Genomic DNA, 57,671 nt, shown 5'->3' on the forward strand with positions numbered 1-57,671 from the left:
TATGCTTTTTCGACAAATGCGATATGCTCATCGGATAGATAGCTGCGCGCTTTATCAATAACTTGCTCGGCAGTCAATACTTGTTCGTTCGCCATGGAATCACCTTTTTTAAAATGTAAACTGTATTGTAGTTTATTATCAAGAAAAAAACGAAAGATGTAAAGAGCAGAAGTTCAAATAGCCAAATATTATATAAAATAAATATCAAAACAATAGGAAAAAAGCACCCTGACATGGAGTGCTTTTTCCGTTATGCGATTATCCTCAGTATTTCATTAATGTTAAAATATCATAATCATCAAGTTTTTCTCTGCCGTCAAGGTAAGAAAGCTCGATTAAGAAAGCGATACCAGCAACAACGCCGCCAAGCTCTTCAACAAGTTTGATTGTGGCTTCAATTGTGCCGCCTGTCGCAAGCAGGTCGTCTGTAATAAGCACACGCTGCCCCGGTTGAATGGCATCTTTGTGGATCGTTAATACGTCTTTTCCGTATTCCAAGCCGTAATCCACTTTAATCACTTCACGTGGCAGTTTGCCTTCTTTGCGGACCGGCGCAAAACCTACGCCTAGCGCGTAAGCAACGGGACAGCCGATAATAAAGCCGCGCGCTTCAGGGCCGACGACCAAATCAATTTGTTTTTCTTTCGCATATTCAACAATTTGATCTGTGGCATAGCGGTATACATCGCCTTTATCCATCAGTGTCGTAATATCTTTAAATTGCACGCCCTCTTTCGGGTAATCCGGTACAATTGTTACGTATTGTTTTAAATCCATCTGTTTTATGTCCTCCTCGTACTTTCATAAGCCTCTGAATCTTGTTTCATCAGCTTATTCAGCCATTCCTTCAGCTCTTCAGCAGAAGAATAATTCAGCTTTTGATCCAGTTCCATCAGCTGCTGTTTCTCCTGATATGTTTGTGAGTCTGTTAAGTCGCGTTTCTTTACTCCGCTAACCACAGACAGCACACCATTCTCTATTTTAACAAAACCTAGATCAAAAAACACCTTTGTCATGAAATTGATTGTTTCAACGGACCAGCCTTTATGTCTTGCAAGCTCTGAACCGTGTTTTTTTACGTCAAAAGCGCCTCTTTTCAGCAAGAACGCATAATACCATTTAAAGTGGTCTCTTGCGGGAAATGTTGATAAAAAGTGGTCCTCATGATTGAGAAAAATGAAATATATCCGCTCAGGCGCCTTGCCTTCCAGCAAACGTGCAAGCATGTCCAACGAAGGCGGCGGATCAAGTAATACAATATATGCACCATCGAGGTCAAACGCCTTCGCTTGATCTACAGAGCTAATGACGTGCACTTCGCGGCGAAGGTCTTCAGTCTGAAGAAGTGTTGTTGAGTCTTCTTTGAAAGAGACAATGGCCCGTTTAGCAGATGGAAGGGCGGAAACTGTGTCTTCCCACATCCGTTTTCCCCTTAAATCAAACAGCTGCCATTCAGAAACAGCGGCATCCTTAATCATAAGCTGCGGTTTTTTTCTATTGTTCCATTCGTTGATTGACATCTCGCCGACAATTGAAATTCTTGTACCCGGGACGATGCCTTCTTCAAGCTCACCTTTATTAAAACCGACGCAATCAAGCTGGGATGACTCGTTTCTGACCGTCATTTTGACATGATTTTTATTAGCCCCGATCTTGCGGACATCTTCCAGCACAGCGTTTTCTACGAGAACGTGCGGTTTCGGGTTCAGCATGCCAAATGGTGACAGCTGGTTCATCTCTGTGATGCTTTCAACTGTAATGTCCTCGACATCGCAAACAAGATCGACTTCCTGTACAGGAATAAAATCTTCTTCCGTAAGCGTGTTGTTCGCTATTTCATTCAGCCTGTTACGCAAACCCGGCACATCTTCGGCATTCAGCGTCATCCCCGCCGCCATTGGATGACCGCCGAAATGAGGGAGAATATCTCTGCATTCAGAAAGGCTCTCGAATAAATTAAAGCCCCTTATGCTTCGGGCCGAACCTTTAGCAATCCCTTTTTCTTCATCAATGCCGAGCACAATGGCCGGTCTGTAGAAACGGTCCACTAGCTTTGAAGCCACAATCCCGACGACTCCCGGATTCCACCCGGCTTTGGCTACGACAATTGCAGTTTGATTGAGACCTTGCTGTTCAACCATTTCAATCGCTTCATCCGTCATTTTACTGACCATCTTTTGGCGTTCTTTGTTCAGCTGATCAATTTCAGCGGCAAGCTCTTCCGCTTCAAACGGATCCTCTGACATGAGCAAATGAACAGCGGGATCAGCCTGTTCAATTCTTCCGACAGCATTCAGCCTTGGTGCAAGCTGGAAACCGACTGTTTCTTCGTTCGCTTCTCCGATGTCTCCGCCTGACAGCTTGATCAGCTCTTTTAAACCCAGCCGAGTCGTCCGCCGAAGCCTTTCAAGTCCTAGTGTTGCAATTAATCTGTTTTCGTCATGCAGCGGGACAAGATCGGCAATAGTACCGATTGCCGCCAAGTCAAGCAGTTCATCTGGAAGTTCGCCCAATAAAGCGTGAGCAAGCTTAAACGCGACTCCGACTCCGGCCAATTCTTTAAACGGGTAGGTGCAGCCCGGCTGCTTCGGGTGGACGATCGCGTGAACATCCGGGAGCTCCGGTCCCGGCTCATGGTGATCGGTAATGATGACATCAAGTTCGAGTTCCTTTGCCACCTTTGCTTCATGCACGGCGGCAATTCCTGTATCAACCGTAATAATCAGAGAGAAGCCCCGTTCTTTAATCGAACGGAACGCCTGTTCATTAGGGCCATATCCTTCTTTAAAGCGGTCAGGTATATAAAAATCAACTTGAGCCGACAGCTTTTGCAGTGTGTGCAGCATCACTGACGTACTGGTAACTCCATCGGCGTCATAATCGCCATATATCATAATCTGTTCTTGTTGTGAAATCGCCTGTTTTATACGCTCTGCCGCTTCTTTCATGCCCTTCATTTCAAAAGGGTCATAAAAATCGGCATCCTTTGTATGTAAAAACAGCTTTGCGCTTTCTGCCGTATCAAAGCCTCTTTTTACAAGCAGGGACGCAACAAGAGGTGTTATATGCAATTGTTCTGTGAGTGATTTGACCTTATCCTGATCTGGTCGCTGGATTTCCCATCGCATTTTTGACGCTAACATAAATTCACCCCTCAACCACCCTATTATACTAGAGCAAGCTGAGGGGTTTCAAATATTATTCGAAAACTAGTCTTTTTTCTCAATCACGGCTGATGCATCCTGTGTATCGGTCTGATCAGCAAGTTGAGTATCCTCTTGTTTATGTATCGCAGTTTTGTTTTCTTTCCGCAGCACTTTTATTTCGCGCTTTAATTTCATCACCTGAAAAATCCCAACCGAAAACACGATCAGCGCTCCCATTAAAACTGAGCCTAAAATGACAAGAATGAGCGGCCATTCTGATCTGCCAAACAGGTAATCAACTTCTACCGATCTGACATTAATGACTGCAAAAATAGCGACAATTAAGGTAAAAATAAGTGCGAAAATAATGGTCCATTGTTTATTCATTCTCTTTCCCCCAAACTTCACTTATTGAGGTAACTTTCCCTATCAAGACTGGTTTTAAACATGGCTTGACGCTAGGTCAAGCCTCATTTGCAGTTAATTTTTCCCGGATCAGCCTCTTCAGTCCGTTTCTCTCACCGGAAATCACAAGGGTATCGCCCTCATCAATGACTGTTTCAGATCCCGGATTTAATTGTTTTTCTTGATTCTTCTTAATGATCGCAATGACAGTCACATGATATTCCTGCCCTGCATCCAAATCACCAATTGTATGATGAATGGCAGGCGCTCCAGTCTCTGCTTTAAACCATTCTATGATCAAATCACCAAGGGCTGCCTCGACGCTTTCTAATGCTTTCGGTTTATATGCCATTCCGCCGAGAATTGCAGAAATTTGCCTAGCTTCAGCGTCATCTAACTGCACGGAGGCAACACATTCTTCATGATCGTTTTCGTCAAAATAGTACAGCTCTCTCCGGCCGTCATGATGAATAATAATTGAAATTTTATCGTGGTTTCTAGTAATCATTTCAACTTTTTGCCCTATGCCCGGCAGCTCTGATTCGCGAACCCTCATATATAACCCTCCCACATTCTGAAAACCTGTCACAAACACTCTTAACACCATTTATATGTTTAAATGTAAGCGTATGTCATTATAGCAAATGTCTATTTTAAGTTCAATGAAACTTCAAAAAACAGGCTGCCCTGCAAAGGACAGCCTGTTTTTTTATTGCACCGAATCTTTTTTCAGTTCTTTTCCTTTCCATGCAAGCCAAATTTGTGCGGCAATGTAGAGAGAAGAATAAACGCCTGTTAACAACCCGACCAATAGAGCAATTGAGAAGTTTGTAATAGAAGATGCCCCAAAGATCAGCAATGTCACGACAACAATCACGACAGTTAATACTGTGTTAATAGATCGTGTAAAGGTTTGCTGCAGGCTCAGGTTTACAATATGATTCAGGTCGGCAAATGTTTTCGGTTTGCGCTTTTTCATATGCTCTCGAACCCTGTCAAATGTAACGATAGTATCGTTAATAGAATACCCGATAATCGTCAAGACGGCCGCGATGAACGTAACATCTACCTCAAGCCTTGTAATGCTAAAGAACGTGACGATAAAGAAAGCGTCATAAAGCAGTGAAGCTATTGCGGCAATCGCCATTTTGTATTCGAATCGGATCGAAACGTAAATGATGATGCCAATTGAAGCTATAGCAACTGCGTACAGCGCATTTCTTGCCAGCTCTTTGCCGACTGTCGGTGAAACTGTGCTGACATTTGGCTCTGATCCGTATTTGTCTTTGAAATACGTTTTGACTTTTGCAATGGTTTCTTTATCTGGCACTCCAACAAAACGGGCAACACCGATATTGCTCTTTTCGCCTGACAGAACTACAGTATCAGGTTCCATGCCCAGAGATTGAAAATCCTTCTCCACCTGCTCTGTCGTCAGCTTATGGTCGCTTTGCACTTCAATACGTGCACCGCTTGCAAAGTCAATGCCAAGATTCAGCTTGAACACAAGCAGGATAATAACCCCGGCTATCGTGACCGCACTGGAGAAAATAAAGAAATATTTGCGTTTGCTCGTGAAATCCCATTTTTGGAACGGTGTATGCGGCTCTGTATTTTCGTCCGTATCCTGAATATCCATGATATGCTTCTTGTTGACGCCGAACCAGCCTTTTTTCCGATCAAGCCATCTGCTTTCCACAAGGAGAGCGAGAAGAAATCTTGATAAGAAAACGGCAGTGATAAAGCTTGTCAAAATCGACAGAATCAGCATCGTCGCAAACCCTTTAACAGAGCTTGTCCCGAAGATAAAGAGCACAACCGCTGCAATAATCGTTGTAATATTCGCGTCAAAAATCGTCGCAAATGACCGTCTGTTTCCTGAACGGAAGGCAGAGCGGACTGACTTTCCTAGCTTGAGCTCTTCTTTAATCCGCTCATAGGTGATGATATTGGCGTCAACAGCCATCCCGACACCTAAAATGAGAGCGGCAATTCCCGGAAGTGTAAGTACAGCATTCATCCAGTCAAAAATCTGGAGTGTAATGTAGATATAAACTGATAGCGTAATCACGGCGATTAATCCCGGCAGGCGGTAATAGAAAAGCATAAATAAGAAAATAATTGCAATACCGACAATACCGGCAAACACCGTATCATGGAGCGCCTGCTGGCCGAATTGTGCGCCTACTGATGTCGAATATTTTTCAGTCAGTTTCACAGGAAGCGCGCCGGCGTTTAAAATGCTGGCTAAATCTTTCGCTTCTTGAACAGTAAATTGTCCTTCAATTGTAACGTCTGTTGTGTTTAATTCCTGACTTACATTTGGAGCGGATACATATTTAGGATGCTCTTTTTGAACTTCTTTTTTGAAGGAGTCCCCTTTTTCGTAATCCATCCAAATGACAAGCTGGTTATTTGGCGCCATTTTCATGACCTTTTTGGTCACTTCACCGAATTTATCAGCATCTTTCAGTTTAATACTGACAATCGGTTCATTTGTTTTGGCATCATATGTTTGTTTGGCTCCGTTTTCGACGAGGTCAGAGCCATTCAGCAATTCTTTGTCATTCGTATCTCTGAAAGAAAGCTGGGCTTCAGTCGCCAAGATTTCACGCGCTCTGTTTTGGTTTGTCACCCCAGCAAGCTGAACGCGAATCCGGTTATTTCCTTCAATTTGGATGTTCGGTTCGCTGACACCGAGAACGTTGGCCCTGCGGTTCAGCGCCTCTACTGTGCTGACCAGAACGTCTTTTGTGATTTTGTCACCTTTTTTTACGGGCTGTACATCATACAGCACCTCAAATCCGCCTTGCAAATCCAATCCTAACGTAATATTGTTAGCGGCAGGCTTCGTAAAGTAGCCCAAGCCCGTGCCGATCAATAAAACGAAAAGGAAAAACGCAATCAAGCGTCCTTTTTTCATTATGTATATCCTCCCTTAAACCTGTGCGAATCAACCTGCTATCTCAGCAGTTCTTCCAATGCTTCCTGGCCTTCTTCACTTCCCAGCCAATTAGACGTTTTAAATGACTCAACGGTTGCATAGTTCATAAATTCGCCAATTTTCACTGATAAAATATCGCTCGTCATCTCATAAATGTGCAGTTCCGTTTTCTTTTTCCACTTCTTACCTGTTAAGTATGACCACAAACTTTCGAGTTCAACATCATCATACCCGAGAATCTTAAACTCTTCCAGTTTGCTGTAAAGAAACGGCCTGACGTGGTCTTTATATAGATCGGCGGAATGCTTCTCCATGAATTCCACGCTCCTTTTTATTGTTTTTCAAGAAGACTTGTCATGCTTGGACGATATATACGCATATCTTTATTGTATATGATTACAGGTAGTTTGAGAAGGCAGGGGGTAAAAATGGCGAAACAGACGTTTTTAAAGGGCACTCTTATCCTTATCGCGGCAGGAATGGTTACAAGAATGCTCGGGTTTGTCAACCGGGTGGTTATCGCCCGTTTTATCGGTGAAGAAGGAGTCGGGCTTTACATGATGGCGGTGCCTACCTTTTTCTTAGCCACTACATTAACTCAATTCGGTCTGCCGGTGGCGATCAGTAAGCTTGTGGCTGAAGCCAGCGCGCGCGGCGATCATCAAAAAACGAAAAATATTTTAGTCATGTCTCTGACCATCACAGGAGTGCTCAGCCTGATCTTTACACCGCTGTTTCTGTTTTTCGCCCCGGTTATGGCTGAAACGATGCTGACAGATAAGAGAACATTGTACCCGCTTCTGGCCATTACGCCAGTTGTACCGATTATCGCTATATCGAGTGTGCTGAGGGGTTACTTTCAAGGAAAACAGAATATGAACCCGCTTGCCGTGTCTCAAGTCCTTGAACAGGTCGTCCGGATTTCACTTGTCGCCGTATGCACGACGATTTTTCTCCCTTACGGAATTGAATATGCTGCAGCGGGGGCAATGATCTCCTCAGTCGCAGGGGAACTGGCGTCACTCCTTTATTTATTCATTTGCTTTAAGTATAAAAAGACAATTAAAATCAGAAAGCACTTTTTCCAGTCAATAAAAAACGGAAAACAAACTTTTTCCCAGTTAATGAGCGTATCCCTTCCAACGACCGGAAGCCGTTTTATCGGAAACCTTTCTTGGTTTTTTGAGCCGATTGTCGTCGCCCAAAGCCTTGCCATTGCCGGCGTGGCGACAGTTGCCGCAACAAAGCAATACGGCGAACTGACGGGCTTTGCCATGACGCTGCTGACTCTGCCCAGCTTTATTACATATTCTTTGTCGACCGCGCTTGTTCCTGCGATCAGTGAAGGAATGGAGCAGAAAAAATTGCAGGTGGTGGAATACCGCTTGGAACAAGCCATGCGGCTCTGCCTGCTTAGCGGAGGCATTTCAGTTGTCATTTTATTCGTATTTGCGGATGAGCTGATGAGGGTGATGTATGGGTCCTCAGGCGCTGCTGTATTTATAAAAGTGATGGCCCCGTTTTTTCTGCTTTATTATTTCCAAGGCCCTCTTCAAGCAGTGCTGCAGGCGCTTAATTTAGCCGGGGCTGCGATGATGAACAGCCTAATCGGAGCGCTTGTCAAAACAGGCCTTATTTTCGTCCTTGCCACCAGACCGTCCCTCGGCATTATGGGCGCAGCATTAGCCATTGTGACAGGTATGGTGCTCGTCACGCTTTTGCACGCGGCAACAGTAAGCAAGGTACTGCCGATCAGTATTAAAATCAAGGAGTACGCACTCAGTTTTGCTGTTATTGTGATTTCCGGATTCATCAGTTCCGCCATCAAACAATGTGTAAGCTTTGGAGCGTCCGAGGCTGTGAATGTCGCCGGATGGATTGCGATGAGTGCAGGCATCTATATCATCCTCCTGCTCGCATTCGGTTTAATTAAAAAAGATGAGCTTCGCCGCATTCCTATTATCGGACGTCTGATCGTCCGGTAAAGGTCACGTGCGGTGCCCATCTTTTTCATCAATAAATAACTCTCCGTCAGTAAACGAGCAAAAAGAAATGTCTGAAGGGTTTGTATATCCGTGTTTTCGTAACTTTTCATGCAGCCACTGTTTGTCTTTGCCGATTCTGGACAGGTTTTCTGTTTGAATAGAGCCGTCTATAATCAGCGGCATTTCGAGCTGCCGATGCTCTCCGCTGTTTTCTTTCTTTACAACAGTCAGTTTGCCTGACGGCTCTAAAATAGCAAATGATACATCAGCTACTCTGTCGATATTATTTTCTCTGAGCTGAACCATTAAATCATCAAAATTATAACGCTGTGATTTCATGGCGTCTTCGTCAATTTTCCCGTATTTAATAATAATGGTCGGCTTGCCGTCCAGAAGCTGGCGAACTTTTCGGTTTTTTAAAGATAAGTATGCGAATGTCACTTGGATGATCATTAATACAAGCATTGGCAAAATGGTGTGAAATAGATGATCTTCTACGTTTTCTATGGCTAAAACGGCAATTTCAGCCATCATGATAAAGACAACGAGATCTAAAATACTAAGCTCCCCGATTTCCCGTTTGCCCATGAAACGAAAAATGACCAGTATCACAAAATATAATACGATTGTGCGAAACGCAATAGTGAGAAGCTCTTCCATCATGCACCTCCAACTCATCATAGGATGCAACAAAACGAACAATTTATGTAAGGAAAACTGATCGTATTTCATAAAGCTTTTACGTCTAATTCATGGGATAAGGGAATACATTTTTACAAAGACGAGCCATCAGCATGTCTGACGGCTTTGTTCAAAAAGATCAGAAGCCTTTTAATACAGGCAGAGAGGAGACATTCATGGAGGAAACGAAACAAGTTGGAAAAGGCATTCTTTACGGCTTAATCGCCATATTCTCAGCCATGCTCCTGACGAGTTTAGCCGTTTCACTTTTACTGACAGCAACCTCGCTTGAAGAGGCATCATTCAACTGGCTGATCAACGCCATCTCATTTCTTTCTTTATTTATCGGCGGGTTTATTTCAGGGGGGAAAGGGAAAGAAAGAGGCTGGATGATCGGGGCATTGACTGCCTTAAGCTTTTCTCTGATTATTTTATTGTTTCAGTATTTAGGATTCGGAAAGACATTTACAGCAGAACAGCTGCTATTCCATCTTGGATTTTTAGGGGTATGCATGCTGGGCGGGATTTTCGGCGTGAACATGAGGGGAAACAGGTCTTCCACATAAAAAAGAGCGGGTTCACCCGCTCTTTTTTTGTTTGCTATGTATAGCTCCTGCTGTTATTCAGCAGCAGAAACTTCTCTGATCGCGCGGCGGTCGAACGTAAGACGTGTGTTTTCACCAGTCTTAATGACGACTTTGCTTTCGTCGATAGAGTCAACAGTACCGTGCAATCCCCCGATTGTCACTACTGAATCGCCTTTTTTCAGTTCCTCCTGCATTTGGCGTACTGCCTTTTGCTGTTTTTGCTGAGGACGAATCAGCAAGAAGTAAAGGACCGCAAACATTAAAATAATAGGAACCAATGTACCTAAAGTGCCTGTCATGATTTTCACCCCTTTCTGTAAGCCTGTTTTTCATTTTTATTTAGAAGCTTTTCGCATTTGGCTTGTTGTAGCCGTAACGCTCAAAGAACTCTTCTCTGAAATCACCCAGACGATCCTCACGAATAGCCTGTCTTACCTGCTCCATTAAGTGTAACAGAAAATGAAGGTTATGGTAAGTTGTTAATCGAAGGCCAAATGTTTCATTGCAGCGGATCAAGTGTCTGATATACGCGCGAGTGTAGTTTTTACATGTATAGCAATCACACTCTTCATCAATCGGACGGAAATCTCTTTCGAATTTCGCATTTTTCATATTGAGACGGCCTTCAGCTGTAAACACTGTGCCGTTTCTTGCAATCCGGGTAGGCAGCACACAGTCAAACATGTCGACCCCGCGGATCGCTCCGTCGATCAGTGCGTCCGGAGAACCGACTCCCATCAGATATCTCGGTTTATCCTTCGGCAGGAGCGGTGTTGTAAACTCGAGTACACGGTTCATGACATCCTTCGGCTCTCCGACTGATAATCCGCCTATAGCATATCCCGGGAAATCAAGGGAGATCAAGTCCTTCGCACTTTGTGTACGCAGATCTTCATATTCTCCGCCCTGTACAATGCCAAACAGCCCTTGTTCATCCTGACGGTTGTGGGCATTCAGGCAGCGTTCCGCCCATCGGCTTGTCCGCTCAACTGATCGCTTCATATAATCGTACTCTGCCGGGTACGGCGGACATTCGTCAAACGCCATCATAATATCAGAGCCGAGTGCGTTTTGGATCTCCATCGCTTTTTCCGGAGATAAAAACAGCTTGTCTCCATTTAGGTGATTGCGGAAATGGACGCCCTCTTCCTCTATATTACGAAACTTGCTTAAGGAAAAGACCTGAAAACCGCCTGAATCTGTTAAAATAGCCCGGTCCCAATTCATAAATTTGTGGAGCCCGCCTGCTTCCTTGACAATATCGTGACCCGGGCGGAGCCATAGGTGATAAGTGTTGCTTAAAATGATGCCCGCATCCATTGCTTTCAGCTCTTCAGGTGACATCGTTTTGACTGTCGCCAGTGTGCCGACCGGCATAAACACTGGTGTTTCAAAGGAGCCGTGAGGGGTATGCACTTTGCCCAGCCGAGCCCCTGTTTGTTTGCATTCTTTTATAAATTCATAGCGTATTGGTTGTTCAGCCACTTTTGATGAGGCCTCCTGTTCTCAAAATTATATAATCAGCATCGCGTCTCCGAAGCTGAAGAAACGGTATTCCTCTTCCACCGCATGGTTATAAGCGCGGAGAACGTTTTCTCTTCCCGCAAGCGCGCTGACCAGCATAATCAATGACGATTTCGGCAAATGGAAGTTTGTAATCATTCCGTCAATGGCTTTAAATTCATAGCCCGGATAAATAAAAATAGATGTCCAGCCGCTTGATGCTTTAAATTGCCCGTCATGTTCCCCGGCAATCGTTTCAAGCGTGCGTGTCGATGTCGTGCCGACAGAAATAATCCGGCCGCCATTTTCCCTTACTTTGTTTAAGGCTGCCGCCGTTTCTTCTGACATTTGATAAAACTCTGCATGCATATTATGCTCTTCAACGTCATCGGCACTCACAGGACGAAACGTTCCAAGGCCTACGTGCAGAGTGATGAACTCAATTTGCACACCTTTGTCTTTCAATTGCTGCAAGATTTCTTCCGTGAAGTGAAGTCCCGCAGTAGGCGCGGCCGCAGAGCCAATTTCTTTAGAATATACGGTCTGGTAGCGCTCTCTGTCATCGAGCTGTTCTTTAATATATGGCGGGAGCGGCATCTCTCCAAGGGATTCCAGCACTTCGTAGAAAATACCGCCATACTGGAATTCCATTTTTCTGCCGCCATGCTCAAGCTCTTCCGTGCAGACAGCCTTCAATCTTCCGTCTCCAAATGTCACAACGGTTCCTTTTTTTACCCGTTTCGCTGGTTTGGCAAGTGTTTCCCACTTGTCACCAGCTTCCTGTTTCAGCAAAAGCAGTTCCACTTTCGCGCCGGTATCCTCTTTTGTCCCGAATAACCGCGCAGGCAGCACACGGGTATTGTTCAGTACAAGACAATCTCCTTCTTTAAAGAAACTGATAATGTGTTTAAACGAGCTGTCAGTCAGCTCTCCTGTATGTTTATCAAGCACCATCAGCCTTGAAGCATCACGCTGCTCCAACGGCACTTGTGCAATTAAACGTTCGGGTAGTTCAAAATCAAATAAATCGACTTTCATGATGATTTCACCTTTATTCTAGTCTTTTGTTATTTCATTCTGCCGAAAAGATTAAGCAAAATTGATAATACCACACTTATGATGATACAAGTGACAACCGGGAAGAAAAATGTGACATTTCCTTTTTTCACAAAAATATCTCCCGGCATCTTGCCGACAAAATGCAAAACTGCTCCAATGATAAGCAAAACAGCACCAAGAATCATAATGATCTTAGGGAATTCAGTCATATCGGGGAGCCTCCATTTGGAAATGATGATAAACGGCCGGTGTCACGATCCTTCCACGCGGCGTTCTTTGGATAAATCCGATTTGCAGGAGGTACGGTTCGTACACGTCTTCAATCGTATGCGGTTCTTCGCCGATTGTGGCTGAAATGGTATCAAGACCCACCGGGCCGCCGTTAAATTTTTCGATCATGCCCATCAGCAGCTTGTGATCAATATGATCCAAACCGAGACGGTCAACCTGAAGCCGCTCAAGCGCATCCTGCGAAATCTCTTCCGTAATCCGGCTGTCACCCAGCACCTGGGCGAAGTCGCGGACCCTTCTCAGGAGACGATTCGCTACGCGGGGCGTACCTCTCGATCTTCTTGCAATTTCAAGAGCGGACGGTTTATCAATCTCAACCTCGAATACATCTGCAGTTCTTGTGACAATATCCGCCAGCTCTTCTTGCGTATAGTATTCAAGGCGCGACATTACGCCGAATCGATCTCTTAACGGCGCTGTCAAAAGCCCTACCCTCGTCGTGGCGCCTACCAGCGTAAAAGGCGGCAGGTCAAGCCGGACCGAGCGGGCAGAGGGACCTTTGCCGATCACAATATCCAGACAAAAGTCCTCCATCGCAGGATAAAGCACTTCTTCAATCGATCTGTGCAGCCTATGTATTTCATCAATAAATAATACATCTCCCGGCTCCAGCGCCGTTAATATGGCAGCCAAGTCACCAGGTCTTTCAATCGCAGGTCCTGATGTCGTCCGCAATTCCACTCCCATTTCATTGGAAACGATGGAAGCAAGCGTGGTTTTCCCGAGTCCGGGCGGCCCGTACAGAAGAACATGATCCAACGTCTCCTGCCTCATTTTTGCCGCATCTATAAACACGCGCAAATTTTCTTTCACCTTATGCTGCCCGATATACTGCGCCAGATTTTGCGGCCTCAGGCTTTGCTCTATCACTGATTCATGGTTGTCTGCTTCACTTGAGACGAGCCGTTCATCCATGAACATCACCTTACTTCAATAGTTTTTGTAATGCTTTTTTCACGTATTGGTCTGTTGACAGCCCAATATCTTCTTTCAGGTGAGGAAGCACCTTTTTGATTTCTTTTTCAGCATATCCGAGAACCCTGAGGGCCTCAAGCGCTTCTTCGAGAGCCGTTTCTGCTGTTTGCTTTTCAAGCCTTTCTTCATGATTAAACAGATTTTCAATCATTTCAGGCACAACATCAGCAAGCTTTCCTTTTAAATCAAGAATAATCTGGCGCGCGGTTTTCTTTCCTACACCAGGAAACTTGACCAAAAAGGCTTCATCCTCATTTTCAATTGCTTGGATAACCGCTCCCGGATCACCTGAGCCCAAAATGGCGAGTGCGCCTTTTGGACCGATCCCGGTCACGTTTAAGAGCTTTGTAAAGAGCGCCTTCTCCTCTCTTGTTGAAAAACCGTAGAGCGAAAAAGCATCCTCTCTGATATGATGGTACGTAAAAATCGTTTCTTGACTTCTCTCCTTATATATAAACGGATTCGGCGTGAAAATCTGATAGCCAATGCCGCCGTTCTCTATCACAATATATTGGGGAGATACATAATCAATCGTCCCTTTAACAAATTCGATCACGCAAATTCACCTCTTTGACTGTTCTTCATTGTACCATAAAAACAGCCAAAGTCTTATAGAAAAGTTAACATATGTTCGCTTCTCTCTCATTCTTCCACGAAAAAAAAGACATGAATACATGTCTTCAATCAGCGGACGTCACCCGCTGTATGTCTTCATATGTTCTATGACGTCCTCAAACTCCGCTTTTGTCCGAAATGGAATGCCTTTCAGCAGATTTTTTTGCATATGGCTTTCCAGCCTTTCTAAATCAATTTGGAAAAAAGACTGAATCGGTTCGGAAGCTGACTCAGGCCGACCATGAAAAGTGGAAATCACTCCATTATCCGATACACCGATATACCCGTTCACCTTGCTGAGCGGAGAAATATCGTCCATTTGCTTCCGGAAGAGCACATAACCCTTTTTTTGTTCGACCAGTGTCCAGCCGGCATAAGCTGCCCAAAAATCATCCATAGAAAGCACTTTTTCACGCTTATGCTCAATGCTGACATCTCCGTCCAAATACACTTTTTCAAGCTGCACATGCACCTGCAGCGGTTCATAGTGCTCCACTTCCGCCCCAAGTGCGCGGGGAGGAGCACCTATTAGAAATGCTGCGGCTGAGCAAAGAATGCCCAGCAACAGATACGCCGTGCTGAATCGTTTCACCCTCTACACCTCTTTGCACACGTTTATGATTAGTTTGACCAAAGAGGCTACTGCTTAACCGTTTTCTCGAAATTTGTTTGCACGTTTTCCCTGACCAGCCGTTCTTCCGTATACACATCAGCGCTTTGCTCAGAAATCGTCAAAAATCGTGTCAGAAAAGCACTGAAAAAATACAACGCCGCAAAGATCCAAATGACGCCGCCAGCTCCGAGCGGTCCAATGAAAAGACTCACAATACCCGGTGCAATAAACGCACATAATCCGGACCCCAAGTTTAACACAGACATGGCAGCGCCTTTATTATCAGGAGCAAGCGTCGGCAAAAGCGCACTTAATGGCACATAGCCTGCCAATGCCGCACCGTAGCAGCAGGCGATAATCATCAGCACCCAATACTGATGCCCGATTAACTGAGGCGTGTAATAAAGCGCCAGCGTAAAAATGCCGCACCCCACACCTCCAAACCACATCACGGTATTGCGCCAGCCAAGTTTATCTCCGACTGCACCGAAAATAATATTAAACACAATATTAACAAAAAACAGCGTTCCCCATATTTGCAGCCATTCTGAAACAGAATATCCGTAGCGCGCTAAATAAGTCGGGAGAAAGATGGCAAATCCAAATTGTCCTATGGCATTAATTGTCTTGACCACTCCGCCGATGCCGACTTTAGGGTTTTCAAACATAATTGTAAATGCCTTCGACAACTCTTTCCATTTCGGCTGATCTTGTTTTTGCACAGGTGTAAATTTATCTTTGTTAAAAAATAGGGCGAGAAATCCGCCTGCCGCTACAAACAGTAAAGCGCTCCAAAGCGTATTGATTTCCCCAAATGCCGGAACCGCATAGCTTGAATAGAATGGACCGAGCACGTTAAGGCCGCACGTAAACATAAACCAAAACCAGCCGACGGCTTTTCCAAGAATCTTTTGAGAGGTGCTGTATGACACCCACACAAGAAAAGAGTATGCAAACAGCGGATATCCCAAGCCTCTAAGAGCATAGCTGCCTAAGAGAGCCGGATAATACATATGAGGAATCGCCCAGCCGATAAAAGCGGCCGAACCGAGGATAAATGCAAGCAAGCCGACAGTCATCGTTTTTCTTGGCCCCCAAGTTTGGACAAACGTGCCTGAAAGCCAAGCCGAGATGGTGACAGCAATGCCGTACATGGTAAATAACGATGCGGATTGCTGCATACTGAGACCATGATCAACGAGAAAAGGAGACAGCCAGCCTTGTTCGAGGCCATCTCCAACCATAAAGATGACAACGCCAATGTAACCCCAAACCATGTGAGAAGGAATTCCGATTTTGTTCAAAACATTTCCTTTAGCATGTGCTGTATTCATTTTCTCCACCGCCTACTTAAAGTATCAATGGAGTATATACCCAAGCTTGCTGAAATGTAATCCTGCTTGATCAAAAAACGATTTTTTCAGTGTGCTCAATACTGACAGGCATGCCAATAGCATGCGATTGCTGAGCCGCTCTTGCGATCCGTTCCGCCTGAAAACCGTCGTTGCCGGTGCAGGCAGTCTCCCGGTTTGTATCAATCGCTTCCGTAAACCGAAGAATCTCCTCCTCATACGAATCCTTATAGCGTTCCAGGAAAAAGAAATGCGGTTTATCCTTCATCACAAAATCAGCTGTTGACACTTCGACCGTCGTCGGCCTGCTGTTGTCCGCTGCTGCCGAGCCTTTCGTCCCGAAGACCTCAATCCGCTGGTCATATCCGTAGACAGCTTGGCGGCTGTTGTCAATTACAGCCATGGCACCGTTTTCAAAAGTCAATGTAATGACAGCCGTATCAATATCTCCCAGCTCTGCAAAAGAAGGATTCACCAAAGCCGCTCCTTTTGCATACACTTCCGTCACTTCGCTTCCCATAATATATCTGGCCATATCAAAATCATGGATCGACATATCCATAAACAAGCCGCCCGAGGTACGGACATAATCTATATTCGGGGGTTCTGGGTCCCGAGAAGTAATTTTTAATAAATGGGGCGTACCGATTTCACCATTTTCAACAATCGTTTTGATTTTCTTAAAATGAGGATCAAAACGGCGGTTAAATCCGACTTGAAGTGCAACCCCGTGTTTTCGGACGGCTGCGAGCGCTTCTTTTGTTTCATCTAGAGAAAAACTGACGGGCTTCTCACAAAAAATATGCTTTTTCGCCTCGGCCGCTTCTCTGATCATCTGCGCATGTGCAGCTGTCGGTGAGCAAATGAAAACAGCGTCAATATCAGGGTCATGTAATAAATCACGAAAGTCAGAGGTTATGTATTCAATCTGATGACTGTCAGCCCAGCTTTTTATACGGCTTGCCTGAATATCAGAGACCGCTTTTATTTTCATGTGAGGAATCCGGCGTATATTTTGAACATGAAGTTTGCCGATGCGCCCCGCACCGATAATCCCTGTCACAATCTGTTTTGTCATAGCTTGTTCCTCCTTGAACATTTACGAAAGCGCTTTATTTAAAATTAATACTATCCCATTTGTAAGCGCTTTTCAAGAATGGAAATGATCGCTTTATGTCTCTTTTATCACAATCAAGACTTATAGGTAGCCTTCTTCTTCAAGACCAGATACACTAGAAATAGGCTCTTTTTCCCGAACAGTTTATGATTTTCCTATAAACAACTGCATAAAATAGAGCAAAGAAGGTGAATGAAATGCTGACAAAAGCAGAGGCACTGGCCCATTCAGTCATATACCGCAAGAACAGCAGATTTGATAAAGTCAAAGAAAAGTCCGAGGAATTGACCCTCATCGGCAAGGGAAGAAGCGCCTATGTGTTCGCCTTAACAGAAGGCGATCGAAAAATGGCGCTGAAAGTATTTTTTCCGGAATATCAAGCGACAGCCGTCAAAGAAGCCGCGATCTATGAAAAATTAGCCGGGTCCGCATTCTACCCTGACATTTACGAAACTGGTGATTCATTTATTCTCATGGAATATATTAAAGGTGAAACCTTTTATAACTGTCTAAAGAAAGGCATTGCGATCAGTGATGACATGATTCAGCAGGTTGAAGAAGCACTCTCTGACGCACGGGGAGCCGGTCTGAACCCGTCAGACATTCATTTGCGGAATCTGATTCTGACAGAAACCGGAGCGGTGCGGGTGATTGATGTTGCGAGATTTGAACAGACAAAAACGTGCACTCAGTGGGACGATTTAAAATCAGCGTATCATGCACTCTATAAAAAACCGATATTCCCCAAAAAGATTCCGGGTTTTTGGCTTGAGGCTATTGCATTTTTATATAAGAAAGATTGGTTCCAAAAGCGTTTCGCGCAACGGAAAAGAAAATATTCTTAATTCGAAAAGGCAGCCGCTCAAGCGGCTGCCTTTTGTCCATTTATATTTACTTTCTGACAGCAGAAATCAGTTTCATTTGTTCAGGTGACAGCTTAATTCGATAGCCTCTCACAGTTAAGTAAACCGCTTCTGAGCCCTTCTCACCGGAATGACAATATGTTTTCTCCATCTCTGTCTCCCCACCCTTTATCTGTTTTATTTCATCATACCATCAGTTTATTGAGGGAATTTTAAAGAAATGTAAAGATAGCATAAACCCGGTATATGGCAAAATGAGAAAAAAAGGGAGAGAGTCACATCAATATACGCAGCAAAATCCAATTATCATATTTGCACTTCTGATATTCTTCGGCGGCGCAGTCTATTGGATGTTATTTTCACTGAAAAACGTTCAGAAAAAGGCAGTCTCGTCCAATCGGTTGAATCGCCGGACAGCAGCTATACGTTAAACACGTATGTATCCCGAAATACCTTAAGCTTAGATGCAGACAGAGGCGAACTTGTGAATAAAAAAACAATTTACTGGAATTATCCGGACAGCAGCCCATATGATGAACGAAACAAATGAAAAACGATTCCAACAATTCCTGATTGCTTTTCCTTTTATATACGGATTGACAGAGCTTGGCTATTTGTTGTTGAAGGACCTTTTTACAATTGCCATCAGTTTGCCTCTGTAAGAAAAACGCGGCGTAATCGATATGCCGCGTTTTCTTTTTCCTCTTCTCTTCTCATTGATAATTACCGGTCATATAATGTGACAAATCGATTGTAGAAATAGTTCGATTAGACCAAAATCCTTTTTATACATGTATTCGAAATGAAGTGAGGGGGAAGCTTGATGGGAGATTTTGTTGCTAGTTTGAATGCGGTTTTATGGAGTACGCCCGTCATTTATATTTTATTGGGAATTGGATTAGTCTTTTCTATTATGACCCGTTTTTTACAAGTCAGGCATTTGAAAGAAATGATAGTTCTGATGTTCCAGGGAAAGAGCTCTGAAGCCGGCGTTTCTTCTTTTCAAGCATTATCGATTGCGCTGTCCGGCCGAGTGGGAACAGGAAACATTGCGGGTGTGGCGACAGCGATTGCATTCGGCGGACCCGGCGCAGTGTTCTGGATGTGGGCGATTGCCTTTATTGGTGCTGCGAGCGCCTTTGTTGAATCAACTCTTGCTCAAATTTACAAAGTGAAACAAGGCGGCCAATATCGAGGGGGCCCCGCTTATTATATAGAAAAAGGCTTAGGCATTAAATGGTTTGCCGTCCTATTTGCCGCTGCTGCCCTTATTGCAATGGCCCTTCTGATGCCGGGCGTACAGTCCAACTCCATTGCAGCTGGCGTCCAAAATGCATTCGGCATCTCTCCTGCCATCACAGGCTGTATTCTCGTTTTATTATTAGGGTTTATTATTTTTGGCGGCGTCAAACGAATTGCCAATGCCGCGCAAATGATTGTTCCGTTTATGGCTATTGGATATATTCTGCTGTCATTGATTATTATTGCCATGAATATATCTGAACTGCCTGCTGTGATCTCGATGATTTTCAAAAGCGCTTTTGCATTAGATTCCGCATTTGGCGGCCTGATCGGCATGGCGATTTCCTGGGGTGTTAAACGAGGCATTTACTCAAACGAAGCCGGCCAGGGAACAGGCCCGCATCCAGCGGCCGCTGCAGAAGTTTCCCATCCGGTCAAACAGGGGCTGGTTCAGGCATTTTCCGTTTATATTGACACCTTATTTGTATGTTCCGCTACAGCATTCATGATCTTATTTACCGGTATGTATAATACTCAGGCTGCAGATGGTTCCTTTATTGTTCAACAACTTAAAGGCGTGGAGGCGGGTCCTGGCTTCACTCAAGCGGCCATTGACAGCGTGCTTCCCGGATTCGGTGCAGGCTTTGTCGCCATCGCTTTATTCTTCTTCGCATTTACAACAATAATGGCGTATTACTATATCGCAGAAACAAATATCGCCTATTTAGCCCGAGGCAGAGAAAGCAAATGGGCAATGCTCGGCTTAAAACTGATTATTTTAGCCGCGACGTTCTATGGAACTGTGAAAACCGCTTCACTGGCTTGGGCATTAGGCGATGCAGGGCTTGGCATTATGGTATGGCTGAACGTCATAGCCATCGTGCTGCTTGCCAAACCCGCGCTTCTCGCCTTAAAGGATTACGAGCGCCAAAAGAAGCAAGGCTTAGACCCAGTCTTTGATCCGAAGGCGTTGGGCATCAAAAACGCTGATTTCTGGGAGAAGGAATACACACAGGAAAATGAGCGTGTCTCTTGAATAAACAAAAACCGGCCCGATATGACATCGTGCCGGTTTTTTATAAGCGGTAATTGGTATAGACTTCTTGAACATCATCGTCATCTTCAAGGATGTCAATCAGTTTTTCCAGCTTCTCAACGGCCTGATCATCGGCATCTGCATAGGTTTTTGGAAGCATGGTCACCTCTGCCGAAGAAATGGGATATTTCGATTCTAGAGCTGTTTTTACCTCATCAAAACGCTCGGGCTCTGTTAGTACCTCATATTGCTCTTCTTCTGTCTGCAGCTCTTCTCCCCCTGCTTCCAGCACATCAAGCATAAGCTCATCTTCTTCTATTTGCCGTTCTGTACGGTCGATTGCAATGAATCCCTTCCGTTCAAATAAAAAGGCTACACATCCGCTTTCTCCCAGACTTCCGCCATTTTTATTAAATGCTGTACGCACATTTGACGCCGTTCGGTTTTTGTTATCCGTTACACATTCTACCATAACGGCGATCCCTGATGGACCATAGCCTTCATAGGTGATTTCCTCATAGCTGCTTCCGTCTTGGCTCCCTGCGGCTTTTTTAATGGCACGGTCTATATTTTCATTCGGCATATTGGCGCCTTTTGCTTTTTCGATGACAAGACGCAATGCTGAATTTGCTTCTGGATCAGCTCCGCCTTCTTTCGCTGCCACATAGATTTCTTTCGCGAGTTTCATAAAGATTTTCCCGCGCTTTGCATCCTGTGCATTTTTTCTTTTTTGTATGTTTTTCCACTTGGAATGGCCTGCCATATTTTCACCTTCTTTTGACATTTTCTATGTACACTTTAATAGGTATTGTTCGCTGACGCAAAGAAAAAGGCTGCCGAATATCATTTCCGGCAGCCTTTCCGTCCTAGCGGGAGTTCATTTTATGAAGTCTCGTGAACAGCCTTTTGTCTGTGGACACTTGGACGTCACGGCCATTCGCATAGTTGCGTGCCGCTTTTGCAACATTTTCCCTGTCGGACTTTGTGAACTCTCTGTGGCTTCTGACTGCAACGACCACTCGGTCATCCGTTACCTTAACTTGTGTGTCATTGACGTTTTTCACTTGTTTCACACGGTTGGCAATTTTTGCAGCCAGTCTTCTGTTTTCTTGGTTGTCATATCCGTTGTTCGTCACGTTCCGATTCATGTTTCTGTTATTCGTGTTGTTATATGTTCCGTCAGTTGCCAAAGGAACGCGATCGTCAGCAGTAACACGGTCACGGTTATTTACATTAGTAGTGTTTCGGTTACCGCCGTTCTGGTCCTCCATTAATTCAGTAACAGGACCGTCATTGTCGACGATTCCTTCTCCCTGCCTGTCAGCGTCATTTTCATTTGTATAATATCCGATTGGACGGGTATTGCCGTTATTGCGCGTATCATTCATAGCATTATCGTTTGCTCCGCATGCTGTTAAGCCGGCTGTCATTAGAATCAAGCTAGCGATCGTCATTTTTTTACCCAATGGAAAAGCCCCCCGTGGACGAATTTGAGCATGTTTGCTCGTTTTTATCATGTGCGTCCGAGGGGCATGTTAAGCTTGTAAGTTCTGTCCATTTAGCAGTGAAACAAAAAAAGGAACGATTTACATCGTTCCGAACAATCACTCATCATCTTCTTCCGGCCGGCCAAACATTTGGTTTACTGAAGGCTGATTCGTCATCGGCATTGAAACTCCGGCCGCATATGGATTTTGATTTTGATTAGGATTAGGATTTGGGTTTGCTGCGCCGTAAGGCAAATTAGGACTTCCATAAGCTCCAAGTCCCGAATATCCAGGTGCGGAGAAATATGGCTGATGACCATCATCACAGCCACAGTCGTCATGATCTTTGTACGGCATGTATCCTGGAGCTGCAGCCTGCTGGTATGCTCCCATCACTTGAGGTGTGCCATAATGAGGGCCATACGGCATATGTCCATACGGAGATCCAAAAGCCGGTGATGCGTATTGAGGCGCTCCGAATGAACCGTAATGTCCGTGATGGCTGTTTTCATGATGCTGGTTTTCATATTCACCCGGATCATACTGAGGCGATACAAAACTTGGCTGGTATCCATGAGGCTGATACATTGGATAAGGTTGTGCCGGATAGAACGGGTAGCATAATCCTGAACCCGGAAGAATTGGTGAAACAGGAACCGGACACGGCACGAAATGAGCCGGATAATGAAAATAAGGCTGAACAGCCGGCATATTCGGAACTGTGTGATGAATGTTTTCTTCTTCCATACCGCCTACCTCTGGCGCCTTTGGCATATTAGGCATATTCGGATAATTTGCATTTTCCATATTACTCATAGCCTCCTGTTGTGGAAATTGATCTTGCATGTGATACATATGATCATTATTTCCGTCATGATGTTTTGGCTCCTCCGGTTTAGGAGGCGACCAAGGCTGGAAAAGCTGTTTCATATCATAATAATCGTTCACATCAGCTTCAGGATACACATCTTCCTGCAAATTAGGCATCGGCGGGACATACGGCACAGACTTCTTTTCTTTCGGCTTTGTGTCTTCCACGTCGACAACGGATTTAGGCTTCTCTTTCGCATATGGGTGTTCTGGATGTTCTTGCTTCACACTCCCGGCCGCCGGGCCCGTTTTTGGCTCTTTTCTGACCAGGACACCCTCGGACGGCACTTTTATTTTCATTCCAGGCATGATTGAGTCTGGACTGCTGAGCTGTGTATTGAGTTTCTTCACTTCCTCAACATCAACTCCGTACTTTTCAGCTATTTTCCAGAGCGAATCGCCTTTTTGAACGATATGGATTTTCAACGTTTTCCCCTCCTATGCAAAACGTGAACAGTTCAGCTGTGATTACAATATGTTTCTTCACAACATATGCCTGAACAAAAGAAGTTATGAGTAAAGGAGGGGAAATATTTCTGATTTACGTGATCGCAAGCATTCGATTCAAGGCAAGGAGGGCATTTTGCTGAATGGCTTTTGGCACCTTGATCACGCCTGAAGGTTCTCCTTTTTCTATTTGTTCCAAAGACCACAGCAAATGCGGCAAATCGATTCGATTCATTGTCAGACACGGGCACATGTCAGGATTGAGTGATTCGATTTGTTTATCAGGATGCTCTTGAATGATCCGCTGGACAAGATTCATTTCTGTTCCGATTGCCCACTTGCTTCCCGCTGGAGCCTTGTTGATTGTATCGATAATATATTTCGTTGATCCGCTGTCGTCACTTAACGTCACAACTTCATGTGAGCATTCCGGATGCACAATGATCTGAATGTCAGGGTCACGCTCTCTCACATCATGGATATTTTTCGGGGTGAATTTTTCGTGAACAGAGCAATGCCCTTTCCACAAAATCACTTTTACATTCTTATGATCAGACTCAGTCACTAATTCATCTTTCATCGGGTCCCACACAGCCATATCCTCAAGCGCGATGCCCAGATCATAAGCCGTATTTCTACCTAAATGCTGATCAGGCAAAAATAAAATTCTTTTTTTCTGGGTAAACGCCCATTCAAGCACTTTTTTCGCATTCGAAGAAGTTACAGTCGCTCCGCCATGCTTACCGACGAAAGCCTTGATCTCCGCAGTGGAGTTCACATAAGTTAATGGTATGATCGTATCTCCGAATGTATGCTGAAGCTTCTCCCATGCCCTATTGGTCTGCTGCATGTCAGCCATGTCTGCCATAGAACATCCGGCTCTCATATCAGGCAGGATGACCGTTTGTTGCTCGCCTGTCAGCATATCAGCGGTCTCTGCCATAAAGTGCACGCCGCAAAATACGATATAATCCGCTTCTTTGTTTTTTTCCGCAATTTGGGCCAGCTGCAGGGAATCGCCTGTTTGATCAGCAAATTGTATCACTTCGTCTTTTTGATAATGATGGCCTGGTATAAAGAGCCTGCTGCCGAACTTTTTCTTAATGGCGGCAACACGCGTTTCCATATCCTTTCTCGACATTCCTTTATAACATTCAGGCATCATATCATTCGATTGTTTTATTACATCAAGAATTGACATAACGGCATTCCTCCGCAGATTCATTTGATAATGTAACATCCATGCTGATATCTAAACTTTTGACGGAATGAGTCAGAAATCCTAATGAAATATAATTCACGCCCGTCCCTTTAAAAGCAGGCAAAGATTCTAATGTAATCCCGCCCGAAGCTTCAGTTTTTATATGGTTCGGTGTGAGATTTGCAAAATGTCGGACCGTATCAGGCGGGCAGTTGTCAAACATAATAACATCTGCTCCTGCTTCAATTGCTTCCCGCAGCTGTTCCTCCGTTTCAATTTCCACCTCGATATTTACCATATGCCCCGCTGCCTGACGAGCTTTTTGGCACGCCTCTAAAATAGAGCCGCATGCTGCAATATGATTATCTTTAATCATGATGCCGTCATACAAGCCGAATCGATGATTATACCCGCCCCCTGCTCTGACAGCGTATTTTTCCAGCATTCTCAGCCCCGGTGTTGTTTTTCTCGTGTCACAAATTTTAATCTGTTCATCATCCAGCCGCCGAACAGCCTCCCTTGTCATCGTCGCAATTCCTGACATCCTCTGAATGAGATTTAATACGACCCTCTCTCCTGAAAGAAGCGCAGCCGCCGGACCGCATAACACGGCAATCACCTCACCTTTTCGTAAAATGTCCCCATCTGTTTTATGCAAAATGATTTGAACATGTTCGTCTAATAAAGCAAAGCCTTCTTTTATCACTGCAGCTCCGGCAAAGATGCCGTCTGATTTTGCAACAATCTCCGCTTCACAGCTCTGTTCTCCAAAGATTGACTGCGATGTAAGATCCCCCATCCCTATGTCCTCAAGAAAAAAGTGATTCAGCAATTTTTTCAGCTGTAAATGATTCATTTTTCCAAATCCCCTCGTTTTTTCTAATCTTCGTTCCCTTTTTTGTATGAACAATTTGTCTTCCTTGCCAGCGTACATCAGCTTGAGGAAAATCGGTGCGGAAGTGAGCCCCTCTGCTTTCCTCCCTCAAAAGCGCTGAAAATGTCATCAGCTTTGCAGTTTGCCATAAATGAGAAAGTTCCAGCTGCGGTATTGTGATATCCTTCACATTCACTTCCTGAAAAGGAAGCGTATGAAGCCAGATGCTCAGCTCAATCAGACTGCCTTGTTCCCGCAAGATAGACATGTTGCTTGTCATTCTGCTTTGCAGTTCATACACCTCTGTGTGCGGTACCTCATAGATTACACTGTTTTCTGGTGCTGATTGATATTGCATGTTATAAACCGGTTTTTGCATGATATGCTCTGCTGCTCTTTTTCCAAACACCAGCGCTTCCAATAAGGAATTACTTGCAAGCCGATTGGCTCCGTGTAAACCGGTGCATGCAGTCTCGCCTATTGCATAAAGCCCCGGCACTGTCGTTTCCCCCCAGCGATTAACTGAAACACCCCCCATTAAGAAGTGCATTCCCGGGGCAACAGGTATTTTTCCGCTTTGGATCTCCACCCCTGCTTTTTCACAAATAGCGGTGATGGTAGGGAAACGTGCTTCGAAATCAGAAATCGCACTGCAGTCGATATAAACACGGTTTCCTTTTGCCACTTCTTCATGAATAACCCTTGAGACGATGTCCCTTGGAGCCAAGTCACCTAAAGAATGCCGTCCAGCCATAACCCGGCGGCCGTTTTCGTCAACTAAACATCCGCCTTCCCCTCTGACAGCTTCTGAAACAAGCCCATAGGAAACACCATTTTTCACAAGCAATGTCGGGTGAAACTGGGTAAACTCTAAATCAGTTATTTCCGCTCCGGCCCGGTAAGCTAAAGAAAGGCCGTCACCTGTGACAGATGGATCGTTCGTATGGTGAAGAAACAGGCTTCCGCAGCCGCCGGCCGCCAGCACAACTGCATCCGCATGTCTTACCTTGATCCGCCCTTGGCTGTCTTTTGTGATGACACCGATACAGTGCCCATTCTCCATCAGCAAATCTGCTGCTGTTTCATGCTCAATTAGCTCGATATTGCTGTCGATCTGTTTCAGCAAATAATCAACTAGCAATCTGCCTGTTGCGTCTCCGCCTGCATGAAAAATGCGGTTGTATGAGTGGGCTCCTTCTCTGCCAAGACAAACATCGCCTTGTTCATTGCGGTCGAATGGAAATTCACTCTCCAATAAGCTTTGAATCATGATTTTCCCATCATGTAAAACGTCTGATGCAATCGTCAGATCGTTATGTCCGCAACCCGCATATAACGTATCCTCCAGATGGGCTTCAATCGAGTCACCTTTTGCATAAGCCGCAGCAATCCCGCCTTGTGCATAGACTGAATTACTGTTTTTGGTGCTTTTCTTTGTGATGACAGTCACTTCGTATGAAGGCGGGAAAGCGGACGCTAAGGAAAGTGCCGCCGCCCCTGAACCGATGACTGCAATCGTCTTTTTAGACATATGCCACCCTCCTGTTGTTTACACCTGTCTTGACACCTATATTTACACAAGGATAAAATAAACTCAAGAGTTTTTTGGAGAACGGATGGAGGAACGACCCGATGATTTATTTAGATTATGCAGCGACAACGCCTATTTGCGAGGAAGCCCTTAATGTATATCAGAAGCTCAGTATGGATATGTACGGTAATGCCAGCAGCCTGCATGATGCAGGAGGAAAAGCAAAGCACATACTGGAGTACTGCCGCGAGAAAATCGCTGACATCATTGGCGGAGAAGCAAGCGGCATCTATTTTACAAGCGGCGGCACTGAATCCAATTTTCTGGCTATTCAATCACTGTTAAACGGCCTGCCAAAAACAAAAAGACATTTCATTACGACTGCCATGGAGCATCAGTCCATTCATAACTGTGCTGCTTTTCTGGAACAGCATGGATTTGATGTAACAATCATTGAACCGGATGAATACGGGCTTATTACCGAGGAAATATTAGCAGCTCATATACGCCCGGAAACAGGTCTGGTATCTATCCAGCATGCCAATTCTGAAACCGGGATCATTCAGCCCATTCAACGTCTGTCTTCATACCTGCATAATAGGGACATTCTTCTTCATTGCGACGCTGTTCAAACATTTGGAAAAATCCCTATCAGTACAGAAGAACTGGGGGTGGATGCACTCTCAGTGTCCAGCCATAAAGTCCACGGTCCTAAAGGAGTTGGCGCGGTCTATATTCGGCCAGATGCCCCTTGGAAGCCCGTTTACCCTCTTACCTCTCACGAACACGGATTCAGAGCCGGTACCGTGAATGTTCCCGGGATCGGAGCCTTTACTGCCGCTGCTGAGCTGATTGTAAGCGAAATGGATAAACAAATATCTCGCAATGAGACATTAAGAACATACCTTTTAGACCAAATCAGCATTCGGTCTCTCCCTGTAACTCTTGCGGCAAACACTTCAAAAACGGAATGTCTTCCGCATATTGTCGGGTGTTTTTTTCACGCATTTGAAGGACAATATGTTATGTTAGAATGTAATCGGAGCAATATTTGCATATCAACGGGCAGCGCTTGTTCTGCCGGTTATCACGGTCCGTCTGCAGCGATGAAAGCATTAAGAAAAACAGACCAAGAAGCCCTGCAATTTATCCGCATCTCTTTTGGAAGGCATACAACGGAGGAACAGCTGGATAAGTTATTACATACGTTTACAGCGCTTTGGGAACAAAAGAAAGGAGAGAACTTGATATTGACCGAAGAATTAAAGCTCATGGGCGCCAACAGGCGTGACCAGCTTCTTCTGTGGCTGAAGGAATCCACATCACCGCTGACAGGGGGAGAACTCGCAAAAAAAGCGAACGTTTCAAGACAGGTAATTGTTCAGGATATATCGCTCTTGAAAGCGAAAAATGAACCGATTATCGCCACAAGCCAAGGATATGTATACATGGATGCAGCCGCTCAGCAGCACCAGCAGGCCGAAAGAATCATAGCTTGTCTGCACGGTCCTGAACGGACAGAAGAGGAACTGCAGCTTATCGTGGACGAAGGTGTTACAGTAAAAGACGTAAAAATTGAACATCCAGTATACGGAGATTTAACTGCAGCTATCCAAGTAGGCACCCGGAAGGAAGTTAGCAATTTCATCAAAAAAATCAATTCTACGAATGCCGCCTATTTATCACAGCTGACGGACGGCGTGCATCTTCATACACTGACAGCACCGGATGAACACCGCATCGACCAAGCCTGCCAAGCACTCGAGGAAGCCGGTATTTTAATTAAAGACTAAAAAAAGCCCTTTATTGGGCTTTTTTTATAATTGGTAGGACTGATATGCACCAAGAAGCTTCACTTTGCAGCCGAGCGCTTCGAGCTCCTGCATGGCACCTGGAATCAATACCTCATCAAACGCTTTCTCAATATCAATAATAAAGAAATAATGGCCCAGTCCGGTTTTAGTCGGACGTGATTCAATCTTTGACAAGTTTAAGTTTCTCCAAGAAAAAGCAGACAGCACTCTGTGCAGCGCCCCGGATTGATCATCCGGAAGCATCACCATCAGGGTCGTTTTGGGCCTTGAGCTCAATTTTGAATTCACTTCAAATGATATGTTTTCATCAGGAGACAGGATCACAAATCTCGTATGATTGTCCCTATAATCCTGTATATCTCGTTTCACGATTTTTAATTCGTATGTAGAAGCTGCCATTTCATTGGCAATGACCCCGATATTCAGCTCAGGATGGTCACTGACAAATTCTGCTGCCGCCCCAGTTGAGTTGGCGTATTCATATGGAACGGAAGGAAAATGACGATGGAGAAATTTATGGCATTGCGCAATCGCATGTGAGTGTGAATAAATTTTGTCGAGCTCTTTCCATGCACTCTCTCTGGAAGGATGGACAAGCAAGTGCTGATGAATCGGCAATGTCATTTCACCCACGATTGGCAAGGGCTGCTCATGTATTAAATAGTCTATCGTTAAATTTACTGATCCTTCTAATGCATTCTCTAAAGGAACAAAAGCGAAATCAACTTCGCCTGCAACTGCCGCATCTATACACTCCGGTATGGTGCGGTAAGCAACATGTTCGGCGCCGTTTTGAAAACAAGAACTGACTGCTAGATGTGTGAATGTAGCTGCTGGACCTAAATAACCGACTTTCATGACGATCTTCTCTCCCTTATGCACCTGAACCTAATATTTCAACCTTTTCTACAAAATCAAACTTCCTGAGCTTATTCATTAATGTATGAATGTCCTCTTCCATTGCAGACGTACTGATCGACAGTGTCACATTTGCTCTGCCCTGAAGCGGGATGGTCTGGTGAATGGAAAGAACGTTGCTTCCAGAATCAGCTACCGCCTGCAGGAGCTGAGATAGTGCACCTGATCTATCCTCCAAATGAAAGAAGAGTGTGATAATTTGTTCTTTAACCATAGTGTAGAACGGAAAAACAGCATCTCTGTATTTATAAAACGCACTTCTGCTTAAATCCACCTTTTGAACGGCATCTGCCACTGAATCTGCTTTTTTTCGATCAAGCAGCTTTTTGACTTCCAATGTTTTTCTCATCGCATCGGGCAATACATCTTCACGGACAAGATAAAATGTCTCCTCTTTCATTTGCATCCCCCCTTTAAAATAGAGAGCCTGACATCCAGGCTCTCCTCTCAGCCATCATTAATCAATAAATTCAAATTCGAATTCCAGAAGCCTGATAATATCTCCATCCTTGGCTCCGCGTTCTCTGAGCGCTTCATCAACACCCATTCCGCGCATCTGTCTTGCAAACCGTTTAACCGATTCATCACGCGAGAAATCAGTCATCTTGAATAACCGCTCAAGACTGTCTCCTGAAAGTACAAATACACCGTCCGGATCGCGTGTAATGTTAAACGGCACTTCTTCATTCTCCATCGTGTACATGACACGGTTTTGTGTAAGCTCTTCTTCGTCATACAGCGGGAATTCCGGCGTGTTCTCCAGCTGATTGGCGACTTCAAACAGAAGCTCACGAAGGCCTTCTCTTGTCACCGCACTGACCGGGAATACCGGGTAATCATCCGTCAGCTTTTCTTTAAAGGCTTCAAGATTTTCCGCAGCCTGCGGCATGTCCATTTTATTGGCAACGATAATTTGCGGACGCTCAGTGAGACGCAGATTGTACTCGCTCAGCTCCTGGTTAATCGTGACGTAATCCTCATACGGATCGCGGCCTTCCAAACCGGACATGTCAATGACGTGAACGATAACCCGTGTCCGTTCAATATGGCGCAAAAACTGGTGGCCAAGTCCGACCCCTTGGTGTGCGCCTTCAATCAGTCCCGGCAAATCAGCCATGACAAAGCTGCGTCCGTCATCCGTTTCAACCATGCCGAGATTTGGGACAAGCGTTGTAAAGTGATAGTCCGCAATTTTCGGTTTTGCAGATGAGACAACAGACAGCAAAGTGGATTTTCCAACACTCGGGAATCCAACAAGTCCGACATCCGCAAGCACTTTTAATTCAAGAACAACGTAGCGTTCTTTTCCCGGCTCGCCGTTTTCTGAAAGCTGAGGCGCGGGATTAGCCGGTGTAGCAAAGCGGGAATTCCCTCTTCCGCCTCTTCCGCCCCTTGCAATGACAGCCTGCTGTCCATGCTCTGTTAAATCAGCGATGACCTGCTTTGTATCATCGTCTGTCACAACGGTGCCTGGCGGAACTTTAATGACCATATCATCAGCATTTCGCCCATGCTGGTTTTTGGACATGCCATGCTCCCCGCGAATCGCTTTAAAGTGTTTTTTGTATCTAAAATCCATCAGGGTGCGGAGACCTTCATCCACTTCAAAAACGACGTCTCCTCCCTTTCCTCCGTCACCGCCGGCAGGGCCGCCTTTCGGCACATATTTTTCACGGCGAAACGCAACCATCCCGTTGCCGCCGTCGCCACCTTTTACATATACTTTGACCTGATCTACAAACATAATGTCCTCCGTTCTAAACCGTTAAAAACTCCGCTAGTCCAACCCAATTTCAATCAGACATTCGTGACTTGTGATCTCAAAACGCATGATATCAACGTCCTCATATCCATTTTGCTGAATATCATCAAAAGCAGATGGATCGGCAAAAGCGCCGTGAAAATCAAGGTACAGAATCAGCTGCATGTCAGGATGATCCGTTTGAAGCGAAACCGTTAAATGATTTTCGCTCTCTCTGCTGACTGCTTGATCAAACAGATAAAACAGCTTTCTCATCAGTTTCGCCAGCTTTTGATCATAAGCCGACAAATCCTTAATTTCTCCAAGAACTTCATATTCAAGCGTCATATAATGGGTTTTCCAATTAAATGTAAGAAAGTCGAACGCCAAATGCGGTGTTTTCAGGTTTGAGAGCTTTGATTCGTGCTTTGCGTCTATAACCATTTCTTCAATCATTTCAAAGACGCGGTCATACTTCTGCAAGCTTAAGTTTCCTTTAATCAGCTGTAGCTTATTCATCCAATCATGCCGGGAATGGCCGAGCAGATGAATCAGTTCGTTTGTTAATGCCGTGTCGCTTATATTTTCTTCTTGATTTTTTGAAACATCCTTCATTTTCGCACTCCCAATCATTTAATTTCTTATTTAGGAGTCTGTATAAGTGTGTATTATGAATTATAACAGAGAAGGCTTTGTTAGAAAAACAATTGTTTTTCCCAGAAATATCATGTTCCTTTTTTCTGGCTTTGGTTGATTTGCAGCCAGGCAGAACATTTTATGTATTACTGCTTGGGGAACATATCCAGTGGGTTTGAGACGTTTATTCTCATTCTTGGCGGGGTCTGCTCGCACATACTCTGCATTTCATTCTAGGTGTTTACTCCGCATATTGCAAAAAAAACTCCAGTCATCATCGACCGGAGTTTTTTGAATCATTATTGAGCTACAGGATATACGCTCACTTTTTTGCGGTCACGGCCGAAACGTTCGAATTTAACAGTTCCGTCGATTTTCGCAAATAGAGTGTCATCTCCGCCGCGGCCCACGTTTTCACCTGGGTAAATTTTTGTTCCGCGTTGACGGTAAAGGATAGAACCGCCTGTTACGAATTGACCGTCAGCACGTTTAGCACCTAAACGTTTAGCCTCAGAGTCACGTCCGTTCTTTGTAGAACCTACTCCTTTTTTAGAAGCGAAAAACTGAAGATCTAATCTAAGCATGTAGCTCACCTCCTATATTATGTTTGTGGTCACACGCAAGTTATCTTTGTAATCCCGTTCGATTGTATCCAGCGAAACAATCATGCCTTCAATCAGCAGCTGAGCTTTTTGGCGCGCCTCTGGATCAAGAGATTCAGGGAATTCAAAGTAAAAATAACCCCCGTCCTCCCCTATATCAAGAAGCGGCTCGAAACCCGCGAGCACAATGACCGCGTTAACGGCTCCAAACACAACAGCTGTCACTCCGGCACAAACAAGATCTTGTCCATGTTCAGCAAAATTCGCATGGCCCGTCATTTCAAAAGACAATATGCCTTTATCATGAGACCTTCTGACTGTTGCCTGAATCATGCTTACGCGTTGATTTTTTCGATCGTCACTTTAGTGTAAGGCTGACGATGACCTTGTTTTTTATGAACGTTTTTCTTTGGTTTGTATCTGAAAACAGTGATTTTTTTCGCGCGGCCTTGTTTTTCAACTTTAGCCGTTACTGTTGCGCCTTCAACTGTAGGGTTGCCGACTTTCACGTTGTCTCCGCCAACAAACAAAACGTCTTCAAAAGTAACTGTTTCACCTGCTTCAGCAGCAAGTTTTTCGATGTAAACAGTTTGGCCTTCTTCAACTTTGATTTGTTTTCCGCCTGTTTTAATGATTGCGTACATTCTCTGCACCTCCTATTAGACTAAGACTCGCCAGACACCAGGGGGCTGTAAAAGCTCTTAACACCTGTACTGAGCGGTTGTAGCAATGGTGCTACATCCATAACATTAAAAAATATACCAAAATACAAGACGTTTGTCAATTGATTTTAGTAAGGCAGCAGCAGTTCCTCCATAGAGGAATTCGTCCGCTTATCGGCAAAGTAAGCGTGCAGCACTTCATTCTCGTCAAGCTGGCTGAGTTTCTGTCCTGATTTCTCTATAATAATAGGATGTTTACAGCCGCGTTTGAACTCGGCCATCACATGATAGACTTTGTCCTCTGCCTTTACAGTCAGCGGCAGCAGCTTTTCAAGCTCACGGTTTTTTCCGTAATACCTTTCAAGGAGAAATCTCACATGGATATAGTGCCTTTGCCTGTATTCCTCAAACAAAGAAACAGCCAGAAAGACAAACAAAACCCATGCGCTGATTTGCAGAGGAATCACAAATAAAACCCAACACCCGAGCAACAGGCAGAAGCAGAGCGACGTTTTTAAATTGAGCCGGTGAGCCTTTTGAAAAGGCAGCTGCTTGGAAAACAACAAAAATAACAGTTTTCCGCCGTCAAGCGGCCAGATTGGCAGCAGATTCACAAATAAAATAGAAAGGTTATAAAAGGTGAAGAGTTCAAAGGTATGCTGATGAAGCACTGAGAATTCTGCAAGCATCCAGGCAGCAAGCTGAAGCCAGATATGCTGAAGAGGGCCGGCAATAATCACCGCAAACTCTTCCTTTAACGGCCGATTCCCGTGCTCTTCCACTTCAACCGTTCCACCAAACGGCAGCAAAAAAACACGCTTGATTCTCCAAGAAAAAAACACGGCCAGAGCAGCATGCCCCAGCTCATGGACCAGTACAATCAGGAGCAGACATAATAATGCTTTCATATGGCCTGTGAGCAGTCCCAGCGCCGCGATAATCCAAAGAAAAGGATGCACATGAATCTTCAAGATAAGGTCGATCCATTTATTCAAATGAAATCACCTGAATCGGATCAATAAATTTATCGCCGTCTTTCATGGCAAAATAATAGACCCCTTTATTATGATCATCAAGTTTAATCGAACCGAGCTTTTTGCCTTTATCTACAAAATCATATAAAGCAACATCGACCTCTTTGAGCTCGCCATAAATACTATAGGTGTTGTCAGCATGCTGCACCTTAACTGTCAGTCCCGTCTGGCTGTCTTTGCTGACTTCAACTACATAGCCTTCCTTTATACTATCAATTGTATCGCTGCTTGTTTCGACTTTAATCCCTTCCCCGTTGTCCTGAAAATCCTGCTGCACTTTCCCGGATGCAGGCGCGACCAGGTCTTGGCCCACTTCGACCTGCTGTTCCTTATTTTTATGTTCAGGAGCCAGAAAAGCGAGCGGATTGCCAAATTTCGTTTCAAACCAATGGCTTGCTGAGGCAAATTGAAATTCAATTTCGAAGGTTTTGGCAACAATGGGTTTAATCTGGCTGACGGGCCCAATGTTTGTTCTATAGGCTATGGCGGATACGAGAACAAGGCAGGCCGACAGAAGACATTTCAGGATAATTGAATCTGTTTTAACCAGAGGGTGTTTTCCATTAAATGTTGAAATGTTATCTTCATAGACAGGAAGAGTTCCATGCTTTTCTTGATCCGTGACCATCACCCAGGACGGGGGTTTCTGCTTTTCAGAAACTGTCTGAGTAGAGAAACGTTTCGAGCCGGAAAGCTGTTTTCTTCTTTTCTCTAATCGTTTTCTGATTTCATCTGCTCTGTGACTCATTGCCATCATCCTTTGCATTCGTTGGGTTTGTACATCATATGTCTTGTCCACGGCAAATATTCGTTACTCAAAGCAGACAAAAACAAAAAAACCTGACACAGCATTTGCTTTGTCAGATTCTTCTCTTTGATTCTATTACATTAAGATCTTACTCCGAAAAATGATTTAATCTTAGCCATCATTCCTTTGTTTTGCTCTTCAAGCACCTGCAAAGGAACAGATTCGCCTAAGATGCGGCGGGCAATATTGCGGTATGCAATGGAAGCGCGGTTTTTCGGGTCCATCGCAATCGGTTCGCCGTGGTTGGAAGCTTTAATGACTTCATCATCATCAGCCACAATTCCGAGCAAATCGATCGACAAATGCTGTACGATTTCGTCGATATCCATCGTGTCACCGTTTTTCATCAAATGATTTCTGATTCTGTTTACAACGAGCCGCGGCGATTCAATATTTTCCTCTTGCTCCAGCAGCCCTATAATACGGTCAGCATCACGAACAGCTGAGATTTCAGGCGTTGTGACCACAATCGCTTTATCTGCTCCGGAAACGGCATTTTTGTATCCTTGCTCAATTCCGGCAGGACAGTCTATGATGACATAGTCATATTCCTGTTTAAGCTCTTGGACCATATTTTTAATTTGTTCAGGAGCAACAGCTGTCTTATCGCTCGTTTGAGCAGCGGGCATTAAATAGAGCAGATCATCGAAACGTTTGTCTTTTACGAGCGCCTGATGCATTTTGCATCTGCCCTCTACAACGTCTACAAGATCGTAAATAATTCTATTTTCAAGACCCATTACAACATCAAGGTTGCGCAGCCCTATATCAGTATCTACTAAGCATACACGCTTCCCTAAAATGGCTAAGGCGGTACCGAGGTTCGCAGATGTTGTTGTTTTACCTACTCCGCCTTTTCCCGAAGTTATTACGATAGCCTCACCCAATTCACATTCCTCCCTCAAGCCTTGTTAGATCAGGTCTTAAATGAGCCAAATGTTGAAGGCGTTCAATGACCATATTTCCGTCTGTATCTAAATAAGCACATTCCATTTCGTTCCCTTTTTGAATGTGGTCTGGGGAGCGATTTAACACGTGATTGATTCTTAATTGTGTCGGCAGCATTTCAGAGGCGGCGATGACCGCTTGATTATTTCCGTTAAATCCGGCGTGCGCGATTCCTTTAAGTGAGCCCAGAACAAAAATGTTCCCTCCGGCCCTGACTGTTCCGCCGGGATTCACATCACCGATCAGGAGCAAGTCGCCTTTCACCTGCAGCACTTGGCCTGAACGGACAATTTTTGAGACAGAAATAATTTCAGCTTCCTCTTTCATACGCTGTGCTTCTTTTTTAGTAATGACTTCACTGTCAATAGAATGAACAAACAAATCTTTCTTTGACGCAATCAATTCTGTCAGCTGTTCCTCTTGCTCCTTATATAAAAAGCGATTTCCCAGCTTAACATGGACGCTGATTTTCTGGCCTTTTCCATCCGTATATTGTTCAATTGACAGCATATTCTGAAGACCATCGAGAAGCTCATCAAAAGAACACGCATCATCCAGATGCAATGTTAACCCATTCTTTGTTCCTTTTATTGTTACATATTGCTGCTTTTTGGTCTTCACAATATTCACCTCAACAACATACTCATTTCGTCAAAAAAAGATAAAATCCTTTTTACTCTTCTCTCAATTCTTTCTTTAGACTCATAAAAAATAATCTAAATGGCAGAACCAGAATAAGAGCGGCTGCAATATTTAATAAAATTGTCGGTATAAACCGGTCAAGTACAAATCCGTTAAACGTCATGATGTCTTTATGAATCAAAGACTGAATGCCGAATACGTAAAATTCGAGCAGGCAGACAGCGAGAACAGCTATCAATATCACCACAAATGCGTTTGTATGCAGCACTTTAAACGCTTTTGAAGCCAAATAGCATAACCCGGCAAAACCAAACATATAAACGCCTAATAGACTTGTATAATTCATGTCATATAGAAGACCAAAAATAAAGCCGTAAATCATCGCGTGTTTTTGGTTGATGAAAGCCGACATAAATATCAGTACAAGCATCAGAAAACGCGGGACGAGCACCTGATCATCTGTAACGAACGGAAAATGCACCAGATCTGTAAAAATGCTTTCCGCAGAAAAAACAAGCATCATAACGAAAGGGAGAAGGAAACGCTTCACGATCCTTCCTCCTCTGTATCGACAGTCGGCACATCCCGATTAACAACAATCACATTATTTAAATCGGTAAGGTCAGCCGCAGGTTTTACATAAGCAACTTTTGTTAATCCATAGGAATCTGACTCGATATCAGTCACTTCACCGATTGTCAGCCCCTCTGGGAAAACGCCGCCTGTGCCTGATGTTTCAATAAGATCGCCTTTTTTCACGTCTTGTTTATCCTTGCGCTCAATAATGGTCATCTTAAGACGTTTTTTGTCTTTGTCATATCCTTCGATCAGGCCGTAGCCTTTGCTGCCTTTTTTTCCGGATATTTTCGTCGCGACTCTGTTATTGCGATCAGTATCGCTTAAAAGCTGAACCGTAGACGTAAAATTGTTAAGTCCGGAACTTTTGATCTTGCCGATTAATGCGCCTTTTTCGTTTGTAACAGCCATATCCTTCGCTACATTTTGCTGAGACCCTTTATTAATCGTGACCTGTTTCGCCCAATTATCAGGGCTTCTGGCAATAACCGTCGCTAAAATTGGCTTGTAATCTTTAATCGATTTGACATGGCCAAGCTCGTCACGCAAGGATTTGTTTTCTTCTTCAAGTTCTTGAAGCTTGGCTTCATATTGTGTCTGTCCGTCCAGTTTCTCTCTCAGACGCTCGTTTTCTTTGTATGTGTTTTTTAAATCATCAATGTTCTCAAATATCCCTGCAAAAAATTCGGCAGGCGTATGAAAAATATTTTGAAATACTCCCGTCGTATCGCCGATCACTTTCTCAGGCCAGGTGGTATTGCGGCCGCCCTTCAGCGAAAATCCAATCATAGCCACCAATATGATAATACACAGAAGTAATAGCATTAACCGTTTATTCGGCATCGTGTTACACCTCTTCTATTGAACTCCCGATTATCTAGTTTTTCCTTTGAAAAGATGGATGTGCTCCAGTGCTTTCCCTGTTCCGATCGCTACACAATCAAGCGGGTCTTCGGCGATAAGGACCGGCATTTTTGTTTCTTCGCTGATGACTTTATCCAAATTGCGAAGAAGCGCTCCGCCGCCGGTTAACACAATACCTCTGTCCATAATATCAGCTGCTAGCTCAGGCGGTGTTTTTTCAAGTGTGCTCTTCACTGCTTCAACAATTGTAGATACAGTGTCACGCAGAGCATTAGAAATTTCTTTTCCTGTAATTTCGATTGTTTTCGGCAGACCTGTCAGTAAATCGCGTCCGCGGATTTCCATATTATCGGATTCTTCAGGAGCTTCTGCAGATCCGATCTCCATTTTAATCGCTTCAGCCGTACGGTCACCAATCATCAGATTGTACGTTTTTCTGATGTAGTTGATAATTGCATCATCCATCTCATCACCGGCTACACGGATCGATTGAGACGTTACAATGCCTCCGAGGGAAATAATTGCAACCTCTGTCGTACCGCCCCCGATATCAACAACCATGCTTCCAGTCGGTTCCCAAACTGGCAGATTGGCTCCGATTGCTGCGGCAAACGGCTCCTCAATCGGATACGCATCACGCGCTCCCGCCTGTCTTGTCGCATCGATGACAGCGCGTTCCTCAACAGCTGTAATGCCTGATGGAACACAAACCATCACATATGGTTTTCTGGCAAACATGCCTTTATTTTTTATAGCTTGATTGATGTAATATTTCATCATCGTAGCCGTTGTTTCATAATCAGCGATAACGCCGTCTTTCATCGGGCGAAGAGCTACCACGTTGCCAGGTGTCCGTCCGATCATATTTTTCGCATCATTTCCGACAGCAACAATCGACTTCGTATCCGTTTGCAAAGCGACAACTGAAGGCTCTCTGACAACAATTCCTTTTCCTTTTACAAAAACAAGCGTATTCGCAGTTCCAAGATCTATACCAAGGTCTCTTGTACCAATTCCAAACATATGTATGTATCTTCCTTTCTTAAAGCAAAAATACCCTAAAGGGAAAAACTCATAAACTCTATTATAGCTTAATTCGACGAAAAAAAAAGTGTTACAAATATCCTTTTTCCTTTAAACTCACAAATTTTTTGTCCCCGATCACCAAATGGTCAAGAAGCTCGATGCCAATCAGGTTTCCGCATTCAAACAGCCGTCTTGTCACTTCAATATCTTCCCTGCTCGGCGTCGGATCTCCAGAAGGATGATTGTGAACACAGATAAAGGAAGCGGCAGATCGTTTAAACGCTTCTTTAAACACCTCCCGAGGGTGGACAATAGATGAATTCAGGCTTCCGATAAATACGGTGCGTTTATGGATGACTTGGTTTTTTGTATTTAAGTATAAACAGACAAAATGCTCCTGGGTTAAAAAGCGCATATCCTCCATGACAAGATTTGCGCCGTCTTCCGGGGAGCGAATGACGAAATGTTCTTCGTTGGCTAATTTATGAATCCGGCTTCCAAGCTCAACTGCCGCCAGTATTTGGACCGCTTTTACCATACCGATTCCCGGAATGCTTGACAGCTCTTCAACTGACGCTTCTTTCAGCAGACGCAGCCCGTCAAAAGAGCGCAGCAGCCGGTTTGACAGGTCCATAACAGATTCGTGTTTAGTGCCTGTCCGCAATAATATAGCCAAAAGTTCATGATTCGCTAAGTTCTCGGCTCCGACTTTCAGAAGCCGTTCTCTTGGCTTTTCTTTCGTTGGGAAATCTCTGAGTTTTAATGGCAGATCGTGTATGATCAAGCACTCCTTTTCTTTCCCTTCCCGTTTATAGAACTGTCATCCCTTCATATCAAAATGGCGAAGAGCTCTCATCGTTTTTGATATAGGAAGGCCCATGACTGAATAATAATCTCCGTCTATTTTCTTTACAAAAAGCGCGCCTCTTCCTTGGATGCCGTATGCACCTGCTTTATCCATCGGCTCTTTTGTTTCAATATAAGTCCAAATCTCTTCTTCACTGAGGGGCCAAAACGTAACTTCTGTCTTATCATAAAAAGTTTCGCTGTGATTTTCGGCTTGTATGCTGACCGCAGTTATCACTGAATGACTTCGGCCTGAAAGCCTCCGCAGCATAGAAGCGGCTTCTTCTTGATCTTGCGGTTTGCCGAGACATTCGCCGTCCAGGCATACCATTGTATCAGCGCCGATAACGATTGCATGCGGATGGAGATCAGCTACAGCCTTAGCTTTTTGTTTTGCCAACCATTGGACGTTTTCTTCAGGTGAAAAGTTTCGATTTAATTTTTCCTCTACTTCACTGACAATAATGGAGTAGGGCAGCTGGAGAAGATCGAGGAGTTCTTTCCTGCGCGGAGATTGTGATGCAAGTATTAGCGGCTTTGTCATGTTTGTCATCCTTTCAGGGTTTGCTTAAGAAAAAAAGATACTCGTTTATCCTACCAAATCACGAGGCTTGTCACAATTTCAGAAAAATAACTTTTTCATGACAAAATAAAAAAAGCCTGTCACTAAAGGACGAAGGCTCAGGCATTTTCTCTTATTTAATGACGGCTAACAGCTCCTGCTGAGCCTTCCACCCGGCTTCAGCACTTGGGTCCTCTAATTCTTTTAATGCCTGCAAAATCGCTTTTTTCTCTCCTCCTTCAGACGCTTCTGTTTTGCCAAGCGACTTTTCTATTTTCTCTACACTCGCTTTTGTAATGTCTTCACCAAGAATCGCCTTTGCTGCAAGCTCCGCTGTTTCCTTGAACGAATCTGTCATATCTGACTCTATTGATAAGGAAAGCTCCTTGCCTCCCCAAGCTTCAAAATCGCTGTCGATCAAAAGCTGTCCTAACTGCTGTGACACTTCCTTATCACCGGCTAAGCCTGCGATGACGTACGTATACCCGTCATCCTTTGACAGTGACACGGCGGAGTAGCCTTTTGCGGTCAGTTGTTCAGTTAACGTTTCGGCACCCTTTTCATTTGAGAATTTTCCGGCTTGTACAGCGTACGTTTTATATGTACCTTCAGTTTGTGCCGCTTGTTTTTCTGTACCTGAGCTTTGTTTTTCAGCAGAAGTATCTCCGGCTTTTGCTGTTTGGCTTCCTAGAGAATCATCTAAAGAGGCCGGTGCCGACGCTTCTTTATTGCCCGAGATGTTTAACGCGAATAACCCTAATCCAGTGCCTATGACGGCCGCAAAGGCAATCGTCGCCGCCACTTTTTTTACCGGCTTGGCCGCCCCGGACTTTCCTTTTGAATACAGCTTTGTTTTTTTCTTTTGATAGGACGGAACAACTTTTGGATCCTCTTTAAACACCTTGTCCTCCTCGGAATCCCAGTTAAATTCATCTTCATCAGGATGTTCATGGGATGCCGCAACCTCTTGCTCTGCCTTTCTCTTTTCCTCCCAATTTGAAAATGTCATGCTTTTTTCCGTCTCAGTCTCAGGCGTCTCCTGTTCGTAAACCGTCTCTTCTTTTCCATTAATCGTCACCTTGAGGGCTTTTTCTGCGGCTTTACTGTTTTTTTTATTCTTTCTTTTTTTCAATTCCGCTTCCTCCCTTCATTTGCTTGACCGTTCTTGTCGGCTTTTCATGCTACACACTTTAGCACAGGCGAAAAAAAAAAGAACAAGACTTTTGTCGTCTTGTCCAAAAAACGTTCGTCAAATTTTTCAGCAGTCAGCCCAATGCCATTTTGATATAAAAAGAAATGATAGAGTCACCGTATAAATAAGCTAAAATGCTCCCTGCAGCAATTGCGGGGGCAAAGGGAAGCGGCTGTCTTTTGGCGAGTCTTCCAGTCAGGACAGCTGCCGCTCCATACAATGCACCTATCAAAACAGAAAAGAAAAAGGCAGCTGCCATCATTTTCACACCAAGTACAAAGCCAATCACCGCAAATAATTTAATATCTCCTCCCCCTATTCCCCCATGGGTGATTGCGGCAATTAAGGCCAGGAATAGAAATCCGGCGGCCGCACCTAACAGGCCGGCATACCAGGAATCAAGCGGAGAAATCAATCTTGCAGCGGCCAGAACGGGAACAAAGAAAATTAATATCCGATTTGGTATCAGCATAAAATGAATATCTGTCACTGCAACGATGATGAGAAGAGAGATAAACACGAGAGCGGGAAACAGTTCCGGAGACGGGCCAAAGCGTATTCCTGCTGCCGCAAATAAACACGCTGTCACAAGCTCTGCCACAGGATACATAAAAGAAATTCTGTGCCCGCAGCTTTTACATTTGCCTATTTGGAAAAGGAATGACAGGATGGGGATTAATTCTGCCGGGGTTAATGTCCGCCGGCAAAACGAGCATGCCGAACGGGGCGTGATAATGGATATATGTAAGGGGATACGGCACCCGGCCGTATAATAAAATGAACCAAGGATAAGCCCGAGGATAAAGAGAATGGGAAGCATAGACAACACACCTTTACTCACTGTAGATTCTGGTATGGATTGTAGCAGAGTGAGCGGCCTGAACTCTAATCGGGAATATTCAATTTTACACATAAAAAACCCCGGCAGAATCTCATTTTCGATACTGCCGGGTGGATGCCTTTATTGCAACCTTTTGCGGATTTCAGAAATAAAATAAAGCGATCCGGTAATGAGCACAATTTCATTTGAGCCCTTTTTGCTTTCTATGAATTCAATCACATTGTCCGGGTCCTCATTCCAGCTTTTATTGCTGATTTCACTTGCATCATAGAGATCTTTTGCAAGAGAAGCACGCGGGAAATCAAAAGAAGCAAAATGGATCGCATGCGCTATGGTTTCCAATCTCTTAATCATATTGTGATACGGTTTGTCCTTTAACGCGCTAAATACCACAGAAATGCGGGAGTCAGGGAAACGCTGCTTCATCGTTTCCACCAGCTTTTCAACGCCTTCTTCGTTATGCGCACCGTCTAAGTATACGGGCGGATGTTCTTGAACAAGCTCTAACCGTCCCGGCCAAGCAGCCTTTACCAGCCCGCTTCTTAGCGCTTCATCACTGATATGGGCAATATCCTCCCTATTGAGCCACTCCGCAGCCAAAATGGACAAAGCCGCATTTTGTCTTTGATGGGTGCCGATCAGAGATGTTCGAACATCTTCATAACACTTCTCGCCCGTTTTGAATGAAAACTGTTCTCCGGCAGGCAGAGCCTCTTCATTGAAAATAACACATGTATCATGTAATGACTGGAACGGCGCAGCATGTCGTTCAGCTTCATGACGAATGACCTGTAGGGCTTCCGGCTGAATAACAGCTGTAACGATAGGAATACCTTCTTTAATAATTCCGGCCTTTTCCCCAGCAATTTCTTCAATGGTGTTTCCCAAAATGTTCATATGGTCGTGTCCAATGCTTGTGATCACAGTTAAAAGCGGTTCAACCACATTGGTAGAGTCGAATCTACCGCCCAAACCTGTTTCAAAAATAACAAAGTCGACCTTATGAAACTCAGCAAAATATAAAAATGCACAAGCCGTCATAATTTCAAATTCTGTCGGCTGGCCGTAGTCCGTTTGATCTAATGCTTCAACGTGCGGTTTAATCTGATTGACGAGTGTTGTCCATTCCTCATCTGAAATCGGTGTCCCGTTTACGCTGATCCGTTCATTAAACGTAATGATATAAGGTGACGTAAACGTTCCAACCGAATATCCGGCTTCTTGCAGCATAGAACGGATAAAAGCGACAGTTGATCCTTTGCCGTTTGTTCCTGCTACGTGGAACGTGCGGATTTTTTTTTCAGGATGGCCTAACCGCGCCATCAGCTGCTTCATTCGGCCGAGTCCGGGCTTCACTCCGAATTTCAGCCGCCCGTGAATCCAGCTGCGCGCTTCTTCATATGCAGTAAACAATGATAATCCCCTCTTTTATAAGACAAGGCGGTTTCTATAGAAACCGCCCCGGCTTTTCATTAGCCCTTCAGCTCAGCCATTCGTTTTTGAACAGCGTCACGCTTTGCCACATAATCTTTTTCTTTTTCACGTTCTTCATCAATTACGTGCGCAGGCGCTTTTTTCATAAATCCTTCATTACCAAGTTTCTTTTGGACACGCTCGACTTCTTTCGTCAGCTTATCGAATTCTTTTTGCAGACGGGCAATTTCTTCATCAATATTAATTAAGCCTTCTAGCGGAAGAATAACCTCTGCTCCTGAGACAACAGCCGTCATCGCTTTATCAACAGCTTCGATATCAGTGCCGATTTTAAGTACGCTCGGATTCGTAAAGCGTTCAACGTATGAACGGTTCGCCTCGAGGCGGGCTGCTATTTCGTCTGTGCTTGTTTTAATATACAGTTCAACCTGCTTGCTCATTGGCGTATTGACTTCACTGCGGATATTACGTACAGAACGGATCAGCTCAACAAGAAGCTTCATGTCAGCTGCCGCTTCAGTATCAGTATGTTCCGGCACTACAACAGGCCATTGACTTACTGTAATCGATTCCCCTTGGTGAGGAAGGTGCTGCCAAATTTCTTCCGTTAAGAATGGCATAAACGGATGGAGGAGGCGCATCGTTTGATCCAGTACGTAAGCAAGGATAGAACGGGTTGTTTTCTTAGCCGCTTCGTCCTCTCCGTAAAGCGGAAGCTTCGCCATTTCAATATACCAATCACAGAAATCGTCCCAAATAAAGTTATATAAATGGCGCCCGACTTCACCAAATTCATATCGATCAGCAAGCTGGGTCACATGCTCGATCGTTTCATTTAATCGCGTTAAAATCCACTTGTCAGCTACTGATTTTTCGCCTGACAGATCAAGCTCATCGTACGTCATGCCATCCATGTTCATTAATGCAAAACGGGAGGCATTCCAAATTTTATTGGCAAAATTCCAAGTCGATTCCACTTTTTCATAGCTGAAGCGCAGATCCTGGCCAGGAGAGCTTCCAGTCGCAAGGAAATAACGTAAAGAATCGGCTCCGTACTTGTCAATGACATCCATCGGATCGACACCGTTGCCAAGAGATTTACTCATTTTCCGGCCTTGCTCGTCACGGATTAAGCCATGAATTAAAACATCTTTGAACGGGCGCTCTTCTGTAAATTCAATCGCTTGGAAAATCATGCGAGACACCCAGAAGAAAATGATGTCGTACCCTGTAACGAGAACATCTGTCGGATAGTAGCGTTTAAAGTCTTCAGCCGTTACATCAGGCCAGCCCATAGTGGAGAAAGGCCAGAGCGCAGAACTGAACCATGTATCCAGTACATCTGTATCCTGTTCCCAATTTTCGCTGTCCTCAGGCGCTTCAAGCCCAACATATAACTCGCCTGTTTCTTTATGATACCAAGCAGGAATGCGGTGGCCCCACCACAGCTGACGGGAAATACACCAGTCGCGGATGTTTTCCATCCAGTGTAAATACGTTTTTTCGAAACGGTCAGGCACAAAGTTAACTTTTTCTTCTTTCTTTTGCAGCTCAATCGCTGCATCAGCAAGCGGCTGCATGCGCACAAACCATTGTGTTGAAAGATAAGGCTCCACAACAGCCCCGCTTCGTTCACTATGGCCGACAGAGTGCATATGATCTTCGATTTTGAAGAGAACTCCCGCCTCCTGTAAATCTTTCACGAGCTTTTTGCGGCATTCAAAACGATCCATACCTTGATATTGCAGGGCATTTTCATTCATCGTTCCGTCTTCATTCATGACAAGAATTCGTTCTAAATTGTGGCGGTTTCCAAGCTCGAAGTCGTTCGGATCATGAGCAGGCGTAATTTTCACTGCACCTGAACCAAATTCCATATCTACGTAGTCATCACCGACAATCGGAATTTCACGATTTGTAATCGGCAGGATTACCGTTTTTCCGATAAGGTGCTTATAGCGCTCATCTTCAGGGTGAACGGCAACAGCTGTATCACCGAGCATCGTTTCAGGACGTGTCGTCGCAATTTCAATCGAGCCTGAACCGTCTGTGAGCGGATAGCTCATATGATAGAACGCGCCCTGAACATCTTTGTAAATAACCTCAATGTCGGATAGAGCTGTTTTTGTTGCAGGGTCCCAGTTAATAATATATTCGCCTCTGTAGATCAGGCCTTTTTCATAAAGCTTAACGAAAACTTCGCGAACTGCTTTGCTTAAGCCTTCATCCAGCGTAAAGCGTTCACGGGAATAATCAAGGCCAAGCCCTAATTTGGCCCACTGGCTGCGAATAAAGTCAGCGTACTCTTCCTTCCACTTCCATGTTTCTTCGAGGAATTTCTCGCGCCCCAAATCGTAGCGGGATTTGCCTTCTTCACGAAGTTTCGCTTCCACTTTAGCCTGTGTCGCGATGCCGGCGTGGTCCATACCCGGAAGCCACAGCACATCATAGCCCTGCATGCGTTTCATTCTTGTTACAATGTCTTGCAGTGTTGTGTCCCACGCGTGGCCAAGGTGAAGTCTTCCTGTTACGTTTGGCGGCGGAATGACAACAGCATATGGCTCTTTTGTCTGGTCACTGCCCGCTTCAAAAAATTTGCCTTTTAGCCAAAAATCATATCGGTCTTTTTCAACCGCTGCCGGATCGTATTTCGTCGGCATTGTTTGTTCATTTGTTTCCATGATAACCCTCCAGCATGTTTAAAAATGGCTGAGAACGAAAAAAGAGCTTTTCATCCCTATAAAAGGACGAAAAGCTCTTTCGCGGTACCACCTTTTTTCATGAACTCTATCAGTTCATGCACTTATAACGGATAACGGGTGTTTCCCGAATTTCTCTACTCTTCTTTCAAGAAATTATGCTCCCGGGCGACCTTCCAATCAGACAACATAAGAAGCCTTTCAGCAAACGGCTTCTCTCTCTGCATGCGCCTTTTTTGTACTCTTCCCGTTCTAAGCAGGTGTATTTATCAGCTCATTATATACATTATTTATGTTCTTTATTATAGTAAAAGTGTTTTTGATTCGTCAATCATCTTTTCCAAAAACACCGCTTTCTATACAAATGGGCAGGCACCTATTGCCCAAGTTTACATATGATGCTTATAAATGCGTAGAGGAGGATGCACCGTGAAGAAACGATTCAGCTCTTATTCACTGCCGCCGTGGGTCAGGCAAATTCGGCTTGTATCCGCGCAAGTGATTATCCCCATTACAATTTTTCAAGGGATCAGAACTATTTTCTTTCCGACAACCTTTGATGTTTTGCTACTCGCAATCCTAATCTTTTTAGCTTGCGCTCTTCATTTAGAATGGATATAAACAAACAAGTCCGCGCCATTAAGACGTGGACTCGTTTTCAGCCTGAAATTTTTTCTCTTGTTCAATCTGATGAATTTTCATCACAAACGGCTCTATATTTTTCATTTGCCAGTAAGCCTTTAATAAATGCGCACATTCATCTTTTTCATGCTGTCTTTTCCCGGTTTGATAACGGTTCAGCACCTTGTACATGGCTGCCGGATATGCCATATAGCTGAGAAAAAGACTGACTTCGGCTTCACGCAAAGGGAATGATTTCGTGTATGCATAAAACCATTCGACACATTCCGGACAAGCTTTTGGAAAGCCTCTGAACATTTTTGTATAAAAGCCGAGCAAGTCGTTTTGCGGCGGGCCGGCAGACGCTCTTTCGAAGTTTGTGAAATACCCGGTCCCAGCGTCATTATACAGAAAATGGTGTATAGATAGGCTGCCGTGGTTCATCACAACCCTTGAGATGCCCTTTTCTTTTGCCGACTCATACCAGTCCTCCAACCGCTCCAGTGCAAAGTTCACCGCGGAAATGGTTTCTGAAAAATAGGTTACGGCTTGGAGTTCAAAAGGGGAAAGGTACCATTCCTTCTCCGCTCTGTCCACAAACTGTTCATAGAAAATTTTATCATTTTCCCACTTTTTTTTCGTTTGTCCGTAATAACGTTCAATATCATCACGGCTGACCTTCATTTCCTGCGCAGTTCTGTCGTGAAGACGGGCTGCTTCTCTAAATAAATAAGCATGTTTCTGATCCCGTTCTTCCTCTTGGTCAAATTGGAGCCAAGGCATTAAATAATAGGAATCTCCTGATTGTACGCCCGCTGAGAAAAACTCACCGCTATTTGTTCTGTAAACGGGAACAAATGAACGAAAACCTTTTTCCTCAATCGCCACCATATGATCTGTAAACTGTTTGCTGCGAACCGATTTCAATTTTTTCAGGGCGAATACGCCGTAGTCTGTATACACTTTCCATACAAGAGGACTGACAGGCTCAATAAATTGAGCAGTCAGTCCGTATTCCTGAAGAACCGATTGGGTTTCTTCCATTCCATTCACCACATTTTCCGATCGCTTACGGCTTACGCATGGCTGTTGTTATATTGAGGAATATAAAGGATCTGGCCTGCTTTCAATTCATCATCCAAGGCTAAGGAATTCATCCTGATCAGCTGCTGGGAGGTGATTTCATACCGTTCGCATAAACGTTCGATCGTGTCTTCCTGCTGAACAATGCATATTTTCATTCTCGAAAATTCATCCTCTTCTCTCGTAAAGAGTTTTGTTAAATAAAGAGAATTATTACTTTCTTTTGTTTGAGATTCCTTCGTTTCAGCAGCAGGAGTAACCCTAGGAATAGCATCCGCTTCCTTCCTTTCAGTCTCAGAGGTTTCAGGCAGCTGGAAGGATTGAAAAGGTGTTTCTTCCTCAGGCTCTTCAGCCGGAGGTATTTTTCTCACTTCAATTTCAAAGCTTTCTTCCTCTTGTTCTTCCTCCTCCAATAGTTTAGGCGCTGAATAAAAAGAATCCCCATCTTCTTGTTCGGGCAGGAAGGTGCGGTATGCCGGTGCAAGCTCTTCTTCTTGAGATGCCTCCTCCGAGCTTGCTTTTTGATAAGTAGGATGATGTGAATCGGCTTCGGCATTCTCTGCATATGCAGCTGATGCTGGTTTCCTCTCTCTACTTTCCTCTATAGAGAGAACCGCCTCATTCACAGTCTCCGAAGCTTCATCCGCTTCTTGACGGAGTGCGGGCTCAGCGTGCTCCGGTTGATCTGTTTCTTTCTCTTCTTGACGAAGTACAGGCTCAGCGTGTTTCGGTTGATCTGCTTTTTTCTCTTCTTGACGAAGTGCAGGCTCAGCCTGTTCCGGTTGATCTGCTTTTTTCTCTTCTTGACGAAGTGCAGGCTCAGCCTGTTCCGGTTGATCTGCTTCTTTCTCTTCTTGACGAAGTGCGGGCTCAGCCTGTTCCGGTTGATCTGCTTCTTGACGAAGTACTGGCTCAGCCTGTTTCGATTGATCTGCTTCTTGACGAAGTACTGGCTCAGCCTGTTTCGATTGATCTGCTTCTTTCTTTTCTTGATGAAGTGCGGGCTCAGCCTGTTCCGGTTGATCTGCTTCTTGACGAAGTACTGGCTCAGCCTGTTTCGATTGATCTGCTTCTTGACGAAGTGCGGGCTCAGCCTGTTTCGATTGATCTGCTTCTTTCTCTTCTTGGCGAAGTACGGGCTCAGCCTGTTCCGATTGATCTGCTTCTTGACGAAGTACAGGCTCAGCCTGCTCCGGTTGATCTGCTTCTTCATTTTGAGCCTCTTGACGCAACGCATATTCAAGAATAGAGGACACTGGTGTTTCTGCTTTTTCCTCTTCAATTGCAGTCTCTTCTTGTAGCTCAGCTTCCAAAGCAGGCGATTCTTCTGCTCCAGAACCTTCACAAAGCTCTGCCTCTGCTGGAGAGTCCGCGTCTTTCCGAACATCTGCTAATGCAGCTGCTGGCTCTGGCGTTTCTTTTTCTGCTTTAACGATCTCTTGAATTTCTATTTCTGATGCATTAGGTTTTGGCTCAGCTTCTTCTGTTTCCGATTCTTCACGAGACTCCGCTTCCGGCACTACAAGCTCTGCTGGCTCGACTTCTTCTTTCACACCTTCTCGCGCCTCTGGTTCTGAAGCAACTGATTCCGGCGGCGCAGATTCTGATTTTTCTGTTTCCAACTCTTCACGAAGCCCGGTTTTCGAGACAAAAAGTTCTGGCGGTTCATCCTGCATAATTGCTTCCTCTGCCGGAGCTGCATCCGTTTCTAATGCACTGTGTATCGGCGGCTCAGAAAGCTCTTCCTCTCTAAATGCCGCAGGAGCTTCATATAGAGGAATCTCCGGCTCTTTATCTGCCGTATCATCCAAAAGCCCTTCGATCGCTAAATCAGCCTGAATCGTTAGAATACGCGAATCCGTTAATTGATAGTCAAATGCGTCAATAAAGACGAAGACATCCTGTAAATGGCTCACTTTATTTTTCGGAATGGTAATATCCACAGGAAAACAGTGAGTCAGTTCCGCACTTCCATCCTCTCTCTTTCTGACTTCTTCAACAAACCGCTTATCTGTATAAAACTCTTCAGTATGTTTGTTTTGATCTATGTTGTACTCACCTGTAAGTTCAAGCGATCCTCTGATTGATACATAATCATTTACTTCCTGAACCCTAATATCAGGATCTAATGAAATAGAAAGCAGTTCAGAAACTTCCTGTCCTTTTTGGAAACAGACCGATTCTTCTACAGAAAATTGCAATCGATGATTTTGCGGCAAGTTCATATCCTCCTTTCATCTAATCCTTAAAATTAGATGTCACTAAAGGTGTATGTATGAACTGGGGAAAATATGAGTGGGAGAGCACAGAAAAAACCGGTACAAGAATGTCCTTGATACCGGTTTTTCACTCTTATCCGCGGCTGATCTCAGCGAATACTTTCTCAGCTGCCTGGATTGTTTTTTCAATATCTTCATCAGTATGGGCCGTTGAAAGGAAAAGGCCTTCGAATTGTGATGGCGGAAGGAATACACCTTCATTTGCCATCCCTTTATAATATTTAGCAAACAGCTTTAAATCAGATGATTTAGCTGTTTCATAATTGATGACAGGTTCGTTTGTAAAGAAGAAACCGATCATCGAACCTGCCCGGTTAAAGGTATGCGGAATGCCATGAGCCTCAGCCGCTTTTGAAATGCCTTCTTCCAGCCTGTCACCTTTTTTGATGAAATTCTTGTAGGAATCAGGTGTCAGCTGTTTTAATGTTTCTAAGCCAGCCGTCATCGCAAGCGGGTTGCCTGACAATGTACCAGCCTGATAAATCGGACCGCTCGGAGCGATCTGCTCCATGATTTCAGCCTTGCCTCCATAAGCGCCGACAGGAAGTCCGCCCCCGATCACTTTTCCTAAACAAGTCAGATCAGGCGTTACGCCGAAATAGCCTTGAGCACAGTTATAATCGACCCGGAAGCCTGTCATCACTTCATCAAAAATCAGCAGAGAACCGTATTGCTCAGTGATATCACGCAGACCTTGCAGGAAGCCATCTTGCGGCGGAACAACTCCCATATTTCCGGCAACCGGCTCTACGATAACACCCGCAATGTCTTCACCGAATTGCTGGAAAGCAAGCTTTATACTTTCTAAATCATTGTACGGAACGGTGATGGTGTTTTTCGCAATGCCTTCAGGCACACCAGGGCTGTCAGGCAGACCAAGAGTGGCCACTCCTGAACCTGCTTTAATCAAGAGAGAATCGCCGTGCCCGTGGTAGCAGCCCTCAAATTTTAAAATCTTGTTGCGGCCTGTATATCCTCTAGCCAAACGAAGGGCACTCATTGTGGCCTCTGTTCCGGAGCTGACCATTCGTACAATTTCTACAGATGGCACACGATCAATGACGAGTTGTGCCAGTTCATTTTCCACCTCAGTCGGAGCCCCGAAGCTTGTCCCGTATTCAGCCACTTTTTTGAGGCTCTCTACGACGCGGTCATTTGTATGCCCTAAAATTAAAGGTCCCCATGACAAGACGTAGTCAATATATTCATTACCGTCAATATCAAAGATTTTTGAGCCTTTTCCGCGCTCCATAAAAATCGGGTCCATGTCTACCGATTTAAATGCGCGAACGGGACTGTTCACACCGCCCGGCATGAGTTTTTGCGCTTCTTTAAAAGCCGCTTTTGATTTTTCATAGCTTCTCATCTGCCTCAACTCCTGTCAACTGAATAAAATTACTCCGCAAGCCATTTCGCTGCGTCTTTCGCATGGTACGTAATAATTAGATCGGCACCTGCGCGCTTCATGCTTGTCAAAATTTCTAGCACAATTTCTTTTTCTTTGATCCAGCCGTTCTGCGCTGCAGCCTTCACCATAGAATACTCTCCGCTTACATTATAAGCGACGAGCGGCAAAGTAAACTCATTTTTCACGTCACGCATGATATCCATATATGAAAGTGAAGGTTTGACAATTAAAAAGTCCGCGCCTTCCTCAACATCTGATTGTGCTTCGCGGAGTGCTTCCATACGGTTGGCAGGGTCCATCTGATATGTTTTGCGGTCCCCGAATTGCGGCGTGCTGTTTGCTGCATCACGGAACGGACCGTAAAACTCACTTGAATATTTTACAGCGTAAGACATGATTGGAATATTGACGAATCCTTCTTTATCAAGCGCTTCTCTGATCACTGTAACAAATCCGTCCATCATGTTTGATGGCGCAATGATATCCGCACCAGCTCTCGCTTGGCTGACAGCTGTCTGCGCCAAAAGCTCCAGCGATTCATCATTGAGGATGACTCCGTCTTTGACAAGTCCGCAATGGCCGTGGTCTGTATATTCGCATAAGCATGTATCAGCGACAACAACCATCTCAGGGAAGTGTTTTTTAATTTCTGTGATGGCTTTTTGAACGATGCCGTGATCATGGTACGCTTGCGTTCCGCAATCATCTTTTTCTTCCGGGATGCCAAACACGATGACAGATTGAATGCCCAGTTTGACCAACTCTGCCACTTCATCCTTCAATAGATCTAATGATACATGGTAAACATCAGGCATTGACGGAACAGCTTTTTTGCCTTCCAGCCCTTCAACGACAAAAATCGGATAAATAAAATCTGATGGATGCAAACGTGTTTCCTTTACCATCTCTCTCATTGTTTTTGAGGACCGCAGGCGGCGGTGTCTGTTAAATAATTGACTCATATTCTCTCTTCCTCTCTTGACATGCTGCACATTAACTCAAGCATGCCGTCTATTGTAAATGTGTCAGGCGTATGTGATGTGATGCCATACGACAGCAGGGCGTCCCTTGTTAAAGGTCCGATGCTGATACATGACGTCCTGTTCGCCTGCCACTTTTTCAATTCTTCTCCTAAGACATGCATAAACGTATGTACGGTTGATGAACTCGTAAATGTCACATAGTCAAATGAATATTGGCCCGCAGCCTCTTTCAGTGCAACGATGCCTTCTTCATCCGGAATCGTTTCGTAAACAACCCATTCCTTCACTTCAAAACCAAGCGGGACAAGTTCTTGTTTGATCACATCACGTGACAAATTGCCTTTAATCACTGTAATTCGTTCCGCCGGTTCAGCATGCTGCTTAAGGGCCTCCGCCAATTGTTCAGCGATATAGTCCTTAGGCATTACATCAACCGATACGTTATGCGTTTCCAAGCGGCGAGCCGTTTTTTCACCAACAGCCGCAATTTTTTTATGAGCAGGAAGAAAAAGCTGATTTTCCTGTAGATAAGAAAAAAAGAAGTCCGCTCCGTTCACACTTGTAAAAACAAGCCAACCAGGCGCAGCAAGATCCTCTTTCACCTGTTTCGCAACATCATTCGGCAAAGCGCGTCGAAACGTAATCAAAGAGGTCAAAACCGCTTTTCCACCAAGCGCCTCCACTTTTTGCTGAAACGATTTTGCCTGCGCCTTATTCCGGGTGACTAGCACTGTTTTTCCTTTCAGCGGAAAATCATTTTCCATCCTCATCAAGCTCCCGTTTTACACGATCAATTAATTCTTTGGCTCCTTTGTCAGCCATAAGAGCGGCACAGCGCTTTCCGACTTCCTCCGGATCGTTTCCGGTGACGGTTTCTTTAAAAATGATTTTGCCGTCAGGAGAAGCGACAAGCCCTGTCAATTCAATTTCATCCTGTCCGTTTAACACTGAGTAGCCTGCGATCGGAACCTGGCAGCCGCCCTCCATCGCGTTTAAATAAGCACGTTCCGCCAACACGGTCCGTTTTGTATATTCATCTGTAAACTGAGAAAACAACGCCAATAGCTCTTCATCAGATTCTCGGCACTCAATTGCCAGTGCTCCTTGGCCCACAGCAGGCAAACAGCGCTCAGGCTCGAGAAATTCGGTTACGACATCTTGCTTCCAGCCCATTCTGGAAAGGCCGGCAGCAGCTAAAATAATCGCGTCATAATCCTCAGTTTCCAGCTTTTGAAGTCTCGTATCTATATTACCCCTAATCCATTTAATTGTAATGTCAGGACGCTCGATCAAAAGCTGTGCGCTTCTTCTTAAACTGCTTGTGCCAATAACAGCGCCTTCCTTCATTTCTGAAAGCTTTACGCGATTCTTTGAAATAAGGGCGTCACGAGGGTCTTCCCGTTCAGGAATACAGCCGATCACAAGTCCTTCAGGCAAAACAGCAGGCATGTCCTTCATGCTGTGTACCGCCATATCAATGTCTTCATTTAAAAGCGCTTGTTCAATCTCTTTGACAAACAGCCCTTTCCCGCCCACTTTTGAGAGCGTAACGTCGACGATCCGGTCGCCCTTTGTCACGATTTCTTTTATTTCAAAGGTAAACGAAGGATTGATTTCTTTTAGTTTTTGAATGACCCATTTTGTTTGAGTCATAGCGAGTTTGCTCCGTCTGGAACCTACCTTAATCGTTCTCATATTTTTCTTTCCTCCCGAATCTGCTTGGGACATCATTTAACTGAACCAATGGAATTGCGACAGGCTTCCCAGCAGGAAATAATTGATCATCAGCACGAGAAAACAAGCCGTATTCCACAGTGCAGCGACCTTTCCTTGCAGCTCTTTAATCAGCCTGATATAAAGATAGTAGCTGTACAGCAGCAGGACGACAAACGAACCAAGCACTTTGGCATCGAACCAATACAGCGTTTCTAGTGAGACATACGCCCAAATGACGCCGAGAATCAAACTCAGCAACAGCATCGGAACCCCGATGACATTCAGAACATATGCCATATAATCAAGCTTAGACAAATCTTCTATTCTCAACAGCCATTTTCCCCATTTTTTCTTTTTCAGCAGATGATATTGAAACATATATAGCACAGAAAAAACGAAAGAAAGGGAAAAAGCGCCGTATGAAAGAATCGCCATTGTAATATGAATCACCAAAAGCTCGGATACTAGCTGCCCGGAAAAAGCAGCTGACTGCTGCTCTGTCGGTGAAAAGGTATGAATGGCGATCATAGAGAATCCTATTACATTTGTAAAAAACACGATAAAGTCAACTCGTAACAGCTTTGTTAAAACAAGTGACAGCGTGACAAGCACCCAGGCATAAAAATAAAGCGCCTCCGTCACATTTAATACTGGAAACCGCCCCGTCACCCACATAAAATAGGCCAAATACACGGTTTGCAGAGTCCAGACAATAGAAAGCAACCAGAAGGCCATTTTTCCAGCCTTCCGGTTGTGTTGAAGAAAATCTATAAAATAAAAGAGTACACTTAATGCGTAAATGACGATTGTTCCCTCATTAAGTCTTGCCATTGCAGTATCAATCATTCAGCATTCACTCACTTACAAGTGGGGCAAAGCCCGCTTTTGATTCAGCCTTCTTAAAAGAATGGACCTTTTGGCTGCTTTCGACAGTTTTTATCATTTGACGGCCTGCAGCTTCTTCAATATCAAAGATCTGCATAAACAAGGCCAGCTTTTCTTCAGAATCAGCATCTGCTGCAAGCTCTTTCACCTTTAATATCGGATCGCGCAGCATTTGATTAATGATACTTTTGGTATGTTTGTTCAACAGTTTTTTCTCTCTTGTGCTTAAGTGCGGCAGCTTCCGCTCGATACTGTCCATCGTTTCTGACTGGATGGCAAGCGCCTTTTCGCGCAATGCGGAAATAACTGGCACAACTCCAAGTGTATTCAGCCATTGTTTAAACTCCACAATGGTTTCTTCAATTAACAGTTCAACTTTTTCAGCGGTTTCTCTCCGCTCTTTCATGTTCGCCTCTACAATGCCTTCCAGATCATCGATATCATAAAGGAAAACACCTTCAAGGTCATTCAGCGCCGGATCAAGATCTCTTGGCACAGCAATGTCCACCATAAACAGCGGACGTCCCTTACGAAGCTTATTCGCGTTTTCCATCATCTCTTTGGACACGACAAAATCACTTGCGCCGGTTGAACTGATTAGAATATCGGCCTCCGCAAGCGCGCTTTCAAGCTGATTCAAGCTTCTCGCTTCACCGGAGAAACGGTCTGCAAGCTCCTTCGCTTTCAAGTAAGTTCGGTTAATGACAGTAACCTTGCCGATTCCCTGCCCGTGCAGGTTTTCCGCTGCAAGCTCGCCCATTTTTCCCGCACCGAGAATCAAGATGTGCTTGCTTGAAAGATTTCCGAAGATTTTTTTCGCAAGTTCAACTGCTGCATAGCTTACTGACACTGCATTTGAGCCAATGTCTGTTTCAGCGTGAGTCCGTTTGCCCACCGTAACAGCCTGCTTAAACAGCTCATTAAAAATCGTCCCGATCGTTTTTTCTTGCTGAGCTGTTTTAAAGCTGTCGCGCACCTGGCCGAGAATCTGCGTTTCGCCAATCACCATCGAATCAAGTCCGCAGGCTACACGGAATAAATGCTCAACAGCCGCGTCGCTCTCGTAAAATGTTAAGAACGGTGACAGCTCTTCTTTGCTTAGTTGAAACCAATCAGCTAAAAACTTTTTTATATAATAACGGCCGGTATGGAGCTGGTCGACTACCGCATAAATTTCGGTGCGGTTGCAGGTGGAAACGATGATGTTTTCAAGAATGCTTTTCTCTTCTTTCAGCTGCACCATCGCTTCTGCCAGCTCATTTGGCTGAAAGCTTACTTTTTCACGTATCTCAATAGGGGCGGATTTATAATCTACTCCCACAACAAGTATATGCATCGCTTTAATTACACCCCCAACACCCAATCTTTATTTATAATCATTCTAACATAGAACTCATTATTTATAATAATTATAACATAGTTTCTTTCGTAAAATGTGAACAGATTTTAAAATTCTTATGCTATATTAGAAAAAGCTTCACGCAAAAGAAGCATTCCTATTGACAATACCAAAAACAGCAGATTTTTACTACACATCAGCTCTAAAAAACAAGAAGGTGATATTTGCATGAAACAAAAATCAATTTTATTCCCTTGTCTGCTCCTTGCCGCTTCTGTATATGCATGGCTTGAAAGCGGCCAAGCCGAACTGTTTTCAGGGCAGGATCAATGGCCTGTTCTCCTCATGCTGTTAGGCGCTGCCTTTGTATATCAAGGAAAAAAAGAAGCCGTCACACCCCATTTTTTTATCGGTTTGCTTCTTTTCGGAATTGGTTTGCACTTTTTTGCAAAGCCGAAATGGACATGGTGGCCGGATGATTTTGAAATGCTTCTCTTTCTGATCGGTTTCTCGCTCTTGATTTCAACCGTTCAGAAAAAAGAATATGTATATGAAGCTGTGTCGATGATTTGTTTTTCCCTGTTTTTGTACTTTTTCAAACAAATAATGGCGTGGCTTGAGTCTGCTCGTATTCCGACAGCGCTTCTGAAAGAGTATTGGCCGTTTGTCTTTATTGGAATCAGTTTAT

61 protein-coding genes, 2 pseudogenes and 2 other annotated features (2 of these 65 only partly in view) are annotated in these 57,671 nt (G+C 44.5%); of the genes and pseudogenes, 11 read left to right on the top strand and 52 right to left on the bottom strand.

Annotated elements, in window-relative coordinates:
• The 7 genes from relA to comN form a co-directional block, all read right to left on the bottom strand.
• Positions 1–95, bottom strand: the start of a protein-coding gene (gene relA / locus BSI_RS14505) for a GTP diphosphokinase (RefSeq protein WP_003237506.1). The gene continues 2,110 nt to the left of window position 1, outside the view; only the first 95 of its 2,205 coding nucleotides appear in the window; the start codon lies at positions 93–95; its stop codon lies beyond the left edge, outside the window.
• A 169-nt stretch (positions 96–264) separates the two neighbouring features.
• Positions 265–777 (bottom strand): adenine phosphoribosyltransferase, encoded by a 513-nt coding sequence (locus BSI_RS14500; protein WP_003237508.1) that lies wholly within the window; start codon positions 775–777, stop codon positions 265–267.
• 5 nt (positions 778–782) lie between these two features.
• Complete coding sequence (gene recJ, locus BSI_RS14495; RefSeq protein WP_003237510.1) at positions 783–3,143, bottom strand: single-stranded-DNA-specific exonuclease RecJ; 2,361 nt, start codon at positions 3,141–3,143, stop codon at positions 783–785.
• A 66-nt stretch (positions 3,144–3,209) separates the two neighbouring features.
• Positions 3,210–3,533 (bottom strand): LapA family protein, encoded by a 324-nt coding sequence (locus tag BSI_RS14490; protein ID WP_003237512.1) that lies wholly within the window; start codon positions 3,531–3,533, stop codon positions 3,210–3,212.
• Positions 3,534–3,609: 76 nt separating this feature from the next.
• Entirely contained in the window at positions 3,610–4,107 is a 498-nt protein-coding gene (locus tag BSI_RS14485; RefSeq protein ID WP_003237514.1) for a cation:proton antiporter regulatory subunit, read from the bottom strand.
• Positions 4,108–4,260: 153 nt separating this feature from the next.
• Positions 4,261–6,474 (bottom strand): protein translocase subunit SecDF, encoded by a 2,214-nt coding sequence (secDF, locus tag BSI_RS14480; RefSeq protein WP_003237516.1) that lies wholly within the window; start codon positions 6,472–6,474, stop codon positions 4,261–4,263.
• A gap of 38 nt (positions 6,475–6,512) precedes the next feature.
• On the bottom strand, positions 6,513–6,809 hold the full coding sequence (gene comN / locus BSI_RS14475) for a post-transcriptional regulator ComN (RefSeq protein ID WP_003237518.1): 297 nt from the start codon (positions 6,807–6,809) through the stop codon (positions 6,513–6,515).
• A 114-nt stretch (positions 6,810–6,923) separates the two neighbouring features.
• Between comN and spoVB the strand changes: the two genes are divergently transcribed.
• On the top strand, positions 6,924–8,480 hold the full coding sequence (spoVB, locus tag BSI_RS14470) for a stage V sporulation protein B (protein ID WP_003237520.1): 1,557 nt from the start codon (positions 6,924–6,926) through the stop codon (positions 8,478–8,480).
• A gap of 3 nt (positions 8,481–8,483) precedes the next feature.
• Here the strand turns inward: spoVB and BSI_RS14465 are convergent, their stop codons facing one another.
• Positions 8,484–9,140, bottom strand: coding sequence for a DUF421 domain-containing protein (locus BSI_RS14465; protein WP_003237523.1), 657 nt, complete (start codon positions 9,138–9,140; stop codon positions 8,484–8,486).
• A 197-nt stretch (positions 9,141–9,337) separates the two neighbouring features.
• Between BSI_RS14465 and BSI_RS14460 the strand changes: the two genes are divergently transcribed.
• Positions 9,338–9,727 (top strand): TIGR04086 family membrane protein, encoded by a 390-nt coding sequence (locus tag BSI_RS14460; protein ID WP_032731974.1) that lies wholly within the window; start codon positions 9,338–9,340, stop codon positions 9,725–9,727.
• Between the two features lie 53 nt (positions 9,728–9,780).
• Here the strand turns inward: BSI_RS14460 and yajC are convergent, their stop codons facing one another.
• The 9 genes from yajC to iolG form a co-directional block, all read right to left on the bottom strand.
• Positions 9,781–10,047 (bottom strand): preprotein translocase subunit YajC, encoded by a 267-nt coding sequence (gene yajC, locus BSI_RS14455; RefSeq protein WP_003237527.1) that lies wholly within the window; start codon positions 10,045–10,047, stop codon positions 9,781–9,783.
• 40 nt (positions 10,048–10,087) lie between these two features.
• On the bottom strand, positions 10,088–11,233 hold the full coding sequence (gene tgt, locus BSI_RS14450; RefSeq protein ID WP_003237529.1) for a tRNA guanosine(34) transglycosylase Tgt: 1,146 nt from the start codon (positions 11,231–11,233) through the stop codon (positions 10,088–10,090).
• Positions 11,234–11,260: 27 nt separating this feature from the next.
• Positions 11,261–12,289 (bottom strand): tRNA preQ1(34) S-adenosylmethionine ribosyltransferase-isomerase QueA, encoded by a 1,029-nt coding sequence (gene queA, locus BSI_RS14445; protein WP_003237531.1) that lies wholly within the window; start codon positions 12,287–12,289, stop codon positions 11,261–11,263.
• Positions 12,290–12,318: 29 nt separating this feature from the next.
• A complete protein-coding gene (locus tag BSI_RS14440) occupies positions 12,319–12,519 on the bottom strand; it encodes a DUF2905 domain-containing protein (RefSeq protein WP_003222669.1) in 201 nt (66 codons plus the stop codon).
• Positions 12,512–13,516: a Holliday junction branch migration DNA helicase RuvB gene (gene ruvB / locus BSI_RS14435; RefSeq protein WP_003237535.1), complete on the bottom strand. Its 1,005-nt coding sequence runs from the start codon at positions 13,514–13,516 to the stop codon at positions 12,512–12,514. Before ruvB ends, BSI_RS14440 begins: the two co-directional genes overlap by 8 nt.
• A 10-nt stretch (positions 13,517–13,526) precedes the next feature.
• A complete protein-coding gene (ruvA, locus tag BSI_RS14430; RefSeq protein WP_003237537.1) occupies positions 13,527–14,132 on the bottom strand; it encodes a Holliday junction branch migration protein RuvA in 606 nt (201 codons plus the stop codon).
• 138 nt (positions 14,133–14,270) lie between these two features.
• Positions 14,271–14,783, bottom strand: a complete 513-nt coding sequence (gene bofC, locus BSI_RS14425) for a sporulation cell-cell signaling protein BofC (RefSeq protein ID WP_003237539.1) — start codon at positions 14,781–14,783, stop codon at positions 14,271–14,273.
• Positions 14,784–14,830: 47 nt separating this feature from the next.
• Positions 14,831–16,138, bottom strand: a complete 1,308-nt coding sequence (locus tag BSI_RS14420; protein WP_003237540.1) for an MFS transporter — start codon at positions 16,136–16,138, stop codon at positions 14,831–14,833.
• A 70-nt stretch (positions 16,139–16,208) separates the two neighbouring features.
• Positions 16,209–17,234: an inositol 2-dehydrogenase gene (iolG, locus tag BSI_RS14415; RefSeq protein WP_003237542.1), complete on the bottom strand. Its 1,026-nt coding sequence runs from the start codon at positions 17,232–17,234 to the stop codon at positions 16,209–16,211.
• Positions 17,235–17,470: 236 nt separating this feature from the next.
• On the opposite strand from iolG, the gene BSI_RS14410 reads away from it, so the two are divergent.
• Complete coding sequence (locus BSI_RS14410; protein WP_003237544.1) at positions 17,471–18,118, top strand: phosphotransferase; 648 nt, start codon at positions 17,471–17,473, stop codon at positions 18,116–18,118.
• Between the two features lie 46 nt (positions 18,119–18,164).
• Here BSI_RS14410 and BSI_RS22725 read toward each other — a convergent pair whose 3' ends face one another.
• Positions 18,165–18,287, bottom strand: a complete 123-nt coding sequence (locus BSI_RS22725; RefSeq protein WP_003237547.1) for a hypothetical protein — start codon at positions 18,285–18,287, stop codon at positions 18,165–18,167.
• 195 nt (positions 18,288–18,482) lie between these two features.
• Here BSI_RS22725 and BSI_RS22995 point away from each other — a divergent pair.
• From BSI_RS22995 to BSI_RS14395, 3 genes and pseudogenes are all read left to right on the top strand, one after another.
• Positions 18,483–18,665, top strand: a pseudogene (locus BSI_RS22995) (DUF5412 family protein); the annotation flags it as partial.
• Between the two features lies 1 nt (position 18,666).
• Entirely contained in the window at positions 18,667–18,798 is a 132-nt protein-coding gene (locus BSI_RS23285; RefSeq protein ID WP_003237550.1) for a hypothetical protein, read from the top strand.
• 161 nt (positions 18,799–18,959) lie between these two features.
• Positions 18,960–20,414 (top strand): alanine/glycine:cation symporter family protein, encoded by a 1,455-nt coding sequence (locus tag BSI_RS14395; RefSeq protein WP_003237551.1) that lies wholly within the window; start codon positions 18,960–18,962, stop codon positions 20,412–20,414.
• A gap of 40 nt (positions 20,415–20,454) precedes the next feature.
• Here the strand turns inward: BSI_RS14395 and BSI_RS14390 are convergent, their stop codons facing one another.
• The 6 genes from BSI_RS14390 to nadB all read right to left on the bottom strand — a co-directional run bounded on the left by BSI_RS14390 (position 20,455) and on the right by nadB (position 26,824).
• Complete coding sequence (locus BSI_RS14390) at positions 20,455–21,177, bottom strand: YebC/PmpR family DNA-binding transcriptional regulator (RefSeq protein ID WP_032731917.1); 723 nt, start codon at positions 21,175–21,177, stop codon at positions 20,455–20,457.
• Between the two features lie 103 nt (positions 21,178–21,280).
• Positions 21,281–21,880, bottom strand: coding sequence for a spore germination protein SgpA (gene sgpA, locus BSI_RS14385; protein WP_003237553.1), 600 nt, complete (start codon positions 21,878–21,880; stop codon positions 21,281–21,283).
• A gap of 138 nt (positions 21,881–22,018) precedes the next feature.
• The gene (gene safA / locus BSI_RS14380) at positions 22,019–23,197 is read right to left on the bottom strand and encodes a spore coat assembly protein SafA (RefSeq protein ID WP_003237554.1); all 1,179 of its coding nucleotides are present in this window, start codon (positions 23,195–23,197) and stop codon (positions 22,019–22,021) included.
• A 115-nt stretch (positions 23,198–23,312) separates the two neighbouring features.
• Positions 23,313–24,419, bottom strand: coding sequence for a quinolinate synthase NadA (nadA, locus tag BSI_RS14375; RefSeq protein ID WP_003237556.1), 1,107 nt, complete (start codon positions 24,417–24,419; stop codon positions 23,313–23,315).
• A complete protein-coding gene (gene nadC, locus BSI_RS14370; RefSeq protein WP_032731918.1) occupies positions 24,406–25,275 on the bottom strand; it encodes a carboxylating nicotinate-nucleotide diphosphorylase in 870 nt (289 codons plus the stop codon). The genes nadA and nadC overlap by 14 nt, the downstream gene beginning before the upstream one ends.
• Positions 25,229–26,824 (bottom strand): L-aspartate oxidase, encoded by a 1,596-nt coding sequence (gene nadB / locus BSI_RS14365; RefSeq protein ID WP_003237558.1) that lies wholly within the window; start codon positions 26,822–26,824, stop codon positions 25,229–25,231. The genes nadC and nadB overlap by 47 nt, the downstream gene beginning before the upstream one ends.
• A gap of 101 nt (positions 26,825–26,925) precedes the next feature.
• Here nadB and nifS point away from each other — a divergent pair.
• Together nifS and BSI_RS23000 are read left to right on the top strand one after the other, a co-directional pair.
• A pseudogene (gene nifS / locus BSI_RS0120930) lies at positions 26,926–28,115 on the top strand (cysteine desulfurase NifS).
• On the top strand, positions 28,075–28,617 hold the full coding sequence (locus BSI_RS23000; protein ID WP_032731919.1) for a transcription repressor NadR: 543 nt from the start codon (positions 28,075–28,077) through the stop codon (positions 28,615–28,617). Before nifS ends, BSI_RS23000 begins: the two are co-directional and overlap by 41 nt.
• A gap of 24 nt (positions 28,618–28,641) precedes the next feature.
• On the opposite strand, the gene pheA is transcribed toward BSI_RS23000, so the two are convergent.
• The 4 genes from pheA to spo0B are packed head-to-tail and all read right to left on the bottom strand — an operon-like array spanning position 28,642 to position 31,912.
• Positions 28,642–29,496, bottom strand: a complete 855-nt coding sequence (gene pheA, locus BSI_RS14360; RefSeq protein ID WP_003237560.1) for a prephenate dehydratase — start codon at positions 29,494–29,496, stop codon at positions 28,642–28,644.
• A gap of 16 nt (positions 29,497–29,512) precedes the next feature.
• Positions 29,513–29,956: a transcriptional regulator ThrR gene (gene thrR / locus BSI_RS14355; RefSeq protein WP_003222630.1), complete on the bottom strand. Its 444-nt coding sequence runs from the start codon at positions 29,954–29,956 to the stop codon at positions 29,513–29,515.
• A gap of 57 nt (positions 29,957–30,013) precedes the next feature.
• Entirely contained in the window at positions 30,014–31,300 is a 1,287-nt protein-coding gene (obgE, locus tag BSI_RS14350; RefSeq protein WP_003237561.1) for a GTPase ObgE, read from the bottom strand.
• A 33-nt stretch (positions 31,301–31,333) separates the two neighbouring features.
• On the bottom strand, positions 31,334–31,912 hold the full coding sequence (spo0B, locus tag BSI_RS14345) for a sporulation initiation phosphotransferase Sop0B (RefSeq protein WP_003237562.1): 579 nt from the start codon (positions 31,910–31,912) through the stop codon (positions 31,334–31,336).
• Between the two features lie 77 nt (positions 31,913–31,989).
• Between spo0B and BSI_RS22730 the strand changes: the two genes are divergently transcribed.
• On the top strand, positions 31,990–32,112 hold the full coding sequence (locus tag BSI_RS22730) for a hypothetical protein (RefSeq protein ID WP_003229671.1): 123 nt from the start codon (positions 31,990–31,992) through the stop codon (positions 32,110–32,112).
• 120 nt (positions 32,113–32,232) lie between these two features.
• Here BSI_RS22730 and rpmA read toward each other — a convergent pair whose 3' ends face one another.
• From rpmA to valS, 16 genes are all read right to left on the bottom strand, one after another.
• Positions 32,233–32,517 (bottom strand): 50S ribosomal protein L27, encoded by a 285-nt coding sequence (rpmA, locus tag BSI_RS14340; protein WP_003222623.1) that lies wholly within the window; start codon positions 32,515–32,517, stop codon positions 32,233–32,235.
• Between the two features lie 12 nt (positions 32,518–32,529).
• Positions 32,530–32,868 (bottom strand): ribosomal-processing cysteine protease Prp, encoded by a 339-nt coding sequence (locus tag BSI_RS14335; protein ID WP_003237563.1) that lies wholly within the window; start codon positions 32,866–32,868, stop codon positions 32,530–32,532.
• Between the two features lie 2 nt (positions 32,869–32,870).
• Positions 32,871–33,179, bottom strand: a complete 309-nt coding sequence (rplU, locus tag BSI_RS14330; RefSeq protein ID WP_003229668.1) for a 50S ribosomal protein L21 — start codon at positions 33,177–33,179, stop codon at positions 32,871–32,873.
• Between the two features lie 13 nt (positions 33,180–33,192).
• Positions 33,193–33,268 (bottom strand) — a sequence feature (ribosomal protein L21 leader region).
• A gap of 57 nt (positions 33,269–33,325) precedes the next feature.
• Positions 33,326–34,192: a stage IV sporulation intramembrane metalloprotease SpoIVFB gene (gene spoIVFB, locus BSI_RS14325; RefSeq protein ID WP_003237564.1), complete on the bottom strand. Its 867-nt coding sequence runs from the start codon at positions 34,190–34,192 to the stop codon at positions 33,326–33,328.
• Positions 34,185–34,979: a stage IV sporulation protein SpoIVFA gene (spoIVFA, locus tag BSI_RS14320; protein WP_003237565.1), complete on the bottom strand. Its 795-nt coding sequence runs from the start codon at positions 34,977–34,979 to the stop codon at positions 34,185–34,187. Before spoIVFA ends, spoIVFB begins: the two co-directional genes overlap by 8 nt.
• 140 nt (positions 34,980–35,119) lie before the next feature.
• Positions 35,120–35,926, bottom strand: coding sequence for a septum site-determining protein MinD (gene minD, locus BSI_RS14315; RefSeq protein ID WP_003237566.1), 807 nt, complete (start codon positions 35,924–35,926; stop codon positions 35,120–35,122).
• Between the two features lies 1 nt (position 35,927).
• Complete coding sequence (gene minC, locus BSI_RS14310; RefSeq protein WP_003237567.1) at positions 35,928–36,608, bottom strand: septum site-determining protein MinC; 681 nt, start codon at positions 36,606–36,608, stop codon at positions 35,928–35,930.
• A 52-nt stretch (positions 36,609–36,660) separates the two neighbouring features.
• Complete coding sequence (gene mreD / locus BSI_RS14305; RefSeq protein WP_003237569.1) at positions 36,661–37,179, bottom strand: rod shape-determining protein MreD; 519 nt, start codon at positions 37,177–37,179, stop codon at positions 36,661–36,663.
• Positions 37,176–38,048 carry a rod shape-determining protein MreC gene (gene mreC, locus BSI_RS14300; protein ID WP_003237571.1) on the bottom strand — a complete coding sequence of 291 codons (873 nt, stop codon included), beginning with the start codon at positions 38,046–38,048 and terminating at the stop codon, positions 37,176–37,178. The genes mreD and mreC overlap by 4 nt, the downstream gene beginning before the upstream one ends.
• A gap of 30 nt (positions 38,049–38,078) precedes the next feature.
• A complete protein-coding gene (gene mreB / locus BSI_RS14295) occupies positions 38,079–39,092 on the bottom strand; it encodes a cell shape-determining protein MreB (protein ID WP_003237574.1) in 1,014 nt (337 codons plus the stop codon).
• 91 nt (positions 39,093–39,183) lie between these two features.
• The gene (gene radC / locus BSI_RS14290) at positions 39,184–39,879 is read right to left on the bottom strand and encodes a RadC family protein (RefSeq protein WP_003237576.1); all 696 of its coding nucleotides are present in this window, start codon (positions 39,877–39,879) and stop codon (positions 39,184–39,186) included.
• A 36-nt stretch (positions 39,880–39,915) separates the two neighbouring features.
• Positions 39,916–40,485, bottom strand: a complete 570-nt coding sequence (locus BSI_RS14285; protein ID WP_003237578.1) for a Maf family nucleotide pyrophosphatase — start codon at positions 40,483–40,485, stop codon at positions 39,916–39,918.
• Positions 40,486–40,636: 151 nt separating this feature from the next.
• Entirely contained in the window at positions 40,637–41,635 is a 999-nt protein-coding gene (locus BSI_RS14280) for an SPOR domain-containing protein (protein ID WP_003237580.1), read from the bottom strand.
• A gap of 133 nt (positions 41,636–41,768) precedes the next feature.
• Positions 41,769–42,515: a prepilin peptidase gene (locus tag BSI_RS14275; RefSeq protein WP_003237582.1), complete on the bottom strand. Its 747-nt coding sequence runs from the start codon at positions 42,513–42,515 to the stop codon at positions 41,769–41,771.
• Between the two features lie 141 nt (positions 42,516–42,656).
• Entirely contained in the window at positions 42,657–43,949 is a 1,293-nt protein-coding gene (locus tag BSI_RS14270; protein ID WP_003237583.1) for a bifunctional folylpolyglutamate synthase/dihydrofolate synthase, read from the bottom strand.
• 59 nt (positions 43,950–44,008) lie between these two features.
• Positions 44,009–46,651 carry a valine--tRNA ligase gene (valS, locus tag BSI_RS14265; protein ID WP_003237584.1) on the bottom strand — a complete coding sequence of 881 codons (2,643 nt, stop codon included), beginning with the start codon at positions 46,649–46,651 and terminating at the stop codon, positions 44,009–44,011.
• A 59-nt stretch (positions 46,652–46,710) separates the two neighbouring features.
• Positions 46,711–46,933 (bottom strand) — a binding site (T-box leader).
• Between the two features lie 165 nt (positions 46,934–47,098).
• Here valS and BSI_RS14260 point away from each other — a divergent pair.
• Complete coding sequence (locus BSI_RS14260) at positions 47,099–47,290, top strand: YszA family small membrane protein (RefSeq protein WP_003222590.1); 192 nt, start codon at positions 47,099–47,101, stop codon at positions 47,288–47,290.
• 18 nt (positions 47,291–47,308) lie between these two features.
• Here the strand turns inward: BSI_RS14260 and cotN are convergent, their stop codons facing one another.
• The 8 genes from cotN to hemA form a co-directional block, all read right to left on the bottom strand.
• On the bottom strand, positions 47,309–48,334 hold the full coding sequence (gene cotN, locus BSI_RS14255) for a spore coat protein CotN (protein ID WP_003237589.1): 1,026 nt from the start codon (positions 48,332–48,334) through the stop codon (positions 47,309–47,311).
• A gap of 32 nt (positions 48,335–48,366) precedes the next feature.
• Positions 48,367–50,592: a LysM peptidoglycan-binding domain-containing protein gene (locus BSI_RS23290; RefSeq protein WP_003237591.1), complete on the bottom strand. Its 2,226-nt coding sequence runs from the start codon at positions 50,590–50,592 to the stop codon at positions 48,367–48,369.
• 133 nt (positions 50,593–50,725) lie between these two features.
• Entirely contained in the window at positions 50,726–52,018 is a 1,293-nt protein-coding gene (gene hemL, locus BSI_RS14245; RefSeq protein WP_003237593.1) for a glutamate-1-semialdehyde 2,1-aminomutase, read from the bottom strand.
• A 29-nt stretch (positions 52,019–52,047) separates the two neighbouring features.
• Positions 52,048–53,022, bottom strand: coding sequence for a porphobilinogen synthase (gene hemB / locus BSI_RS14240; RefSeq protein ID WP_003237595.1), 975 nt, complete (start codon positions 53,020–53,022; stop codon positions 52,048–52,050).
• Positions 53,019–53,807, bottom strand: coding sequence for a uroporphyrinogen-III synthase (gene hemD / locus BSI_RS14235; protein ID WP_003237598.1), 789 nt, complete (start codon positions 53,805–53,807; stop codon positions 53,019–53,021). Before hemD ends, hemB begins: the two co-directional genes overlap by 4 nt.
• Positions 53,797–54,738, bottom strand: coding sequence for a hydroxymethylbilane synthase (hemC, locus tag BSI_RS14230; protein WP_003237600.1), 942 nt, complete (start codon positions 54,736–54,738; stop codon positions 53,797–53,799). The genes hemD and hemC overlap by 11 nt, the downstream gene beginning before the upstream one ends.
• 36 nt (positions 54,739–54,774) lie before the next feature.
• Positions 54,775–55,605 (bottom strand): cytochrome c biogenesis protein, encoded by an 831-nt coding sequence (locus BSI_RS14225; protein ID WP_003222575.1) that lies wholly within the window; start codon positions 55,603–55,605, stop codon positions 54,775–54,777.
• A 7-nt stretch (positions 55,606–55,612) separates the two neighbouring features.
• Complete coding sequence (gene hemA / locus BSI_RS14220) at positions 55,613–56,980, bottom strand: glutamyl-tRNA reductase (protein WP_003237602.1); 1,368 nt, start codon at positions 56,978–56,980, stop codon at positions 55,613–55,615.
• Positions 56,981–57,211: 231 nt separating this feature from the next.
• Here hemA and BSI_RS14215 point away from each other — a divergent pair, with 231 nt between their 5' ends.
• On the top strand, positions 57,212–57,671 hold the 5' portion of the coding sequence (locus BSI_RS14215) for a hypothetical protein (protein ID WP_003237604.1). 38 nt of this gene lie beyond the right edge of the window; 460 of the gene's 498 nt are visible here — the first part of the coding sequence; its start codon is at positions 57,212–57,214; the stop codon falls past the right edge of the window.

This window comes from Bacillus inaquosorum KCTC 13429 (assembly GCF_000332645.1).
GTDB lineage: Bacteria > Bacillota > Bacilli > Bacillales > Bacillaceae > Bacillus > Bacillus inaquosorum.

Bases quoted from the DNA above. Each gene is read 5' to 3' on its own strand.
- BSI_RS14420 (WP_003237540.1), bottom strand. From the start codon at position 16,138: ATGAATACAGCACATGCTAAAGGAAATGTTTTGAACAAAATCGGAATT.
- BSI_RS14460 (WP_032731974.1), top strand. From the start codon at position 9,338: ATGGAGGAAACGAAACAAGTTGGAAAAGGCATTCTTTACGGCTTAATC.
- BSI_RS14485 (WP_003237514.1), bottom strand. From the start codon at position 4,107: ATGAGGGTTCGCGAATCAGAGCTGCCGGGCATAGGGCAAAAAGTTGAA.
- hemL (WP_003237593.1), bottom strand. From the start codon at position 52,018: ATGAGAAGCTATGAAAAATCAAAAGCGGCTTTTAAAGAAGCGCAAAAA.
- BSI_RS14490 (WP_003237512.1), bottom strand. From the start codon at position 3,533: ATGAATAAACAATGGACCATTATTTTCGCACTTATTTTTACCTTAATT.
- BSI_RS14275 (WP_003237582.1), bottom strand. From the start codon at position 42,515: ATGCTTCCCATTCTCTTTATCCTCGGGCTTATCCTTGGTTCATTTTAT.
- cotN (WP_003237589.1), bottom strand. From the start codon at position 48,334: ATGGAAGAAACCCAATCGGTTCTTCAGGAATACGGACTGACTGCTCAA.
- hemC (WP_003237600.1), bottom strand. From the start codon at position 54,738: ATGAGAACGATTAAGGTAGGTTCCAGACGGAGCAAACTCGCTATGACT.
- hemD (WP_003237598.1), bottom strand. From the start codon at position 53,807: ATGGAAAATGATTTTCCGCTGAAAGGAAAAACAGTGCTAGTCACCCGG.
- BSI_RS14285 (WP_003237578.1), bottom strand. From the start codon at position 40,485: ATGACAAAGCCGCTAATACTTGCATCACAATCTCCGCGCAGGAAAGAA.
- yajC (WP_003237527.1), bottom strand. From the start codon at position 10,047: ATGACAGGCACTTTAGGTACATTGGTTCCTATTATTTTAATGTTTGCG.
- nadC (WP_032731918.1), bottom strand. From the start codon at position 25,275: ATGAATCATTTACAGCTGAAAAAATTGCTGAATCACTTTTTTCTTGAG.
- obgE (WP_003237561.1), bottom strand. From the start codon at position 31,300: ATGTTTGTAGATCAGGTCAAAGTATATGTAAAAGGTGGCGACGGCGGC.
- BSI_RS14440 (WP_003222669.1), bottom strand. From the start codon at position 12,519: ATGACTGAATTCCCTAAGATCATTATGATTCTTGGTGCTGTTTTGCTT.
- BSI_RS23285 (WP_003237550.1), top strand. From the start codon at position 18,667: ATGATGAACGAAACAAATGAAAAACGATTCCAACAATTCCTGATTGCT.
- mreC (WP_003237571.1), bottom strand. From the start codon at position 38,048: ATGCCGAATAAACGGTTAATGCTATTACTTCTGTGTATTATCATATTG.
- BSI_RS14335 (WP_003237563.1), bottom strand. From the start codon at position 32,868: ATGATTCAGGCAACAGTCAGAAGGTCTCATGATAAAGGCATATTGTCT.
- mreB (WP_003237574.1), bottom strand. From the start codon at position 39,092: ATGTTTGGAATTGGTACAAGAGACCTTGGTATAGATCTTGGAACTGCG.
- spoVB (WP_003237520.1), top strand. From the start codon at position 6,924: ATGGCGAAACAGACGTTTTTAAAGGGCACTCTTATCCTTATCGCGGCA.
- BSI_RS14410 (WP_003237544.1), top strand. From the start codon at position 17,471: ATGCTGACAAAAGCAGAGGCACTGGCCCATTCAGTCATATACCGCAAG.
- BSI_RS14225 (WP_003222575.1), bottom strand. From the start codon at position 55,605: ATGATTGATACTGCAATGGCAAGACTTAATGAGGGAACAATCGTCATT.
- secDF (WP_003237516.1), bottom strand. From the start codon at position 6,474: ATGAAAAAAGGACGCTTGATTGCGTTTTTCCTTTTCGTTTTATTGATC.
- BSI_RS14465 (WP_003237523.1), bottom strand. From the start codon at position 9,140: ATGGAAGAGCTTCTCACTATTGCGTTTCGCACAATCGTATTATATTTT.
- BSI_RS14390 (WP_032731917.1), bottom strand. From the start codon at position 21,177: ATGGCAGGCCATTCCAAGTGGAAAAACATACAAAAAAGAAAAAATGCA.
- queA (WP_003237531.1), bottom strand. From the start codon at position 12,289: ATGAAAGTCGATTTATTTGATTTTGAACTACCCGAACGTTTAATTGCA.
- spoIVFA (WP_003237565.1), bottom strand. From the start codon at position 34,979: ATGAGTCACAGAGCAGATGAAATCAGAAAACGATTAGAGAAAAGAAGA.
- rplU (WP_003229668.1), bottom strand. From the start codon at position 33,179: ATGTACGCAATCATTAAAACAGGCGGAAAACAAATCAAAGTTGAAGAA.
- BSI_RS14395 (WP_003237551.1), top strand. From the start codon at position 18,960: ATGGGAGATTTTGTTGCTAGTTTGAATGCGGTTTTATGGAGTACGCCC.
- hemA (WP_003237602.1), bottom strand. From the start codon at position 56,980: ATGCATATACTTGTTGTGGGAGTAGATTATAAATCCGCCCCTATTGAG.
- rpmA (WP_003222623.1), bottom strand. From the start codon at position 32,517: ATGCTTAGATTAGATCTTCAGTTTTTCGCTTCTAAAAAAGGAGTAGGT.
- iolG (WP_003237542.1), bottom strand. From the start codon at position 17,234: ATGACAAAACAGATTGTGACAGGGATTATCGGTGCGGGGCGCATCGGC.
- recJ (WP_003237510.1), bottom strand. From the start codon at position 3,143: ATGTTAGCGTCAAAAATGCGATGGGAAATCCAGCGACCAGATCAGGAT.
- thrR (WP_003222630.1), bottom strand. From the start codon at position 29,956: ATGAAAGAGGAGACATTTTATCTTGTCCGTGAAGATGTATTGCCCGAT.
- nadB (WP_003237558.1), bottom strand. From the start codon at position 26,824: ATGTCTAAAAAGACGATTGCAGTCATCGGTTCAGGGGCGGCGGCACTT.
- hemB (WP_003237595.1), bottom strand. From the start codon at position 53,022: ATGAGTCAATTATTTAACAGACACCGCCGCCTGCGGTCCTCAAAAACA.
- comN (WP_003237518.1), bottom strand. From the start codon at position 6,809: ATGGAGAAGCATTCCGCCGATCTATATAAAGACCACGTCAGGCCGTTT.
- pheA (WP_003237560.1), bottom strand. From the start codon at position 29,496: ATGAAAGTCGGTTATTTAGGTCCAGCAGCTACATTCACACATCTAGCA.
- spo0B (WP_003237562.1), bottom strand. From the start codon at position 31,912: ATGAAGGATGTTTCAAAAAATCAAGAAGAAAATATAAGCGACACGGCA.
- BSI_RS14500 (WP_003237508.1), bottom strand. From the start codon at position 777: ATGGATTTAAAACAATACGTAACAATTGTACCGGATTACCCGAAAGAG.
- valS (WP_003237584.1), bottom strand. From the start codon at position 46,651: ATGGAAACAAATGAACAAACAATGCCGACGAAATACGATCCGGCAGCG.
- BSI_RS22725 (WP_003237547.1), bottom strand. From the start codon at position 18,287: ATGGAGAAAACATATTGTCATTCCGGTGAGAAGGGCTCAGAAGCGGTT.
- nadA (WP_003237556.1), bottom strand. From the start codon at position 24,419: ATGTCAATTCTTGATGTAATAAAACAATCGAATGATATGATGCCTGAA.
- ruvB (WP_003237535.1), bottom strand. From the start codon at position 13,516: ATGGATGAACGGCTCGTCTCAAGTGAAGCAGACAACCATGAATCAGTG.